Annotated in this window: 56 protein-coding genes and 1 pseudogene (2 of these 57 cut by a window edge); 32 read left to right on the top strand and 25 right to left on the bottom strand. The window is 65.2% G+C overall.

Features of this window, described 5'->3' with window-relative positions; all coding sequences use genetic code 11:
- The 5 genes from I6F09_RS07280 to I6F09_RS07260 form a co-directional block, all read left to right on the top strand.
- Window positions 1–462, top strand: partial view of an NAD(P)-dependent oxidoreductase gene (locus I6F09_RS07280; RefSeq protein WP_036013109.1) — the 3' portion only. Its footprint begins 150 nt before the window's first position; 462 of the gene's 612 nt are visible here — the last part of the coding sequence; its start codon lies off the left edge, out of view; its stop codon occupies window positions 460–462.
- A gap of 217 nt (window positions 463–679) precedes the next feature.
- Window positions 680–1,045 carry an RNA polymerase-binding protein DksA gene (gene dksA, locus I6F09_RS07275; RefSeq protein WP_085966600.1) on the top strand — a complete coding sequence of 122 codons (366 nt, stop codon included), beginning with the start codon at window positions 680–682 and terminating at the stop codon, window positions 1,043–1,045.
- 456 nt (window positions 1,046–1,501) lie between these two features.
- On the top strand, window positions 1,502–2,530 hold the full coding sequence (locus I6F09_RS07270) for an aldehyde reductase (RefSeq protein ID WP_225187752.1): 1,029 nt from the start codon (window positions 1,502–1,504) through the stop codon (window positions 2,528–2,530).
- An 82-nt stretch (window positions 2,531–2,612) separates the two neighbouring features.
- Window positions 2,613–3,392 (top strand): fumarylacetoacetate hydrolase family protein, encoded by a 780-nt coding sequence (locus I6F09_RS07265; protein ID WP_225147600.1) that lies wholly within the window; start codon window positions 2,613–2,615, stop codon window positions 3,390–3,392.
- 506 nt (window positions 3,393–3,898) lie between these two features.
- Complete coding sequence (locus I6F09_RS07260) at window positions 3,899–5,065, top strand: PcfJ domain-containing protein (protein WP_225187751.1); 1,167 nt, start codon at window positions 3,899–3,901, stop codon at window positions 5,063–5,065.
- A gap of 134 nt (window positions 5,066–5,199) precedes the next feature.
- Here I6F09_RS07260 and flgH read toward each other — a convergent pair whose 3' ends face one another.
- Genes flgH through flgF form a run of 4 tightly spaced genes read right to left on the bottom strand, consistent with a single transcriptional unit; the run spans window position 5,200 to window position 8,676 of the window.
- The gene (gene flgH, locus I6F09_RS07255) at window positions 5,200–5,964 is read right to left on the bottom strand and encodes a flagellar basal body L-ring protein FlgH (RefSeq protein WP_025037386.1); all 765 of its coding nucleotides are present in this window, start codon (window positions 5,962–5,964) and stop codon (window positions 5,200–5,202) included.
- 4 nt (window positions 5,965–5,968) lie between these two features.
- Complete coding sequence (gene flgA, locus I6F09_RS07250; RefSeq protein ID WP_225187750.1) at window positions 5,969–7,099, bottom strand: flagellar basal body P-ring formation chaperone FlgA; 1,131 nt, start codon at window positions 7,097–7,099, stop codon at window positions 5,969–5,971.
- A gap of 10 nt (window positions 7,100–7,109) precedes the next feature.
- A complete protein-coding gene (gene flgG / locus I6F09_RS07245) occupies window positions 7,110–7,898 on the bottom strand; it encodes a flagellar basal-body rod protein FlgG (protein ID WP_036013098.1) in 789 nt (262 codons plus the stop codon).
- A gap of 16 nt (window positions 7,899–7,914) precedes the next feature.
- Window positions 7,915–8,676: a flagellar basal-body rod protein FlgF gene (gene flgF / locus I6F09_RS07240; protein WP_128264476.1), complete on the bottom strand. Its 762-nt coding sequence runs from the start codon at window positions 8,674–8,676 to the stop codon at window positions 7,915–7,917.
- 383 nt (window positions 8,677–9,059) lie between these two features.
- Between flgF and fliL the strand changes: the two genes are divergently transcribed.
- The 5 genes from fliL (at window position 9,060) to I6F09_RS07215 (ending at window position 12,778) form a co-directional block, all read left to right on the top strand.
- Entirely contained in the window at window positions 9,060–9,557 is a 498-nt protein-coding gene (gene fliL / locus I6F09_RS07235) for a flagellar basal body-associated protein FliL (protein WP_157280803.1), read from the top strand.
- 19 nt (window positions 9,558–9,576) lie between these two features.
- Window positions 9,577–10,779 carry a flagellar motor switch protein FliM gene (gene fliM / locus I6F09_RS07230; RefSeq protein ID WP_036027916.1) on the top strand — a complete coding sequence of 401 codons (1,203 nt, stop codon included), beginning with the start codon at window positions 9,577–9,579 and terminating at the stop codon, window positions 10,777–10,779.
- Window positions 10,776–11,222, top strand: a complete 447-nt coding sequence (locus I6F09_RS07225; protein ID WP_057030304.1) for a DUF6468 domain-containing protein — start codon at window positions 10,776–10,778, stop codon at window positions 11,220–11,222. The genes fliM and I6F09_RS07225 overlap by 4 nt, the downstream gene beginning before the upstream one ends.
- A 9-nt stretch (window positions 11,223–11,231) precedes the next feature.
- Window positions 11,232–11,993, top strand: a complete 762-nt coding sequence (locus tag I6F09_RS07220; RefSeq protein ID WP_036013086.1) for a flagellar protein FlbB — start codon at window positions 11,232–11,234, stop codon at window positions 11,991–11,993.
- Between the two features lie 587 nt (window positions 11,994–12,580).
- A complete protein-coding gene (locus I6F09_RS07215; protein WP_074448248.1) occupies window positions 12,581–12,778 on the top strand; it encodes a hypothetical protein in 198 nt (65 codons plus the stop codon).
- 21 nt (window positions 12,779–12,799) lie between these two features.
- Here I6F09_RS07215 and I6F09_RS07210 read toward each other — a convergent pair whose 3' ends face one another.
- Complete coding sequence (locus tag I6F09_RS07210; RefSeq protein WP_225187749.1) at window positions 12,800–16,891, bottom strand: VCBS domain-containing protein; 4,092 nt, start codon at window positions 16,889–16,891, stop codon at window positions 12,800–12,802.
- A gap of 398 nt (window positions 16,892–17,289) precedes the next feature.
- Between I6F09_RS07210 and I6F09_RS07205 the strand changes: the two genes are divergently transcribed.
- The 3 genes from I6F09_RS07205 (at window position 17,290) to I6F09_RS07195 (ending at window position 22,860) form a co-directional block, all read left to right on the top strand.
- Window positions 17,290–17,916: a FecR family protein gene (locus I6F09_RS07205; RefSeq protein ID WP_346730110.1), complete on the top strand. Its 627-nt coding sequence runs from the start codon at window positions 17,290–17,292 to the stop codon at window positions 17,914–17,916.
- A gap of 65 nt (window positions 17,917–17,981) precedes the next feature.
- Window positions 17,982–18,887 (top strand): tetratricopeptide repeat protein, encoded by a 906-nt coding sequence (locus I6F09_RS07200; RefSeq protein ID WP_225187747.1) that lies wholly within the window; start codon window positions 17,982–17,984, stop codon window positions 18,885–18,887.
- Between the two features lie 214 nt (window positions 18,888–19,101).
- Complete coding sequence (locus I6F09_RS07195) at window positions 19,102–22,860, top strand: tetratricopeptide repeat protein (protein ID WP_225187746.1); 3,759 nt, start codon at window positions 19,102–19,104, stop codon at window positions 22,858–22,860.
- 188 nt (window positions 22,861–23,048) lie between these two features.
- Here the strand turns inward: I6F09_RS07195 and fliP are convergent, their stop codons facing one another.
- Together fliP and I6F09_RS07185 are read right to left on the bottom strand one after the other, a co-directional pair.
- Window positions 23,049–23,807: a flagellar type III secretion system pore protein FliP gene (gene fliP, locus I6F09_RS07190; RefSeq protein WP_036027911.1), complete on the bottom strand. Its 759-nt coding sequence runs from the start codon at window positions 23,805–23,807 to the stop codon at window positions 23,049–23,051.
- Entirely contained in the window at window positions 23,804–24,778 is a 975-nt protein-coding gene (locus I6F09_RS07185; RefSeq protein ID WP_225124698.1) for a flagellar biosynthetic protein FliO, read from the bottom strand. The genes fliP and I6F09_RS07185 overlap by 4 nt, the downstream gene beginning before the upstream one ends.
- 352 nt (window positions 24,779–25,130) lie before the next feature.
- On the opposite strand from I6F09_RS07185, the gene flgB reads away from it, so the two are divergent.
- From flgB to I6F09_RS07135, 10 genes are all read left to right on the top strand, one after another.
- The gene (gene flgB / locus I6F09_RS07180; protein ID WP_036013075.1) at window positions 25,131–25,535 is read left to right on the top strand and encodes a flagellar basal body rod protein FlgB; all 405 of its coding nucleotides are present in this window, start codon (window positions 25,131–25,133) and stop codon (window positions 25,533–25,535) included.
- Between the two features lie 19 nt (window positions 25,536–25,554).
- Window positions 25,555–25,980, top strand: a complete 426-nt coding sequence (gene flgC / locus I6F09_RS07175) for a flagellar basal body rod protein FlgC (protein WP_036013073.1) — start codon at window positions 25,555–25,557, stop codon at window positions 25,978–25,980.
- Window positions 25,981–25,996: 16 nt separating this feature from the next.
- Entirely contained in the window at window positions 25,997–26,311 is a 315-nt protein-coding gene (fliE, locus tag I6F09_RS07170; RefSeq protein ID WP_157280796.1) for a flagellar hook-basal body complex protein FliE, read from the top strand.
- Window positions 26,312–26,418: 107 nt separating this feature from the next.
- Window positions 26,419–26,682 carry a flagellar biosynthesis protein FliQ gene (gene fliQ, locus I6F09_RS07165; protein ID WP_025037372.1) on the top strand — a complete coding sequence of 88 codons (264 nt, stop codon included), beginning with the start codon at window positions 26,419–26,421 and terminating at the stop codon, window positions 26,680–26,682.
- 17 nt (window positions 26,683–26,699) lie between these two features.
- Window positions 26,700–27,470, top strand: a complete 771-nt coding sequence (gene fliR / locus I6F09_RS07160) for a flagellar biosynthetic protein FliR (protein WP_027575944.1) — start codon at window positions 26,700–26,702, stop codon at window positions 27,468–27,470.
- Window positions 27,471–27,483: 13 nt separating this feature from the next.
- Window positions 27,484–28,563 (top strand): flagellar biosynthesis protein FlhB, encoded by a 1,080-nt coding sequence (flhB, locus tag I6F09_RS07155; RefSeq protein WP_128264481.1) that lies wholly within the window; start codon window positions 27,484–27,486, stop codon window positions 28,561–28,563.
- A 155-nt stretch (window positions 28,564–28,718) separates the two neighbouring features.
- Window positions 28,719–31,307, top strand: a complete 2,589-nt coding sequence (locus I6F09_RS07150) for a PAS domain-containing protein (RefSeq protein ID WP_225187745.1) — start codon at window positions 28,719–28,721, stop codon at window positions 31,305–31,307.
- A 230-nt stretch (window positions 31,308–31,537) separates the two neighbouring features.
- On the top strand, window positions 31,538–32,551 hold the full coding sequence (locus I6F09_RS07145; protein ID WP_057030308.1) for a TIM44-like domain-containing protein: 1,014 nt from the start codon (window positions 31,538–31,540) through the stop codon (window positions 32,549–32,551).
- Between the two features lie 144 nt (window positions 32,552–32,695).
- Window positions 32,696–33,376, top strand: a complete 681-nt coding sequence (locus tag I6F09_RS07140; protein ID WP_225187744.1) for a lectin — start codon at window positions 32,696–32,698, stop codon at window positions 33,374–33,376.
- A 249-nt stretch (window positions 33,377–33,625) separates the two neighbouring features.
- A complete protein-coding gene (locus tag I6F09_RS07135; protein WP_036027902.1) occupies window positions 33,626–34,333 on the top strand; it encodes a glutathione S-transferase in 708 nt (235 codons plus the stop codon).
- Window positions 34,334–34,355: 22 nt separating this feature from the next.
- Here I6F09_RS07135 and I6F09_RS07130 read toward each other — a convergent pair whose 3' ends face one another.
- The 3 genes from I6F09_RS07130 to I6F09_RS07120 form a co-directional block, all read right to left on the bottom strand.
- A complete protein-coding gene (locus I6F09_RS07130; protein WP_225187743.1) occupies window positions 34,356–35,030 on the bottom strand; it encodes an isoprenylcysteine carboxylmethyltransferase family protein in 675 nt (224 codons plus the stop codon).
- 116 nt (window positions 35,031–35,146) lie between these two features.
- Entirely contained in the window at window positions 35,147–35,320 is a 174-nt protein-coding gene (locus I6F09_RS07125) for a hypothetical protein (RefSeq protein ID WP_225187742.1), read from the bottom strand.
- Window positions 35,321–35,597: 277 nt separating this feature from the next.
- Window positions 35,598–36,071 carry a hypothetical protein gene (locus I6F09_RS07120; RefSeq protein WP_036013057.1) on the bottom strand — a complete coding sequence of 158 codons (474 nt, stop codon included), beginning with the start codon at window positions 36,069–36,071 and terminating at the stop codon, window positions 35,598–35,600.
- A 212-nt stretch (window positions 36,072–36,283) separates the two neighbouring features.
- Here I6F09_RS07120 and I6F09_RS07115 point away from each other — a divergent pair, with 212 nt between their 5' ends.
- Window positions 36,284–37,939, top strand: a complete 1,656-nt coding sequence (locus I6F09_RS07115; protein WP_036027899.1) for a fumarate hydratase — start codon at window positions 36,284–36,286, stop codon at window positions 37,937–37,939.
- 196 nt (window positions 37,940–38,135) lie between these two features.
- On the opposite strand, the gene I6F09_RS07110 is transcribed toward I6F09_RS07115, so the two are convergent.
- From I6F09_RS07110 to I6F09_RS07090, 5 genes are all read right to left on the bottom strand, one after another.
- Entirely contained in the window at window positions 38,136–39,056 is a 921-nt protein-coding gene (locus I6F09_RS07110) for an SH3 domain-containing protein (protein ID WP_225114256.1), read from the bottom strand.
- 16 nt (window positions 39,057–39,072) lie between these two features.
- Complete coding sequence (locus I6F09_RS07105; RefSeq protein WP_036013050.1) at window positions 39,073–39,369, bottom strand: hypothetical protein; 297 nt, start codon at window positions 39,367–39,369, stop codon at window positions 39,073–39,075.
- Window positions 39,370–39,474: 105 nt separating this feature from the next.
- A complete protein-coding gene (locus tag I6F09_RS07100) occupies window positions 39,475–40,029 on the bottom strand; it encodes a septation protein IspZ (protein ID WP_036013049.1) in 555 nt (184 codons plus the stop codon).
- Between the two features lie 220 nt (window positions 40,030–40,249).
- Window positions 40,250–40,507, bottom strand: coding sequence for a hypothetical protein (locus I6F09_RS07095; RefSeq protein ID WP_345944173.1), 258 nt, complete (start codon window positions 40,505–40,507; stop codon window positions 40,250–40,252).
- 77 nt (window positions 40,508–40,584) lie between these two features.
- On the bottom strand, window positions 40,585–41,982 hold the full coding sequence (locus I6F09_RS07090; RefSeq protein WP_225187741.1) for a carotenoid oxygenase family protein: 1,398 nt from the start codon (window positions 41,980–41,982) through the stop codon (window positions 40,585–40,587).
- A 106-nt stretch (window positions 41,983–42,088) separates the two neighbouring features.
- Here I6F09_RS07090 and I6F09_RS07085 point away from each other — a divergent pair, with 106 nt between their 5' ends.
- Window positions 42,089–42,820 (top strand): TetR/AcrR family transcriptional regulator, encoded by a 732-nt coding sequence (locus I6F09_RS07085; RefSeq protein ID WP_225139744.1) that lies wholly within the window; start codon window positions 42,089–42,091, stop codon window positions 42,818–42,820.
- Between the two features lie 175 nt (window positions 42,821–42,995).
- Here the strand turns inward: I6F09_RS07085 and I6F09_RS07080 are convergent, their stop codons facing one another.
- The gene (locus I6F09_RS07080) at window positions 42,996–43,229 is read right to left on the bottom strand and encodes a hypothetical protein (protein ID WP_225114263.1); all 234 of its coding nucleotides are present in this window, start codon (window positions 43,227–43,229) and stop codon (window positions 42,996–42,998) included.
- On the opposite strand from I6F09_RS07080, the gene I6F09_RS07075 reads away from it, so the two are divergent.
- Window positions 43,195–43,500 (top strand): DUF6321 domain-containing protein, encoded by a 306-nt coding sequence (locus tag I6F09_RS07075; RefSeq protein ID WP_225187768.1) that lies wholly within the window; start codon window positions 43,195–43,197, stop codon window positions 43,498–43,500. The genes I6F09_RS07080 and I6F09_RS07075 overlap by 35 nt on opposite strands.
- Here the strand turns inward: I6F09_RS07075 and I6F09_RS07070 are convergent.
- A complete protein-coding gene (locus I6F09_RS07070; protein ID WP_036013042.1) occupies window positions 43,497–44,102 on the bottom strand; it encodes a hypothetical protein in 606 nt (201 codons plus the stop codon). The genes I6F09_RS07075 and I6F09_RS07070 overlap by 4 nt on opposite strands.
- A 162-nt stretch (window positions 44,103–44,264) precedes the next feature.
- Here I6F09_RS07070 and I6F09_RS07065 point away from each other — a divergent pair, with 162 nt between their 5' ends.
- Window positions 44,265–44,828: an SET domain-containing protein gene (locus I6F09_RS07065; RefSeq protein WP_036013055.1), complete on the top strand. Its 564-nt coding sequence runs from the start codon at window positions 44,265–44,267 to the stop codon at window positions 44,826–44,828.
- Window positions 44,829–45,948: 1,120 nt separating this feature from the next.
- On the opposite strand, the gene I6F09_RS07060 is transcribed toward I6F09_RS07065, so the two are convergent.
- Together I6F09_RS07060 and I6F09_RS07055 are read right to left on the bottom strand one after the other, a co-directional pair.
- Entirely contained in the window at window positions 45,949–46,347 is a 399-nt protein-coding gene (locus I6F09_RS07060) for a hypothetical protein (protein ID WP_225187740.1), read from the bottom strand.
- Between the two features lie 33 nt (window positions 46,348–46,380).
- The gene (locus I6F09_RS07055) at window positions 46,381–46,611 is read right to left on the bottom strand and encodes a hypothetical protein (protein WP_197424487.1); all 231 of its coding nucleotides are present in this window, start codon (window positions 46,609–46,611) and stop codon (window positions 46,381–46,383) included.
- 100 nt (window positions 46,612–46,711) lie between these two features.
- On the opposite strand from I6F09_RS07055, the gene I6F09_RS07050 reads away from it, so the two are divergent.
- Entirely contained in the window at window positions 46,712–47,533 is an 822-nt protein-coding gene (locus I6F09_RS07050) for a helix-turn-helix transcriptional regulator (RefSeq protein WP_157280780.1), read from the top strand.
- Window positions 47,534–47,573: 40 nt separating this feature from the next.
- Window positions 47,574–48,395, top strand: coding sequence for a helix-turn-helix transcriptional regulator (locus I6F09_RS07045; protein WP_225187739.1), 822 nt, complete (start codon window positions 47,574–47,576; stop codon window positions 48,393–48,395).
- On the opposite strand, the gene I6F09_RS07040 is transcribed toward I6F09_RS07045, so the two are convergent.
- Window positions 48,383–49,183 carry a thioesterase family protein gene (locus I6F09_RS07040; RefSeq protein WP_225114246.1) on the bottom strand — a complete coding sequence of 267 codons (801 nt, stop codon included), beginning with the start codon at window positions 49,181–49,183 and terminating at the stop codon, window positions 48,383–48,385. The two genes, I6F09_RS07045 and I6F09_RS07040, sit on opposite strands and share 13 nt — an antisense overlap.
- 186 nt (window positions 49,184–49,369) lie before the next feature.
- Between I6F09_RS07040 and I6F09_RS07035 the strand changes: the two genes are divergently transcribed.
- Window positions 49,370–50,035 (top strand): DsbA family oxidoreductase, encoded by a 666-nt coding sequence (locus I6F09_RS07035; protein ID WP_036043828.1) that lies wholly within the window; start codon window positions 49,370–49,372, stop codon window positions 50,033–50,035.
- Window positions 50,036–50,039: 4 nt separating this feature from the next.
- Here the strand turns inward: I6F09_RS07035 and I6F09_RS07030 are convergent, their stop codons facing one another.
- The 3 genes and pseudogenes from I6F09_RS07030 to I6F09_RS07020 all read right to left on the bottom strand — a co-directional run.
- On the bottom strand, window positions 50,040–51,209 hold the full coding sequence (locus I6F09_RS07030) for a GNAT family N-acetyltransferase (protein WP_225187738.1): 1,170 nt from the start codon (window positions 51,207–51,209) through the stop codon (window positions 50,040–50,042).
- Between the two features lie 155 nt (window positions 51,210–51,364).
- A complete protein-coding gene (ccoG, locus tag I6F09_RS07025; protein ID WP_225187737.1) occupies window positions 51,365–52,801 on the bottom strand; it encodes a cytochrome c oxidase accessory protein CcoG in 1,437 nt (478 codons plus the stop codon).
- A gap of 43 nt (window positions 52,802–52,844) precedes the next feature.
- A pseudogene (locus tag I6F09_RS07020) lies at window positions 52,845–52,985 on the bottom strand (transcriptional regulator); the annotation flags it as partial.
- 47 nt (window positions 52,986–53,032) lie between these two features.
- Between I6F09_RS07020 and I6F09_RS07015 the strand changes: the two are divergent.
- Together I6F09_RS07015 and I6F09_RS07010 are read left to right on the top strand one after the other, a co-directional pair.
- Window positions 53,033–53,461 carry a YeeE/YedE family protein gene (locus I6F09_RS07015; RefSeq protein WP_036013017.1) on the top strand — a complete coding sequence of 143 codons (429 nt, stop codon included), beginning with the start codon at window positions 53,033–53,035 and terminating at the stop codon, window positions 53,459–53,461.
- Window positions 53,462–53,466: 5 nt separating this feature from the next.
- Complete coding sequence (locus tag I6F09_RS07010; RefSeq protein ID WP_225187736.1) at window positions 53,467–53,934, top strand: DUF6691 family protein; 468 nt, start codon at window positions 53,467–53,469, stop codon at window positions 53,932–53,934.
- Window positions 53,935–53,991: 57 nt separating this feature from the next.
- Here the strand turns inward: I6F09_RS07010 and I6F09_RS07005 are convergent, their stop codons facing one another.
- On the bottom strand, window positions 53,992–54,315 hold the full coding sequence (locus tag I6F09_RS07005; protein WP_225187735.1) for a hypothetical protein: 324 nt from the start codon (window positions 54,313–54,315) through the stop codon (window positions 53,992–53,994).
- A gap of 102 nt (window positions 54,316–54,417) precedes the next feature.
- A protein-coding gene (locus tag I6F09_RS07000; RefSeq protein WP_036027875.1) for a hypothetical protein crosses the window boundary here: on the bottom strand, window positions 54,418–54,657 show its 3' portion. Its footprint extends 162 nt past the window's final position; 240 of the gene's 402 nt are visible here — the last part of the coding sequence; its start codon lies beyond the right edge, outside the window; the stop codon is at window positions 54,418–54,420.

Below are 54,657 nucleotides of genomic sequence, written 5' to 3'. Positions count from 1 at the left end.
CTCGACCAGGCGGGCCTCGCCAAGCTGTGGGCCGGTCACGACGTCGCCGTGAGTTCCGTGCACTTCCTGGCCAGTGATCCGCTCAAGCTGATCGGTGCGGCGAAGGACTCCAAGGTCGGTCGCTACCTCGTGGTGGGCGGCGCCGGGAGCCTCGAGGTTGCCCCGGGCGTGAAGCTGGTCACGACTCCCAATTTTCCGGCCCAATACAAGGCCGAAGCGGAGGCGGGCTCGGCCTTCCTGGACCTGCTGCGGCAGGAAAAGGACCTGAACTGGACCTTCATCTCGCCCTCGGCGCTGTTCGAGGAGGGGGAGCGCACCGGCAAGTTCCGGCTCGGGACCGACCAGCTTCTCGCAGATGCGAACGGCAAGAGCTGGATCACCTTCGCCGACTACGCCATTGCGCTCGCCGACGAGATCGAAAAGCCGGCCCACCTGAAGCAGCGCTTCACGGTCGGCTATTAAGGGCGGCCAGCTGCCTCCAAGCCCTCAAGGATAAACCTTCCTGTGCAAGGGCTTGGGGACGCGGATCGGGCGGTGAGGGAAATATTGTCTGTCACGGGAGGCCACTATATAAGGCCCGGCTCAACGGACCCCGGTCCGTCCGCGAGTCGTTGCTTAAGAAGATAGGCCTCCCTTGGAAAAGTTGAAAAACTACCGACCGACCGACAAAGAGCCTTTCATGAACGACCGGCAGAAGGAGTACTTCCGTTTGAAGCTCCTCGCCTGGAAGGATGAGATCCTCAAAGAATCCAAGCTCACCCTGCAGGCTCTGCAGGAGGAGAACGTGAACCACCCCGATCTCGCCGATCGGGCCTCGTCCGAAACCGACCGTGCCATCGAACTCCGCGCCCGCGACCGCCAGCGCAAATTGATCGCCAAGATCGATGCCGCGCTCCAGCGTATCGAGGACAACACCTACGGCTATTGCGAGGAAACCGGCGAGCCGATCTCGTTGAAGCGGCTCGAGGCCCGGCCCATCGCGACGCTCTCGGTGGAAGCGCAGGAGCGCCACGAGAAACGCGAGAAGGTCTATCGCGACGAATAAGGTCCGAGCCGCAGAGATGCGGCTCTTTGTTTTTGGACGCAGGGCGCCATTTCGCGCCATGCTCTGCATATTGCCCACAGCTTGCCGTCGCGCCCACCATGGCGACAGCGCGATCGCGAAAAGTGAATCGCGATCAACGGGCTAGACCGGATTGCTCCGAGCTCACGTGAGTTCGGATGAGAAACAGCCTTCACTTCAGGTGCGGGAGATTTTGCGAGTCGCATCAACGAGATCAACTCTGAAGTTGAGACGCTGATCCAGCTGCATCAAGCATCGCTGCAATCAGGCCTGCTGCGACGTCCCAAGCCGGGTATCCCCATTAAGCCTGGGCCAGCTCAATATTTCCTTAAACGCCGGCAGCAGGCCGTACGCCGATCGAGCGCCGCAAAGGCGCCAACACGAAGCGCGCCGTTCTTCAGCGCTAACAGAGTCTCCAGCTTGCGGGGAACGTGGGTCATGAGCACTGTTCTGGTCACCGGCGGGTCGGGCTTCGTCGGCATCCATGTCGTCCTGCAACTTCTGGCCGCCGGCCATGCCGTGCGGACGACGGTGCGCCGGCCAGAGCGCCAGGCCGATGTGCTCGCCATGCTGCGCGAGGGCGAGGCGGCGACGCCCGAGAGCGTGGCCTTCGTCACCGCCGATCTGACCCGGGACGACGGCTGGGCGGCGGCGGTCGCGGGCTGCGACTACGTTCTCCATGTGGCGTCCCCGCTCTCGACCACCGTCCCGACGGACGAGAACGAGATGATCATCCCCGCCCGCGACGGAACGATCCGGGTGCTCCGGGCCGCGCGCGCGGCCGGTGTCAAGAGAGTCGTCATCACCTCGTCGCTGGGCGCGATCGGCTATGGCCATCCGCCGCGCGACAAGCCGTTCGATGAGACCGAATGGACCAATCTCGCCGGTGTCGACGGCCAACCCTACGTCAAGTCCAAGACGCTGGCCGAGCGGGCGGCTTGGGATTTCGTCGCGGGAGAGGGGAATGGGCTGGAGCTGTCGGTGATCAACCCTGCCGGTATTTTCGGGCCGGTGCTGGGGCCGGACTTTTCCGGCTCGATCGAGATCGTCAGATCTCTGCTCGACGGTGCCATGCCGGCGGTGCCGCGGGTCTATTTCGGCGTGGTCGACGTCCGCGACGTCGCCGAGCTGCATCTGCGGGCGATGATTGCTCCGGAGGCGAAGGGCGAGCGTTTCATCGCGGTCTCCGGCGAGACGATGTCGATCCTCGACATCGCCCGCGTGCTGCGGCGGGAACTCGGGCCCCGGGCGCGCCGGGTTCCGCGGCTCCAGGCGCCGGACTGGCTGGTGCGGCTGGCCGCCCGCCGGATTCCGCTGCTGCGTGCGGTCGTGCCGATGCTCGGAATGATCAGGCATTCCACCAGCGCCAAGGCCAAGTCGCTGCTCGGCTGGCAGGCGCGCTCCAATGAGGAGGCGATCCTTGCGACCGCCGAGAGCCTGATCCGGCTCGGCCTCGTCAAGGGGTGAGGGCATGCCGCCCGCGCTTGTCAGGCCGGAGCGGGGATGCTGAAGTGCCGCCTTGGACTGCGTAGCGTGGGAGGCGGCGCCGATGGACAAGATTCTCGAAGCCGCAAAGGCGATCGCGCTGGCGCGCCGCAACCACGCCCCGCTCGCGGCGCTGGAGCGGCCCCCTGCGGACGAAGCCGAGGGCTATCAGGTCCAGCGCACCCTGCACGATCTGCTGCTGCCGCATGTCGGCCCGCTCGTCGGCTACAAGATCGGCTGCACCAGCCAGGTGATGCAGGACTATATCGGCATCCCGCACCCTTGCGGCGGCGGCGTGTTCCAGAAGGGCGTCCATGACAGCGGCGCCAAGCTCGCCGCCTCCAATTATGTCCGCGTCGGCGTCGAATGCGAGATCGCGGTGCGGCTGAAGCGGGACCTTGCCGCCGGCGAAGCGCCCTTCACGGCCGAATGGGTCGGCGAGGCGGTCGAGTCCTATCATCCCGCCATCGAGATCGTCGACGATCGCTACGTGAAATGGGAGACGATGGGCGCGCCGACCTTGATCGCCGACGATTTCTTCGCCGCCGGCTGCGTGCTGGGTCCCTCGGTCCCGCGCTCGTTGGTGCCGGACCTCAAGGCGGTCAAAGGCCGCGCCATCGTCAACGGCGAGGAGGTCAGCCACGGCACCGGTGCGGACGTGCTCGGCCATCCCCACAACGCGCTCGCCTGGCTGGCCAACCATCTCGCCGCCGAGGGCAAGGGGCTGCACGCCGGGCAGCTCGTGCTCACTGGCAGCCTGGTGAAGACGCTGTGGCTGAAAGCCGGCGACAAGGTGCGGATGGAGCTGGACGGGCTCGGCGTGGTGGAGGCGGAGTTTACGTGAGGGGCATTGGTCCTCTCCGCAGTCATTCCCCGCGAAGGCGGGGAATCCAGTACGCCGCGCAGAATCGATTTAACCACTGACGTCTCGGAATACTGGATCGTCCGCCTTCGCGGACGATGACGGGGCACCCGCTTCTGCCTTCATTTTTCCGTCGTTGCGAGGAGCCCTCGCGACGAAGCGATCCAGTCTGTCTCCGTTGAGGGATTCTGGATTGCTCCGCCTTCGCCAAGGCTTCGGCGGACAAGTCGCTGCGCTCGCAATGACGGAGTGTGTTGTCGCGGCGTTGCAATAATGTCGCGGACCTGCCTCGCAGTACGCAGTTTCTGACACATCCCGACAAAGGCATCTTGCGCCCGCCGGCAATCGGGTCTATGAGCCCCGTCCCATTCAACCTGCGCGTTCAAAATTGAGGAGACCAGCCGTGAGTACTTTGTGGCGATCGACACATTCCGTGCCGACGCTCTCAGTGCGTCCGGCTGACAGTCATCCAATCATGTTGAACGACAATGGCACAGTCATTGATTCAGCGCCGGCGGGAGGCCGAGCGCACGCGGGTTGAAGCCTACGAGCTGTCGCTGCGGCACGTGTGGCAGCGGACGCGTCCTCCACCGGATTTCGAGAACGCGATCAAAGAGGCCAGGCGTGGCTTCGAGGCGAACGTCCTTCGCGATGCTTCGGCATGGAAGCCGCAGCTGAAAACTCGCGACGCGGCGCGTCTTCGTCTTGGCGCCGCCCGCTATCTCTTTGCGCGCTATCCTGTCGCTGAGCATCTGGAGCAGATCTGGATCGACAGCGCGGGACTGAGCCGCGACGAGATCATGTTGCGCAAGCGATGGTATGTCGTGGCGGCCGGCGGCGGTTCGCTCTACGCCGCCGGTGCGGCCGAATGGCTGTCTCGCAAGGAGGTCCATGCCTTCCTCAATCCGTTGGGGAAGGTCGGCTTCGAGGCTGCGATCTGGCAGGCGATTGCGCGTTCCTATGCGACCGATCCCGCTGTTGCGATGCGGATCGCGCGCACCAGGATCACGCAGACGCAGCGCGCTCAGCATCGCTTCTGGCGCGAGGTGGTGCGCTTCTTCTGCGCGTATGCCACCACGGTCGAAGACATGGATGACTTCCATGACTACCTCGCCGATTGCCACCGGCGTGATCCAGAGTACACCCTCAAGGGGCGTTCACTGATCTCGCTTGGGCGGCAGATGCGCGAATGGCATCGCGATCTCGATGCGATTGCTCGTATCGAGGCCGCACGCCGTCGCGCCGAGGCGGCGCGAAACCGTGCGGGGGGGCTGGCAGCAGGCCCCGAGCAGAGCGAGGACCGTTGGCCCGGTGCAGCGATCGCGGACTGGTCATGGACCAAGTCGTCCAAGGACCGCGCCAAGCGCGAAGAATATGTCGTGGTCCAGTTGCGGACCGCAGCCGATCTCGTGGCTGAGACGCGGGGCATGCGTCACTGCGTCGCCACTTACGCGACAAAGTGCATTGCCGGGCATGCCTCGATCTGGTCGCTCCGTCGCCGTGCCTCGGGTGACGTCCAGCGGCTGCTGACCATCGAGCTTGATACCCGTTCCAGGGCGGTTCAGGTTCGTGGGTTTGCGAACCGTCCGCCGTTTGCCGAGGAGTGCAAGATCCTCCAGCGATGGGCGCAAGCACGCGGGATCATGCTGCTGTGAGAGAAGCCTGCGCCGCTTTGGCGGCGCAGGCAAAATACATGCGGCCCTCGCCAGGGGAGCTAGCGAGGGCCGCGTAGTACATCGTCGTTCGCGCCTTTAGTTCGCGAGCACGATGTGGGAGCTCTTGAAGGGGCTTAGAAGGGCAGCAGCACGTCCATGACCTGCTGGCCGTAGCGCGGCTGCTGCACGTCGGTGATCTGGCCGCGGCCGCCATAGGCGATGCGGGCCTGGGCGATCTTGGTGGAGTCGATGGTGTTGTCGCTCTGGATGTCCTCGGGGCGGACGATGCCGGCGACGATCAGCTCGCGAATTTCGAAGTTGACGCGGATCTCCTGCTTGCCTTCGACCACCAAATTGCCGTTCGGCAGCACCTGGGTCACCACCGCGGCGACGTTGGTCTGCAGAGCTTCCTTGCGGTCGACGCTGCCCTTGCCCTCGCTCGAGGAGGTCGAGTCGGCGGTCAGGATGCGGCCGGGGAGGATCTTGTTGGCCTGGGTGATCGTCTGGGAGCCGATGAAGTCCGTGATCCCGGAATCTTCCTTGTTGCTGCGGCTGCGCGAGGTGTCGTTCTCGATGTTGGCCTTGTCGGTGATGTTCACGGCCACCGTCAGGAGATCGCCGACCTGGCGGGCGCGCTGGTCCTTGAAGAAGGCGCGGCTGCCGTTGCGCCACAGCGAGTTCGGATTGTAGGAGGCGACCTCGGGCTTGGGCATCGGCATCTGCACCGGCTTGTAGCCGGGCTGCGTCGTCGGGTTGTCGATCGCCGACAGCTTCGGCTGCTCGCCGATCTGCGACAGGCGGTCGATCGAGGAGCAGCCGCTCGCCAATGCGCAAGTCGCCAGCAGCAGGGCAGAGATCGCGATGCGACGAAGGCGGGAGGCCGAACTGAACGTGGACATGAATCTACTCTGACTTGGCTGGAGCTTGCGAGAGGCGAACTTGCGGAATCTGGGCTTGGGCGATCTCGGCTGCGGACGCGGGTGCCTGGACCAGGCTCTGCGCCAGGGCAGCGGCCGCCGGCACGGGGTCGCGCTTGACCGACGAGGTCTGCTCGACCGCCGGTGCCATCGGCGCGGACTGGCTGGCGCCCTGCACCGTGACCTGGCCGCGGCCGGTCACGATGCCGGTCAGCGTGCGCTTGGAGTGCAGATTGAGCACGCTGACGGTGTCGCCCTCGGCGCCGCTCTCGATCGCCTTGCCGCGCGTGGTGAGATAAAGGCCGGGCACCTGGTAGATGATGGTGACCGCCTGGTCGCGCACCACGAAGTCGGGCCTGACGAGGTCGGCTGCGCGGATCGGCGTGCCCGCGCGCATTGCTCGGCGCAGCTGCATGCCGATGCTGCGGTCGCGCGAGGCAGGCTCGCCGGTGACCTCGGCCTTCGGCCGGCGCTCCAACGACAGGTCGGAGGATTTCAGGAGATCGGCGCGGTCGATGTCGCGGGTCAGCACGGCCACCTCAACCGTCTCGATCGCGGTGCCGGTGAAGCGCAGCTTGGTCGGCGCGGCATTGCCGTCGTTGGCGATCTCGAAGGCGATGTCGAAACGGCCGCTGCGGGCATCATAGCGGGTTGCGACCGGCTGCAGCGCGCCGCTGTTGGAGGCGTCCAGCCGCATCTCGGCGACGCTGCGGCCGAAGTTGACAGTGATGTTGGCGGCGTCTCCGAGGCCGAAGCGGCGCTCGAGCGCGCCGGCGACGGCGTTTTCGATATCCTTGCTCGCGAGCGTGCGGGCGAGGCGGGTGACCTGGACCTCTTTGATGTCCCCGGTCATGACGCCGATCACCTGCTTGGCCCGCAGGACCGAGAGCACCTGGCCTGTCGTCAGCGTGCCGGTGGTGCCGAGATCGGGCGAGCGGTAGACCGGGATCAGCGCGGCCGATCCGGCGTTGTCGATGAGATCGCCGATCCGCACCACGTCCGAAGTCACCGTGACGCTCGCGCGCAGCGTCGGCGCGGCGATGAAATCGTTGGCGGCCGCTACCGGGAAAGCCAGCGCGACAAGAGTGGAGATGGCGGCGAGGGTGGCGCGGATCATCGTCATCACCTCAGCGGAACAGCGCCGTCGTCGATTGCATCATCTGGTCGGCGGCGCTGATCACCTTGGCGTTCATCTCGTAGGCGCGCTGGGCGGCGATCAGGTCGCTCATCTCCGAGACGACGTCGACATTGGCCTGCTCCAGGCTGCCTTGCGTGAGCTTGCCGTAACCTTCGGTGTTCGCGGTGCCGTCCTGCGGCGCACCGGACGAGGGCGTCTCGGTGAACTGGTTGTTGCCGACCGGCTGCAGGCCCGCCTTGTTGATGAAGCGCGTGACGCCGATCTGGCCGACGATCGAGGAGGTGGTTGAGCCCGGCAACGTCACCGAGACCTGGCCCTGCTCGCTCACGGAGATGCCCGAGGCGTTGTTGGGAATGGTGATGGTGGGCTGCACCGGATTGCCTTGCGCGGTGACGACGCGGCCCTGATTGTCCATCTGGAAGGTGCCGTCGCGGGTGTACTGGAAGGTGCCGTCGGGCATCAGGATCTTGAAGAAGCCCTCGCCCGAGATGGCGAGGTCGAGGTCGTTGCCGGTCTGCGACAGCGTGCCTTGGGTCATGCTGCGCGGCGTGCCGACGGTCTTGACGCCGCCGCCGATGTCGACGCCGACCGGCAGGATGGTGCCCTGGTCCGACGATTGGGCGCCGACGCGGCGGACATGCTCGTAGATCAGGTCCTGGAACGCCGCCGTCTGCTTCTTGAAGCCGGTGGTGCGGAGGTTGGCGATGTTGTTGGAGATCACCTGAACGTTGAGTTCCTGTGCCGCCATTCCGGTCGCTGCGGTGTGAAGCGCCTGCATCTCAGTTCTCCTTCAATCAGGCCGGAACGTCGGCGAGCTTCTCGATCGCCGATTTGTGGAGGTCGCTCTGCTGCTGCAGCAGGTTGGCGACCGCGGCGTAGCTGCGCATCACCTCGACCATGCGGGTCATCTCGCCGACCGCATTCACGTTCGACTTCTCGACATAACCCTGCTGCAGGGTGGACTTGGTGTCGGGCTGCTGGTTCGCCGAGCCGGCGGCATAGAGATTGGCGCCGAGCTTGGTCAGCTTGGCCGGATCGTCGAACGAGACCATGCGGATCTTGCCGCGGATCGAGTCGGTCCGCGCCGTGCCCTCGAGCACCGTGACGGTGCCGTCGGGCGCGACGTTAATGTCGTGGTCGGTCGGCTGAAAGGTGATCGGGCCGGCATTGCCAAGCACGAGATTGCCGTCGGCGGTGACGAGCTGGCCGGTGCTGTTGAGCGAGAACTTGCCGTCGCGGGTATAGAACTCGCCGCCATTGGCCTGCACTGCGAAATAGGCGCCGCCGTTGATCGCCATGTCGAGCGGATTGTTGGTCGGCTCCAGCGGCCCCTGGCTGATGTTGCGGAAGGTGCCGCGGTCCTGGACATAGGAGACCCTGCGGTCGCGGCCGATGAAATTGTCCTCACGCGCGTTCGAGTTCAGATATTCCTCGAACAGCGAGTGGTCGGACTTGAAGCCGTTGGTGTTGGCGTTGGCGACGTTGTTGGCGATGACATCCATCTGCCGCTCCAACGTCATCTGCCGTGACAAGCCGATCAGACGCGCGTTCTGCATCGGAAATCTCCCCTGAGCGGATCTGCCATTTCGCTCTCCCAAGCGCCTTGGCGGATCCCGTGATCGAGACCGTCGGGCTCTCCCAAGCCGTGAGGTCTCGGCCCTCTCTCAGCGAAAGCCGTGCCAACCAGAAAAGATTTTTGTTTTCAATTATTTGCAGATTTTGGGAGGGCGCGGGCGGGGGGCAGAAAGGTTCTGTTAGCCATGTTTGCCCGGCAGATTTTTCCTACCGGAGGCCCAATCGAAAGATTCCGTTAACCATTATTACCGTAGCGTTTGCGCATCAGAGGAGCGCATTGCGCTGGGGCATTCGTATCGCGTCGTTGTCTGCCAGGAGGCTTCGCTCTTTCGACCCCTTTGAGAGATGAACGGGCGCGGCAATCATGGCAGAGAATGAGGAAGGCGGCGCAGCCGCCGAGGGCGCGGAAGCCGCTCCGCCGAAGAACAAGCTCAAGCTCATCATCATGGTCGTCGGTGTGCTGGCCGTGCTCGGCGGCGGTGCTGCGACCTGGTTCTTCTTCTTCCGTCATGGCGATGCCGAGCATCATGCCGAGGCCGCGCCGCCGCCGAAGCCGCCGGCCTTCGTCGACGTCCCCGACCTCATGGTCAACCTCGCCGGCTCGCCCGGCGAGCGCGTGCAATATCTGCGGCTGAAGATCGTGCTGGAGCTGAAGGAAGAGAAGCAGATCGAGGCGATCAAGCCGACGATGCCGCGCGTGACCGACATCTTCCAGACCTATGTGCGCGAGCTGCGTCCGTCCGACCTCAACGGTTCGGCCGGCATCTTCCGCCTCAAGGAGGAGCTGACCAAGCGCGTCAACGCGGCGGTCGCCCCGATCCAGGTCAGCGCCGTGCTGTTCAAGGAAGTCGTGGTCCAGTGAGCATGACGGGCTAGGGATCATGGCGGGCAACGACCAAGTCGACCAGGATGCAATTGCCGCCCAGTGGGAGGCCTCGCTCGACAGCGAGGATCCCGCCGAGGCGGCAAAGGCTGCCGCCGAGAACGAGCTGTCGGAGACCATGGCCCTGCAATGGGCCGCCATGGTCGAGGACGGCAGCCGCGATCTCGGCACCGGCAAGAATTCCGGCGAGCGGGTGCTGTCCCAGGAGGAGATCGACAATCTCCTCGGCTTCACCGTCGGCGACGTCACGCTCGACGACCATTCCGGCATCCGCGCGATCATCGATTCGGCGATGGTCTCCTACGAGCGCCTGCCGATGCTCGAAATCGTCTTCGACCGCCTGGTGCGGTTGATGACGACCTCCTTGCGCAATTTCACCTCCGACAACGTCGAAGTCTCGCTCGACCGCATCACCTCGGTGCGCTTCGGCGACTACATGAACTCGATCCCGCTGCCCGCCGTCCTCACCGTCTTCAAGGCCGAGGAGTGGGAGAACTTCGGCATGGCGACGGTCGATTCCAACCTGATCTATTCGATGATCGACGTGCTGCTCGGCGGCCGCCGCGGCACCAGCCAGCTGCGGATCGAGGGCCGGCCCTACACCACGATCGAGACCGAGCTGGTCAAGCGCTTGGTCGAGGTGGTGCTGGCCGACGCCGAGCAGGCGTTCCGGCCGCTGTCGCCGGTGACCTTCTCGATCGATCGGCTCGAGACCAATCCGCGTTTCGCCGCGATCAGCCGGCCCGCCAACGCCGCGATCCTGGTGCGCCTGCGCATCGACATGGAAGACCGCGGCGGCAACATCGAGCTGCTGCTGCCTTACGCGACCATCGAGCCGATCCGGGGCGTCCTGCTCCAGATGTTCATGGGCGAAAAGTTCGGCCGCGACCCGGTCTGGGAGGGCCACTTCGCCACCGAGATCGTGCAGGCCGAGATCGCCGTCGACGCCGTGCTCTACGAGGCCGACATTCCGCTCAAGCAGCTGATGCGGCTCAAGGTCGGCGACACGCTGCCGCTCGACATGCGCGCCGACGCCAACGTCACCGTGCGCTGCGGCGACGTCACGCTGACCGAGGGGCGGATGGGCCGGGTCGGCGACCGCGTCGCGATCCGTGTGACGAAACCCTTGCGCAAGCCAAGTACGACACTTGCGATGTTCGAGAAGGTGGACGAGCAGAACAAGATGATGGAGGCCCCATGAACCACTCCCTGGGAATGGCGATCGAGACGCTGGTGGCTATCCTGCTGATGCTGACGATCGTCTACTGCGTCACGCTCAACAAGCGCTTGAGGCGGCTGAAGGCGGACGAGCATTCGCTGAAGGCCGTCATCGCCGAGCTGATCACCGCGACCGAGATCGCCGAGCGCGCGATCGGCGGGCTGAAGCTCGCCGTGCGCGACGTCAACGAGAACCTCGGCAGCCAGCTCGCCGCCGCGACGCAGATGTCGGATCAGCTCTACAAGCAGCTCGGCGAGGCCGACAACGTGGTGCGGCGCCTGTCCAAGATCGCCATCGCCGCGCGTCCCGTCACCAATCCGGAGACGGTCGCCGCGCCCGCGGCCAAGCCGTCGTCCGCGAAGGCAGTGGCGGCGGCCGCCGAAGCCTTCTCCGAGCGCCGACGATCCAACGGCCTTGCCGCATGAAGCCTGGGTATGAAGTCATTTCGTAACATCCGCGTCATTCCCGTCGTCCTGGTCGCCGTCGCCGGCCTCGCCACGCTGAAGGTGGCGGGCCTTGCGATCAACGGCGGCTATGTCTTCGACTACAAGCCGAACCAGGGCAAGAAATCCTGGGCGGAAGAGAACCTGAATTTCCCGACCGGCCGCGAGGATCCCGACATCACCGGCTCGACCCCTGCGCCGAAGGAAGCACCTAAGCCGGCAGCGCCCGAGACCAAGATGGAGGGTGGCACCGTCGTCAAGATCGACGAGGGGCAGCCGCAGGTCTCGGCCGCGGAGCGCGCGATCCTGGAACGGTTGCAGGCGCGGCGTCAGGAGATCGAGGCGCGCCAGCGCGAGATCGACATCCGCGAAAGCCTGCTCAAGTCGGCCGAGAAGCGCATCGAGACCAAGGTCGAGGAGATGAAGGCGGTGGAAACCCGCATCTCCGCGACCCAGGCCGAGCAAAAGGCCGCCGAAGCCCAGCGCATGAAGGGCCTCGTGACCATGTACGAGGGCATGAAGCCCAAGGATGCCGCGCGGGTGTTCGACCGGCTCGAAATGGGCGTGCTGATCGAGATCGCCTCGGCGATCGCGCCGCGCAAGATGTCGGACATCCTGGGCCTGATGTCATCGGAAGCCGCCGAGCGGCTGACCGTCGAGATGGCCCGCCGCGCCAATGGCGGCGGCGATCAGTCCGCCTCGGCCGGCGAATTGCCCAAGATCGACGGCAAGCCGACGCAAAAGCCGAATTGAGGGCTCGAGGAGAAGCGCGCTTTCAATCCGCGCGCTGTCGACTGAAGCCCAGAGAAATGCCTCGTGCGCCTAATTCGCGAAGGCCTGTTGCACCCTGCGAACAGGCGGGCGCAACTGCTGCTCCATCTGGGCGAGGATATTGACCTGCTGCTTGATCAGCGCCGCCTTTGAGACGCGGGTCACGAGCTGCAGGGTGCTGTGGCAACAGGCGCATTCATATGTCTTCAGGGCATATCCTCTTGCAATCGGGACGATCGCGACGACCGCTCTTGCTCTGCTACACACAATGCAACCGGCTTCTCCGCTCATTGATTACCCCCAGAGCTAACCAATGCGATTTGCATCGCCGAGATTCACATCTGATTCAGAGTCGCGCGCGAACCGCAACGAGCCGAAGGTTGTGAGTGCGCGCGCTCAGCAACCCGTCAAGGTGGAAATCAGAATCCCGTGGCGGATGCAGCCGGGGCAGGCGGCATCCTCCGGGACTGCGATGACTTGACGCGCGCAGGTGTGAAGTGGCGTACAGTGGTGCTCAAGGCGCCGTCCTACGCTTCGGTCATTCGCAGTCGGCAGCGCAGGAGGAGGCCATGAACTACTCGTCCGCAGCAGAACGCGTCATCGAGGCCGTCAACCGGATGCTCATAGCGGCGATGACATCTGCATGGACATCCGCGCTAAGCCATCAGCATGCCGCGCCGCCGGATGGCGAGGCCGGCAACGATGATCAATCTTCTCTTGGCGAAGAGAGCTCCTCGGCGCCCGATGGCGCCGGGACGCAACACTGAAGAGCCCATTGGCTCGGGGCGTCACAAGATCAGATCGTGCAAGCCGTGGCCGTGAGCCGGACTTCGGCCATGAGGCGGATCAACATCGGGCGGAGATGGTTCAGGCGTGAACGCCAGTTCGAGCCCGTGGAATCCTCCAGCGTGGCCGGGATGACCGGCGAGGTCTAGATGATCCGGCACGACGCTGTGCTGTGAGCCCTGCGAAGCGTTATCCTTGAACTTGAACGACTCGCCGAGCTGCTGCGTCTCGCTTGCAAGCGAATGGTTGGCGCCTCCGCTCGACGACTTCAGAAGGCTCGGATTGAGCGTCGCCTCTGCCATTCCATCGTTGGCACGACCGTGGGCATGCGCCGCCTCGTCGGCGTTTCCTTGAGGCGAGGCGCCGTGATTCCCGGCATTGTTCCCCGGTGCAAGCCCGCGCCCGGCGTGCTGTTCGGCGGCATTCTGGTCAAAATTCAGCGCGGCGATGGCAATGTCAGGCATGTGGCCGCTTCCAGCAATCGCGCCACTTTTGGCCAGCAATGCTGTGTCGGGACCGGCCAGGTGGTCGAAGACAAAACTGGCCTCCGTCGGTGCGGCGACGTATTGCGACATCGTAGACGGTCCGCTGCCCGAAGGAGCTACCGCAACAATAGCGAGTGTTTCGGTCGAGGGCGTTTGCATCGGGTCCGAACTGGAGATGCTCGAATATTCAGTTTGTTCGATCTGGTCCGAAGGCGTATCCAGGTTGTGGAGCGGCTCGCTTGACTGGATGTCCGGACTCTCTGCGAGGAGCGTGCCGTCGCCGCTTCCGGAGTCGGACGAGATTTCGGAAGTGATCGTCATTAGCCCGGCCGCATCACTCTGCAGGGTTGCGGTGAGGTCGGTCAGCTCGCTGGCGACCGCCACTACAGGCGCCGCTGGCGCCAGGATGAAGTCCGAGGCATCGACGGTTGCAATCCCCTGCAAATGGATTTCGAGCAGACTGGAATCGCCGATGTGCAGGGTCTGGTCCGTTGAGTTGACGTACACGATGGTTTCGTTCGACGCGCTGTCATAGATCCAGGCGATCGTATGTGGCGGCACCGTCGTGTTGGTTGAGCTCAACGCCAGGATGGCAAACCCGAGCGCGCCAAAGGCGGTCAGGTCGATCCTGTCCGCTCCCGATGCGAAGTCGGTGATGGTGTCGAACTGACCGGCACGGGAATCGGCAACGAACAAATATGCGAAACGATCGTTGCCATTGCTGCCGGTGAGTTGGTCCGCACCAAATCCGCCGGTTATGGTATCGGCGCCGTTGTTGCCGTTTACCGTATCGTTTCCCGAGCCGCCGTAGATGGCATCATTGCCATCGTTGCCCTTGATCGTGTCATTGCCTGAGCCGCCATAGAGAACGTCCGTCTTGCCGGTCCCATTGACCGTATCACTGCCGGCTCCCGCATAGATGACCTGACCTGTGTCGCCGCCGCCGGCGATGGTTTCGCTCCCCGGCGTTCCGTACACGTTCGGAGGATCGGAGATCACGACGGATCCGGTGGCCAGGTTGTCAAAATCGTTGGGGTCGGCATCACTGGCGCCATGAATGGCGACGGTCACCGTCTGCGTGGTACCGTCGATCGCGGTCACCGTGAATGTGTCGGTCAGGGTGTCGCCGGAATCGAGAGCCTCAACCACGCTATTGTTGTTGTCGAGGGTGTACGTCCATGCGCCGGCTGCGGTCATCGTGAAGGTGCCGTATCCGTCGTCGCTCGCGGTCGGTGAAGAGATCGCGGTGAACGTATTCGGCGCGTTGTCGACGTCGGTACCGGTCAGCGTGCCAGTCGCGATGGGAGCGCCGGGCGAGAAGGTTCCTGCCTCGGTCACTGAGCCGGTCGTGGTGCCGGAAATGAGGGCCGCGTCGTTGCTGCCGTGAATGGTGATCGTCACCACCTGTGGCGTGCCGTCGAGGGTCGTGACGGTAAAACTGTCGGTGAGTGTGTCCCCGACATTCAGCGCCTGCACCGCGCCGCTCGCATTGTCGAGCATGTAGGTCCACGCGCCGGCGGCGGTTAGCGTAAAGGTGCCATAACCATTCGTGCTTGCCTTGGGCGAACTCACTGCTGTGAAGGTATTGGACGCATTGTCGACGTCGGCGGCAAACAGCGTGCCGGTTGCGCTCGGGCTGCCCGGTGTCGCATTGGCAACGCCGCCGGCCTCGGTCACCGCACCGGTCGTGGTGCCGGAAACGATGGCGGCATCGTTGGTGCCATGGATGGTGACCGTCACCACTTGGGCGGTTCCATCCAGAGTGGTCACCGTGAACGTGTCGGTCAGCGTTTCGCCGGTATTGAGCGCCTGCACCGCAGCGTTGGCGTTGTCGAGCGTGTAGGTCCACACGCCGGCAGCCGTCATGGTGAAGGTGCCGTAGCCGGCGGCGCTCTGCGTCGGCGAGCCGACGGCCGTGAATGCATTTGCGATCGTGTCCACGTCGGTATCGGTGAGGGTGCCGGTCGCGATGGGCGTGCCGGGGTTAGCACTGGCGACGCCGCCAGCCTCGATGACGGCGCCGGTCGTGTCGCCGGAGATGACCGCTGCATCACTGGCTCCCTGGATGGTGATCGTCACCACCTGGGGCGTGCCTCCAATCGTGGTCACCGTGAAGCTGTCGGTTAGCGTTTGGCCGGCATTGAGCCTCTGCACTGCGAGGTTCGAATTGTCCACGGTGTAGGTCCACACGCCGGCAGCCGTCATCGTGAAGGTGCCATAGCCGCCGGTGCTCGTCGTTGGCGAACTCACGGCCGTGAACGTATTTGGTGGGTCGTCGACGTCGGTATCGGAAAGCGTGCCGGTCGCAATCGGCGTGCCGGGCGTTCCATTGGCAATGCCGCCAGCCTCGACGATCGAGCCGGTCGTGGTGCCGGAGATGATTGCAGCGTCGTCGACACCGTTGATGGTGACTGTGAACGTCTGACTCGCAGAACTGAGGCCGTCGGAAACCGTGATGACGAAACTGTCGGTCGTGGGCGCCTTCAGCGCGTTGATCGCGATGCTGTCAGGCACGAACGTGTAGGCGCCGCTCGTACTGTTGACGTAGAGCGTTCCGTACGGACCGGGCTTTGACAGGTCGTATGTCACTCCGCCGAGGACCGTCTCGCCGGCGGTTGCCCCTATGACGCCAAAGGTCAGCTTGGCGCTGCCGCTGGTGCTGCTGGCAGCGAAGATTCCGCTCGTCGCAGTGAATGTATCAAACACCACCGTATCGAGCTCGGTCGGCCCCGCTCCGGTGCTGAGTGTCGGCGGTATGGGGTCGAAAACGGGAATGGCGAATGGCGACACAGGCGCCAGCAAATTCTGCAGCGAGGGCGCGTCGGGCTGAATGAAATTGATCGGCTGCAGCGATTGGGTTTTGACGAAGGGAGGCGTGCTCGAGCCATGCGGCCCCTGTCCGTCCAGATTGGCGAGCACGTCCTGCTGCGCGGCGCGCAACTCGTCCATGCGAGCGGCCGAGTTCGCGACCTGATTGACACTGATGGTGGATCCCACTTTCTTGACGATGATCGTTTCGCCGGGATCATCGACGATGATGTGCCGTGGGATCGGCTCCTTGGTCACGAGCTCAAAGGCGCCGTGCGCAAGGTCCTTGTAAGTGATGGAGTCGTCATCCAGGAATGTGACGTCCGGGTCCGCGGCCTCGGCATTTTCCGCGACCGAGAAAGTCAATGCTGCAAGCGTCAGCATTCCGAAACCGCCCGCGTGACTCCGGGCGCGAATACCTGCAATTGGCGTATTCAGCTGGATAGACCCGGTTTCTGCCAGCCGACCTGGTACGAAACTGAAGCTGCCTCGGGTCACGTCGAACAGGGCTGTAGGTGACGTGCCTTCGACGTCGAAGACGAATTCGCTCAGCGCCAGGCGCGTGTCGCAGGAGATGTTGAAGAGAGTACCGTCGATGAAGCGAATCGTGATCTGTCCGTCGGCGTCGGTCTCTATCACGTCGGCCCGGTAGACAGGCGCGCCGGCTACGGCCTGTGTGGCAACGCCACTGGCTCGCGCGAGCGTGCCGCAGCCGATCGCTGTATGAATATGGCCAATGATTTGGACGGGCAGGGCCGCGGCGGCCCTATTGCCAACCTGGACATCGGATGCAACCAACATGGCTCGACCTCGCCTGGGTGATCGATTCAGGCTCGGCGTGCTGCCATGGTCTTTCGGGGCGGCCCTCGCCAAGGGACAAATATCCTGGGCGCTGGCAGCCGAAGGCTTGCCCGCCGAAATCATCAAGTCTGGTCCAGAGAGACGCATGGCGCGGGGACGGCGGCGCGTAATGCCATTCCCGGCGCATATCCCTCCCGCTAAAGTGATTAAATTGACAAACGAGAGCTTATTTAATTTGTGGCCGCTTCCGTAGGGCCGCGGTAAATTAGAACGATTAAAATTATTAAACAAGAAATTTATTTATTGCGGCGGCGCTTCGCGGTTCAAGAAGTGAGCCGCCGCTAGCGGTAGGATCTTCTCGGAAAGGGCGGATCATGTGCAGACCTACGACAGCCGCTTTGGCGACCGGCTTGGTCTTGGCGCTTGCCAATTTCTTGCCGAGTGCGGCTCAAGCGCAAATCGATTCCGCCGGGCCCGCCGTCACCAGCTCGTCTTCCAAACCGATTGGCAAGGTGGTGGCGGCCACAGGCTCCGTCACGATCGAACATGCGGGCGCAGTGATCGTTCAAGCGAATGTCTCAAGTGAGCCCGGCCAGGCCAAGAGGGGTGATCCCGTATATCTTGGCGACGTGGTGCTGACCGGAGACGACGGCCGGGTCGGAATAAATCTTAGCGACGGCAGCTCGTTCAATTTATCGAGCAACGCCCGTATGGTGCTGGATCACTATGTGTATGAGCCGGCCGGCAAGTCCAACGCGACCCTGTTCAGTCTTGCCAAGGGAACGTTCACTTTTGTTGCGGGCAATGTTGCGAAGACCGGCGATATGAAGGTCGATACGCCCGTTGCCACGTTGGGGATCCGAGGTACGACGCCGCACATCGAGATTTCTGATGACGGGTCAGCCAAATTTTCGACGCTGATCGAAGAGGGCAAAAGCAAGGTCCTGAAGAAGCCGCCGGCCGGCGCGGCGCCGGAGCCCGATCGAAGCGCCAATCGCAGGCTCATTATCTGTCGGGGATGCTGAGAAGTTTGCTCGGCCGAAGCCGCCGTGATGCCGGCGCAGCGTCCGGCCCGGCAGAGAGACGCAACATGAGTGCTTCGTTTCGCTCGCGGAGTTCGGCGCTTGGTGTGAAAATCGCACGGGCCAGTGTCATCAGGGCAGGGATGCTCATTCTGATCGTTGGACTCTCCGGTTCGTCAGGCTTGGCGCAGACGTCGAAGAAGAGCAGCTCACTCAAGAATATCGAGCTATGTAACGGGTCAGATCGGGTCTCGCCCGAAGCTCGCATCGAGGCCTGCACGGCCTTTATCGATGCGGGCGAGGGGAGCACAAATGGCTTTGCCGTCGCCCACAACAACAGGGGCAATGCCCATAGCGCCAAAGCCGACTACGAAGGCGCGATCAAGGATTTCGTCGCAGCGACCCGGCATAACCCGAATTATGCGAAAGCCTTCAACAACCTCGGAGTGGCCTATCTGAGGACGGGCTCGCACGACCTTGCCCTTGGCGCTTTTCAAGAGGCGCTGAAGCTCAACCCCAACTATGCCACTGCCTTTGCCAACCGTGCGGCAGCGTTCTTGAAGAGGAATGCGTACGACCGTGCAGCGCAGGACTATGACGAAGCAATTCGCCTTGACCCGAAGCTGGAGGCGGCTTGGAGCGGACGCTGTTGGGCCCGGGCCGTCCTTGGCGCCTTGCAGGCCGCGATGGAGGACTGCGACATGGTGCTTCGATCGGGAGCGGGTAACGCCGCGACATACGATTCGCGAGCCCTGATAAATCTGAAAATGGGACAACTCTCCGCGGCTATCGACGACTACAACGCGGCGCTGCGGTACGCCCCCAAGCTGGCGAGCGCGCTGTACGGTCGCGGGGTCGCCAGATTCAAGCTCGGCGACACAGTCGGCGGCAATAGCGATATCTCGGCGGCCAGAAGGATCGAGGCCCGAATCGCCGAAGATTTTGTCCGCTATGGGGTGCCGCAAAGGGACTGACAGGCCGCGACATCGTGCAGCCGTTAACAACTGCTTAACCGCCTGCGTCTCAAATTCAAACTCGCGGAACGGCCCCCGCTCCGTCCGGCACGGCATGCTGTTCCCGCAAATCAAGACATAGCATTAACAAGTCCTTAATTGGCGAGACCTACAGTCGACGGCACGGGCCGGCGCCAGTGCCGGCATGCCCGCCGAACCGGAAGAAATGCCGCCAATGGCGCGAGAGGCTGCCGCTGGATTTGTGTCGCGAGCCCGCGCATCGGCGCGGGGCTTGTCGCGTCACGCCCGCGCCGCGGCCTTGCTGGCGGCCTGTCTCCTGCTTGGCCTTGCGGCGCCCGGCCGGGCGGCCGATCCGATCAGGGGCGAGGCGACGTTTTCAGCCGGTGGCGGCTTTGCCCGTCTCGTCATCAAGCTCGGCGAGGACGTTCCCTCCGAGGTGACGACCGCGGGCTCGATCCTCGTCATCCGCTTCGACCGGCCCGTCGATGTTCCCGTCGAGCGCATTCCAGAAGGCGCGCCCGATTACGTCAATTCCGCCCGCCGCGACCCTGACGGCGGCGCCATCCGCCTGTCGCTGGCGCGGCGCGTCACCGTGAACACCATGAACGCCGGCGAGCGCACCTTCATCGACCTGCTGCCCGAGGGTTGGAAGGGGCCGCCGCCGAGCCTGCCCATGGACGTGGTCAAGGAGCTTGCCGAGCGGGCACGCGCGGCCGAGCGTGCGCTGCGCGCCCAGCGTGCCGCCGCGGAGTCCAGGAAGCGTCCGCCGATCCGCGTGCGCGCCTCGGTGCAGCCGACCTTCGTGCGCTTCGTGTTCGAGATGCCCGACGGGGTCGGCGTCTCCTCCGTGCTCAACGAGCAGAAGCTGACGCTCGTCTTCAACGCCAATCTCAATTTCGACCTGGCGGACGCGGTCCTCGCCGCGCCGCCGAACGTCGCCTCGATCAAGCAGAAGTCCGATATCGACCAGACCAATGTCGAGATCGCGCTGATCGGCGATGCCGACGTGCATTCGTTCCGCGACGAGAAGAACTACGTCGTCGACGTCTCCTTCCAGCCCGACAAGGGGAAGTTGGCGGCAACGCCCGAGGCGACGATCGCGCAGATGAAGCCGGTCGGTCGCGGGCCGGCGGCTGCCGCTGCACCTGCACCTGCACCGGAAAAGCCCGCCGCCGAGAAGAAGGACGCCCATCGCGAGATCCCACCGCCGACGTCCGAGACGATCGCGCGCGAGGCCAGGATCGACATCAAGCCCGAGGTGAAGGTGGAAGCGCCCGCCGCGCTGCCGCCCGCCGAAACGCCGAAACCGGCAGCCTCTCCCGCGGCCGAAGCGGCCCAACCGCCCAAGGAAGCTGCGAAGCCGGCGCCGGCGGCTGCGGCTGCGCCCGTCGAAGCGCCCAGGGAGGTCGCGAAGGAACCGGTCAAGGATGCCGCCAAGGATGCTGGCAAGGATGCTGGCAAGGATGCCGCCAAGGATGCTGGCAAGGATGCTGCCAAGGCTGGGCCGGGGGAGGTGCCGGTCGCGCCCGCGATTGCCAGCGTCGATGCGCGCCGCGACAGCGACGGCTTGCGCGTGACGTTCCCGTTTCAGGTCGCAACGCCGGCGGCGGCGTTCCGCCGCGGCGACACCGTGTGGCTGGTGTTCGATACGCCGAAGCCCGTCGATGTCGAGGCGATCCGCACCAAGGGCGGCGCGATGATCGGCGAGGTCGGCCGCGTCCCGCTCGACAAGGCGCAGGCGGTGCGCATCCGTCTCACCCGTCCCCTGGTCTATTCGCTGACGAGCGAGGAGGTCGGCAAGGAGACCAACTGGATGTTGACGCTCGCCGACAAGATCCAGGCGACGCCGCTGCCGCTGATGATGTCGCGCAACATCACCGATCCCGCGCTCGCCAATATCGCGATCCCCTTCGCCAATCCAGGCCAGCTGCACAAGCTCACCGATCCCGATGCCGGCGACACGCTCTATGTCGTCACCGCGCTGCGGCCGGTGCGCGGCTTCATCAAGCGGCAGGACCTCGTCGATCTCTCGCTGCTGGAATCCGCGCACGGCATCGCGATCCGGCCGAACTCCGACGAGATCGGCGTCGAGGTCGGCTCCGACAAGGTGATTCTTGGCAAGAAGGGCGGCTTGACCCTGTCGCCGGTCGACATCTCGGCCGAGCGGGCGCCGACCGCCGTGCGCCCGATCTTCAGTCCCGAAGGCTGGCGCAAGGGCCAGTCGGAAAACTTCATGGCGCGCCAGGGCGAACTGATGACGGCGATCTCGGCGGTCGAGCCGGCGCTGCGTTCGCTGCCGCGGCTCGATCTTGCGCAATTCTACATGTCGCGCGCCATGTATCACGAGGCCAAGGCCGTGACCGACGTAATGCTGAGCGATCCGCTCAACAAAGAGGAGAGCGGCGCGCTGATCATGCATGCGATCGCCAACATCCTGATCGGCCGGCCGGCGCAGGGGCTTAAGGATCTCGCCAATCCTGTGATCGGCAACAGCCACGATGCCCAGCTCTGGAAGGCGCTCGCTTATGCGCGCCAGGGCAAATGGGCCGATGCGCGCGAAAAGTTCAAGAACGTCGAATTCGCCATCGCCTCGCTGCCGCTCGACATCCAGCGCATCGTGACGATGGACGCGATGCGCGCATCCCTCGAGGTGAAGGACTATGCCGGCGCCTCCAAGCGCCGCAGCGAGCTCGAGGTGGTCGGTGTCCCGCCCGAGGCCGCGCCAGGCTTCGCCGTGCTGCGCGGCCGGCTCGCCGAGGCGCTCGGCCACGACAAGGATGCGCTCGACGATTACAAGCTCGCGGTCGCATCGAATGACCGTCCGGCTGCGGCCGAGGCCAAGCAGCTCGAGATCGCGCTGCGTCAGAAGCGCGACGAGATCGGCAAGGACGAGGCGCTGCGCGAGCTCGAGACGCTGTCGATGACCTGGCGCGGCGATGCGATCGAGGTCAAGACGCTGCAGATGCTGTCGCGCCTCTATGCCGAGAACGGGCGCTACCGAGATGCGCTCACCGCCGCGCGCACCGCGACGCGGCTGCAGCCGAACGCCGAAGCCTCGCGTCAGGCGCAGGATCTCGCCTCCGAGCTGTTCACGCAGCTCTTCCTCGGGCCGAAGGGCGACGAGCTGCCGCCGGTCGAGGCGCTCGGGATGTTCTACGAGTTCCGCGAGCTGACGCCGATCGGCCGCCGCGGCGACGAGCTGATCCGCCGTCTCGCCGAGCGTCTCGCCTCGATCGATCTGCTCGATCAGGCCGCCGAGCTCCTGCAATACCAGATCGATCATCGCCTCGAAGGCGCCGCGCGCGCCCAGGTCGCCGCGCGCCTCGCCATGATCTATCTCGCCAACCGCAAGCCCGACTTGGCCATCACCGCGCTGCGCGCGAGCCGCATCAGCGATCTCTCCGGGGAGCTCCGGCAGCAGCGCCTGCTGCTGGAGGCGCGTGCGCAGAGCGACGTCGGCCGTCACGATCTTGCGCTCGACATTGTCTCCAACGTCGCCGGGCGGGAAGTGCTCCGCCTGCGCTCCGACATCTTCTGGGCGGCGCGGCGCTGGCGCGAGTCCGCCGAGCAGATCGAGCTCTATTACGGAGACCGCTTCCGCGACTTCAAGCCGCTCAATGCGGTCGAGAAGAGCGACATCATCCGCGCCGCCGTCGGCTACGCCCTCGCCGACGACTCGATCGGCCTATCGCGCTTCCGCGAGAAATACGCCCCGCTGATGAGCGAGAGCACCGACCGTCTCGCCTTCGACATTGCGAGCAAGCCGGCCGCAGCCTCCAGCGCCGAATTCGCCGAGATCGCCAAGCTCGCTGCCAGCGTCGACACGCTCGACGGCTTCCTGCGCGAGATGAAGCAGCGCTTCCCCGACGCCACCGCCCGCGCGCCCGGCGCGCCGCAGGCCAAAGATACGAGCGACCACACCGGCTCGCTGCCCACGATCCCGGTCGTGCGGCAGATCAAGATGACGCGGTAGAGCTCGGTGCCGCGCGAAGCGCGGCCCGTGACCGCGCCACAAACTCGTCATTGCGAGCGCAGCGAAGCAATCCAGACTCTTTCCGCGGCGGCAGTCTGGATTGCTTCGTCGCAAGGGCTCCTCGCAATGATGAGGAGGGAGCGGGGGCTGCCACTGAGAGCGGCAAGGACGCAGCAGCGAACGAAGCCTTACCCCCCGTAACTCTGCACCAGGCTCCCCGCCACCAGCGACCAGCCGTCGACCAGCACGAAGAAGATCAGCTTGAACGGCAGCGAGATCGTCGCCGGTGGCAGCATCATCATGCCCATCGACATCAGCACGGAGGCGACGACGAGGTCTATGATCAGGAACGGCAGGAACAACAGGAAGCCGATCTCGAAGGCGCGCTTCAGCTCGGAGATCATGAAGGCGGGGACGAGGATGCGTAAGGCGAGATCGTCGGGCGTGGCCGGCGGCGCCTCGCCGGAGAGATCCAGGAACAGCTTCAGGTCCTTTTCGCGCACGTTCTTCTGCATGAAGCCGCGCAGCGGCACGGAGGCGCGCTGGAACGCGTCCTCGACGCCGATCTGGTTGGCGACGAGCGGGCGGATGCCCTCGTCGTAGGATTTCTGCAGCACCGGGCCCATCACGAAGAAGGTGAGGAACATCGCGAGCGCGATGATCACCGAGTTCGGCGGGGCGGTCGCAGTGCCCATCGCGGTGCGCAGCAGCGACAGCACCACCACGATGCGGGTGAACGACGTCATCATGATCAGGATCGACGGGGCGATCGAGAGCACCGTGAGCAGCGCGATCAGCTGGATCGCGCGCTCGGTGACGCCGCCGCCACCGGCGCCGCCGCCGAGATTGATGCTGATGTCCTGGGCATGCGACGGCATTGCGAGCGAAGCCGCGCCGACCAGGACAGAAAGGAAAAGAACTCTACGCGGGAGGGCGGGCAACCTCACGAAGATGGCTTCGGACGGCCGAGCAGGGAGGCCATCTCGTCTTCGAGATTTTCAAAGCTGGTCTTTTCCGCAGCCGGCTTCGCCGGCGCAGCTGGCGGTGCCGGCGGCTCGCTGCGGGCGGCGCGCGCCGGAGCGGGCGGCGGCTCGGGCGCAACCGGAGGCGCGACCGTTTCCCCGGCCGGGCGGCGCAGGGCAGCCTCGAGTCGCTGCGCCATTTCGGCGAGATTCTGCTCGGCGCTCGAGGGCGCGGCAGCCGCTGCCGGCGGCGGAACGGGCGCAGCCTGCGGCACGGGCGGAGGAGGCGGTGGCGCCGCGGCGCGCTCGGCCCGCACCGGCGGCATCTTCATCGGCTCACTGCCGCGCGGCGGACGCGGCATCAGCGGCGGCTCGCCGCGGGCGATGCGCGGCGGCAGCGGCTCGGGCCGCGGTTCGCGCTCGGGACGTGGCGCGATCGGCTCCGGCGTAAAGCCGCCCAGAGCCGGCTCGCTGCGGCGTTCGGCCAGTGCAGGCGCAGGCCGACGCACTTCGTCGGCGAAGGATGGCCGCGCGGGCCGCGGCGGCGGCTCGGGCATTTGCGGCTCGGGATGATCGAGCAGCTCGGGCCGCGGCGCGTCGTCGGCCCAGCCGCCGGCATCGGGCAGGGGGGCAAGGCGCGGCGGTTCGGCGGCACTCGGACGTTGCGGAATCTGGTCGCGGCTGGGCGCGGCGCGAACGATGTTGGGCTCGACGACGATGTCGGTCGGGCCGCCGATCATCAGCAGATGCTCGACATTGTCGCGCCGGACCAGCACCAGGCGGCGCCGGCCGTCGACCGCGGCGGCGTCGATCACGGCGAGGCGGGGCATCCGGCCGCGCTGGGTGTTGGCGCCGATGCGGCTTCCGGCGAATCGGCGAACCAGCCATGCAGCGACGCCGATCAACGCCAGAACGACGATGAACGCGACGATGAAGGTGATAGGGCTGCCTTGCATACTTGTCCCCGACAAATGGCGCTTTTCTCGTGCCCATGGTCAGTCGAGCCGACCACCGGCGGACGATGCCCCAAACTGCGATTTCTTAACGTTCCACGGCAAGTTTTGCCGTCCCCAACTCTTAATAACCCATGAATCGCCCGATCCAAAACGACTTCTTGCCCTGTGCACGTCTCGCCAAACGGTTGGGTTAATGCCACTTTTCGCGCCGTCGAATCGCGGGGGCGCAAGAATCAGTTTCGGCTGGGGACATGCATCACGACCGGTCCTTAACCAGCTGTTAACCATACAGGCGGCAAATTCTGCCTAGCGGCGGTCCCTAGGGTCCGTCGGGGCGGAGGGAGCCGCGACGATGTCCATCAACGATATTCCGGAACTGTCGGTGCTTCGCACCAAGATGCAGTGGCATCAGGAGCGCCAGCGCGTCCTGTCCGAGAACGTCTCCAATTCCGACACGCCGAAATTCCGGCCGCGCGACCTGGTCGAGCCGAAGTTCGACAAGGCCGGCGCCGTCACGGGGTCCATGGGGCCCTTGGTCCTGACCCGGACCAGCGCCTCGCATTTGGCGCCGTCGGGGGCCCCTTCCGCCTTCGACCAGAACAAGAACGCGGGTTTCGAGACCCGCCCCGCCGGCAATGCCGTCAATCTCGAGGAGGAGATGATGAAGGCCGCCAGCAACCAGATGGACTACGCCGCGGTGACCTCGCTCTATTCGAAGAGCCTGCGCCTGCTCAAGACCGCGATCGGCAAAGGTTAGGCCCTAAAGGAGGCGGATCATGGCAAATGACAGCAGCGACTTCGCCCGCTCCATGGCAATCGCGACCTCGGGCCTGCGCGCGCAGGCCGGCCGCATGCGGGTGATCTCGGAGAACATCGCGAATGCGGACTCGACGGCGCAGACCGCCGGCGGCGATCCCTACCGGCGCAAGGTGCCGACCTTCTCATCCGCGCTCGACCGCACGCTCGACGCGCAGGTCGTCACCCTCGGCAGGATCAAGCCCGACCAGTCCGCCTTCCGCGTCCGATACGAGCCGAACAATCCGGCTGCGGATGCCAGCGGCAACGTCAAATATCCCAACGTGAACTCGGTGGTCGAGATGACCGACATGCGCGACGCGCAGCGGTCCTACGAGGCCAACCTCAACATCATCAGTGCGACGCGCCGGATGATCCAGCGCACGCTCGACATCCTCAAGAGCTGAACAGGACATTTGAGCCATGGCATCACCGACAATTGCCGCCAATGCTTACGCCAGCCTCGCCCGCGTGCTGGAGAACACCGGCACCGGCGCCGGCAAGGGCAGCGAACCGAACGGGCAATCCTTCGCCGCGCTGCTGAAGGACGCCGTCGGCAGCGTCGTGGAATCCGGTCGCAAGTCCGACGCGCAGACGGTGGCGATGGCCTCCGGCAAGGCCAACGTGATGGACGTGGTTACGGCGGTCGCCGACACCGATGTCGCGGTGTCCACGCTGGTCTCGGTCCGCGACCGCGTCATCGCGGCCTATGAAGACATCATGAAGATGCCGATCTGATTTGAAGCGAATGGCGAGTGGCGAATGGCGAGCTCTGGCCACCATTCGCTACTCGCGATTCGCTACTCGCTTCTCGCGCCTTCCTCTAACCCCATCGGAACCTCCAAATGACCGGACCCGAGACCCTCGACGTCGCGCGCGATGCGATCTGGACCATCGTGATCGTGTCGTCGCCGCTGATGGTGGTCGGCCTCGTGGTCGGCGTCATCGTGTCGCTGTTCCAGGCGCTGACGCAGATCCAGGAGCAGACGCTGATCTACGTGCCGAAGATCCTCGCGATCTTTGCCACGATGCTGTTGGCGCTGCCGTTCATGGCCGATTCGATGCACGCCCACATGCTGCGGATATCGTCGCGAATCATAGGCGGCTGAGGCACTATGCGTGAATTATGCGCATCGACGTCTCGTTGCTGCCGGCGCTCGCCGCTTCCTTCATGCTCGCCTTCGCCCGGGTCGGCGCGATGGTGATGCTGCTGCCCGGCCTCGGCGAGACCAACATCCCGACGCGGATCAAGCTGTCGATCGCGCTGTTGCTCACGCTGATCATCCTGCCGCTGCATCGCAACGCCTATCAGGTCGACATGGGCTCGCTGGCGCCGCTGCTGGTGCTGATGCTGCATGAGATCGCGATCGGCATCGTGCTCGGCGCGACCGCGCGCGTGACGTTGTCGGCGCTCCAGGTTGCGGGATCCGTGATCGCGCAGCAGATGGGGCTCGGCTTCGTCACCTCGGTCGATCCGACGCAGGGCCAGCAGGGCGTGCTGGTCGGCAACTTCCTGACCATGCTGGGCGTGACGCTGCTGTTTGCCACCGACAGCCATCATCTGGTGATCGCGGCGCTGAACGACAGCTACACGATCTTCTCGCCGGGCGAGACCGTGTCGAGCGGCGACGTCGCCTCGCTTGCGACGCGTGCCTTCGCCGCCGCGTTCCGTCTCGGCTTGCAGCTCTCCGGGCCGTTCCTGGTGTTCGGCCTCGTCTTCAATATCGGACTGGGCGTGCTGGCGCGGCTGATGCCGCAGATGCAGGTCTATTTCGTCGGCGTGCCGCTGTCGATCTTCGCGGGCTTCCTGGTGCTTGCCGTGGTGCTCACCGCGATGATGGGCACCTTTCTCGACTACTTCATCGGTGTCATGCACCAGATGATGCCGCTCAAGTGAGGGGGATCGATCGGTGGCGGAAGACAACGATCCCGAAAGTCAAACAGAAGACCCGACGCAAAAGCGCCTCGACGATGCGCTCGAACGCGGCGACGTCGCCAAGAGCCAGGAGATCAACACCTGGTTCATGATGGCGGGCGGCACGCTCGTCGTCTCCACCTTCTCGGGCTCGGTCGGCAGCGGGCTGCTGACGCCGATGCGCAACCTGCTTGCCAATTCCTGGATGATCAAGACCGACGGCAAGGCCCTGCTCGCGCTGATGCAGCAGATCGAGCTCGCCGTTCTTGCCGCGATCGGCGTGCCCCTGTTGATGCTGGTGCTGGCGGCCATCGCCGGCAACATGCTGCAGCACCGGCTGGTTTGGTCGGCCGAATCCCTGAAACCCAAGTTCAACAAGATTTCGCCGGGCGCCGGCTTCAAACGCATCTTCGGCAAACAGGCAGCGGCCAATTTTCTCAAGGGCATCGGCAAGCTGGTCGCCTTGGCCGTGGTCATGACCATGATCCTGTGGCCGGAGCGGCACCGCATGGAGGCGATGGTCAGGCTCGATCCGGCCGCCATGCTCGGCGCCAGCACCAGCATGACCATCCAACTGCTCGGCGCGGTGGTCGCCGCGCTCGCGATCGTCGCCATCGCCGACTATTTCTTCCAGTACCGAAGTTGGTTCCAGCGGCAGAAGATGTCGCTCCAGGAGATCAAGGAAGAGTACAAGCAGTCCGAAGGCGACCCCCACATCAAAGGCAAGATCAGGCAACTCCGGCAGCAGCGCGCCAAGAAGCGCATGATGGCGGCGGTTCCCAAGGCCTCCGTGATCATCACCAACCCAACCCACTATTCGGTAGCGCTGTCCTACGAGCGCGGCATGACCGCGCCGATCTGCGTCGCCAAGGGCGTCGACAATCTCGCCTTCAAGATCCGGGAGATCGCGCGCGAGCACGACATCCCGATCGTGGAGAACGTGCCGCTGGCCCGCGCGCTCTACGCCACAGTGGACATCGACCAGGAGATCCCGACCGAGCACTACCATGCCGTCGCCGAAGTCATCGGCTACGTCATGCGCCTGAAGCGCGGATTCAGCGCCGGGCGGGGATAAGATGCCCGAAAAGAACCGGAAATGGCCGTAATCTGGGAATCAGCGTACCTTTTGCCGCTGCTGCCCTTGCACCTCAGGGTCCGATTCAGGCAGGGAGGACCCCACGCGCCCGGTGGCGCGTTGATTCTCTGCCGACAGGCTGCGCCAGCTCGAGAATGACCGCCGAGACCGACCACGACCTCACACGCGAGCCCGTTGCGGCGCACGAGCCGTCGCCGCGCTCGGGCAGCATTGCGCTGGTGCTGCTGGTGGCCGCCGGCCTCGTCGCCGTGGCCGTCGGGCTGATGACGCTCGGGCGCGCGCAGGCGCAGCCCTATATCCTCGGTATCCTCGCCGTGCTGGCGATGGTCGGCCTGTTCAACCTGTTCGCCTTCGCCGCCGGCATCATCCGCTTCGCCGACCGCAATCTCGACGATCCCGTCATCGGCCGCATCTCCGATCACGCCTTCGACGGGCTCGCGGTCACCGACGCGCGCGGACACGTGGTCTACTCCAATGCTGCCTATCTGACGCTGACCGGCGCCACCGGCCCGCAGGACGTGCGCCCCGTCGAGCGCGTCTTCATCGGCAATCCCGACGTCTCGGAAGCCGTGTTCCGGCTGCTCAAGGCCGCCCGCGAGGGCAAGCGGCAGCAGGAAGAGGTGCGCATCTCCGGCCATGACGGCAATCAGGGCCGCTGGCTGCGCATGCGCGTGCGCCCGCTCGGCACCGGCAAGCGCGAGGCGAAATACGCGGTGTGGTCGATCGCCGACATCACGCGCGACCGCGAACGCCAGGAGGACGTGTTCCAGGAGCTCCAGCACGCGATCGAATATCTCGATCACGCCCCGTGCGGCTTCTTCTCGGTCAATCCGGCCGGCGAGCTCGCCTATGTCAACGCGACATTGGCGAACTGGCTCGACTACGACCTCGCCGAGATCGGCTCCGGCGGCCTGAAGCTTACCGATATCGTCTCCGGCGACGGCGCTTCGCTCTTGACCTCGATCGTGGCGGTGCCGGGCGAGGTGAAGACCGAGGTGTTCGACATCGACCTGCGCATGCGCACCGGCAAGACCATGCCGGTGCGGCTCTATCACAAGCTCGCCTTCGGCGCCGACGGCGCGCCGGGGCCCTCGCGCACGCTCGTGATCAGCCGCGCCCGCGACGAGCGCAGCGACCCTGATCGTGCCGCCGAAGTGCGCTTCATGCGCTTCTTCGACCACACGCCGATGGCGATCGCGACCGTCGATCGCGCCGGCAACGTGGTGCGCGCCAATGCGCGCTACGCCAAGCTCAGTCAGGCGCTGGGGCTCGACACCTCCTCCAAGTCGATCTTCCGCGCGGTCAATTCGCGCGACCGGCACCTCCTGATCGCGGCCATCAACCAGGCCGCCGAAGGCAAGGCCGATATCGCGCCGGTCGAGGTGGCGCTGGAAGGGGCCAAGGAACGCTGGGGCCAGTTCTTCGTGACGCCGGTCGATTCGGCCGAGACCGAGGCGGAAGCCGCCATCGTGCACATGCTCGAGACCACCGAGCGGCGCGCGCTGGAAAACCAGATCAACCAGTCGCAGAAGATGGAGACGGTCGGCCAGCTCGCCGGCGGCATCGCCCACGACTTCAACAACGTGCTGTCCGCCATCATGATGGCGAACGACTTCCTGCTGAACGCGCACAAGCCGACCGACCCGTCGTTCCAGGACATCATGCAGATCAAGCAGAACGCAACGCGCGCCGCCACCCTGGTGCGGCAGTTGCTGGCGTTCTCGCGGCGGCAGACGCTGCGGCCGCAGGTGCTCGATCTCGGCGACGCGCTGTCCGATCTCACCATGCTGCTGCGCCGGCTGATCGGCGAGAAGGTCAAGCTCGACCTCGTCCACGGCCGCGACCTCTGGCCGGTGAAGGTCGACGTCTCCCAGTTCGAGCAGGTGATCGTCAACCTCGCGGTGAACGCGCGCGACGCCATGCCTGACGGCGGCAAGCTGATCATCCGCACCGCCAACGTCACCAGCGACGATTCGGGCAAGCTCGCCTACAAGGGCATGCCCGCCGCGGATTATGTCCGCATCGAGGTCGCCGACACCGGCACCGGCATCCCCGCCGACATCCGCGACAAGATCTTCGAGCCGTTCTTCTCGACCAAAGAGGTCGGCAAGGGCACGGGCCTCGGGCTCTCCACCGTCTACGGCATCGTCAAGCAGACCGGCGGCTTCATCTACGTCGATTCCGAGCCGGGGCAGGGCACCTCGTTCCACATCTTCCTGCCGCGCCACATCGCCGAACCGGAGGTGCAGGTCGAGCAGCCCGCAGCCGCAATCGGCGCGACCAGCGGAGCCGCGAAGGAAGCCGCGCCCGCTGGGGCGGCAGAGGCGAAGCCGCGTACCGACCTCACCGGGCAGGGCACCATCCTGCTGGTCGAGGACGAGGAGGGCCTGCGCGCGCTCAATGCCCGCGGCCTGCGCTCGCGCGGCTACACCGTGGTCGAGGCCGAGAACGGCGTCGAGGCCATGGAGGTGCTGGACGAGCAAAGTGGCGCGATCGATCTCGTCGTCTCCGACGTCGTCATGCCGGAGATGGACGGCCCGTCGCTGTTGAAGGCCATGCGCGAGAAGAACCCCGACATCAAGTTCATCTTCGTCTCCGGCTATGCCGAGGATGCCTTCGAGAAGAGCCTGCCCGAAGGCCAGCAGTTCGACTTCCTGCCAAAGCCCTTCACGCTCAGCCAGCTGGTCGCGGCGGTGAAGGAGACGATGACCAAGCAGGGGTGAGACCTGCCGCTCTCCTCGCAATGACGGCTGGTGGGCCAGCTCGGCTCGCGGACCCGGGGAAAAGCGGAAATCGGGTCGTAAACCCGGCGGTAAGCATCCTCCAATGGTTCCCGTAAAACCCCTGTCATATATGGGCTTTTGCCACATCCCCGCGACTGAGGGCCGCAGCCGCAAGTTCCGAAACCGGCTTCACTTTTCGGGAAGTCTGACCATCTTAGGGGCACGTCCCCATGCCGGGGATTTGGGAAACGCACATGACTTTCTCGCTTCGCTCCCGGAAATTCTTCAACACGATCGCCGTCGTGCTGGCGCTTGCGCTGCCGACCGCGCTGACGATCTCGTCGGCCGACGCCCGCGCGGGTGGCGGCATGTCGTCCGGTTCGCGCGGTACGCGCTCCTATTCGGCGCCGCCGTCGACCACGACCGCACCCGGCTCGGCCTCGCAGTTCAACCGCACCTACACCCAGCCGGGCGCAGGCATGAACTCGGCCGCGACCGCGCCGGCGCGCGGCGGCCTGTTTGGCCGCGCCGGCGGCTTCATGGGCGGCCTTGCGGCCGGCTTCCTCGGCGCCGGCCTGCTCGGCATGCTGTTCGGTGGCGGCCTGTTCGGCGGCCTCGGCGGCCTGTCCTCGATCATCGGCCTGATCATCCAGATCGCGCTGGTGGTGCTCGTGGTCCGGCTGGCAATGTCCTGGTGGCAGCGCCGTCACACTCCGCGGGCGGCTTACGCCAATGCTGAGGCCGGCGCAGCGCCCGGACCGCAGACGAACTATCGCAGCGGTCTCGGTGGTGGCCTTGGTGGCGGCCTCGGTGGCTTCGGCTTCGGCGCCAACAACGCGCCGCTCGAGATCAAGCCGGACGACTATGAGGCGTTCGAGCGCCTGCTCGGCGACGTCCAGGCCGCCTGGTCGAACGAGGACGTGGCCAAGCTGCACACGCTCGCGACGCCGGAAATGGTCTCCTATTTCGAGCAGGACCTCGCCCAGAACCGCGCCCGCAACGTGGTCAACAAGGTCACGGAAGTGAAGCTGTTGCAGGGCGACCTCGCGGAAGCCTGGCGCGAAGGCGAGACCGACTATGCCACGGTGGCGCTGCGCTTCGCGCTCACCGACAAGACGGTGGATCGCAACACCGGCGCAATCGTCGCCGGCAGCGAGCAGCCGGGCGAGGCGACCGAGATCTGGACCTTCGCCCGCCGGCCGGGCACAGGCTGGGAATTGTCAGCGATTCAGCAGACCAACTGATCGCGGACGAGATGAGGAACCAGGGCGTCGTGCTTCGGCACGGCGCCCTTTTCTTTTGGGCCTCTCGCAGCACGGCATCGGAATAAGCGAGGGCGCCTCGGGTTGAAGTCAGGCGGCGAACAAAAACAACGTTGGGAGGACAGGATGATCCGTATCGAGAAATCCATGACGATTTCCGGTGTTGCGCTGGCCATGGTCTTGCTTGCTGCCCCATCGGCGCAAGCGCAGTCGGCCGACATGACCTTCTTCGTGACCTCCAACGGCCCCGGCAAGGGCGCCGATCTCGGCGGCCTCGAAGGAGCCGACGCGCAATGCCAGAAGCTTGCACAAGCCGCCGGGGCCGGCACCAAGACCTGGCGCGCCTATCTCTCGACGCAGGCCGCCGACGGCAAACTTGCCGTCAACGCTAAGGATCGCATCGGCAAGGGGCCGTGGCAGAACGCCAAGGGCACGGTGATCGCCAAGGACCTCGCCGAGCTGCACGGCGCGACGAACAATCTCACCAAGCAGACCGCGCTCAGCGAAAAGGGTGAGGTCATCAATGGTGCCGGCGACCAGCCGAACCGGCACGACATCCTCACGGGATCGCAACCGGACGGCACCGCGTTCGCCGGGCCGGACGATCGCACCTGCAAGAACTGGACGTCGAGCACGCAAGGCGCCGCGATGGTCGGCCATTTCGATCGCCGGGGTCTGCGCGACGACGAACCCTCGAAATCCTGGAATAGCTCTCACCCCTCGCGCGGTCCCGACGGCGGCTGCTCGCAGGCCGATTTGAAGACCACCGGCGGCGATGGTCTGCTGTACTGCTTCGCGGCGAATTGAGACGCTGAGTTCTCTCCACCGTCGGAGCTCTCTCCATTCGTCATCGCGAGGAGCTCTTGCGACGAAGCAATCCAGAGTGTCTCCGCGGAGGCATTTCTGGATTGCTTCCGCCTTCGCCAAGGCTTCGGCCGACAAGTCGCTTGCGCTCGTAATGACGGCGTATGTTGAACCGCCGTTCCGCCTCACGCTGACGGAACCTTCAGCCACGTGCTACATTGGTCCGATCGCCTCCACGCTCACGGACCCCCCATGACATACGAGCTCTACTACTGGCCCGAGATCCAGGGCCGCGGCGAATATGTGCGGCTGGCGCTGGAGGAGGCGGGTGCCGCTTACGTCGATGTCGCGCGCGGTCCGCGCGGATCGGCCGCGATGATGAAGATGATGGATGCGCAGAAGGGCACGCCGCCCTTTGCGCCGCCGTTCCTGAAAGCGGGCAAGCTCGTCATCGGCCAGACCGCCAACATCCTGCTCTATCTCGGCTCCCGCCATGGGCTTGCGCCGAAGACGGAAGCCGGCAGGCTCTGGGTGCACCAGCTTCAGCTCACGATCACCGACTTCGTCGTCGAGATCCACGACACCCATCATCCGCTCGGGCCCTCGCTCTATTATGAGGATCAGAAGGCGCCGGCGAAGAAGCGCACGGCCGACTTCTGGGACGAGCGCGTGCCGAAATATCTCGGCTATTTCGAGCGGCTCCTCGCCGGGAGCGGCGGCATTTACGTGACGGGCCGGCGCCTGACCTATGTCGACCTCTCGCTGTTCCAGCTCGTCGATGGGCTGCGTTATGCTTTCCCCAAGCGCATGAAGGCGTTCGAGAAGGATGTCCCGGGCCTCGTCGGCCTGCACGACCGCATCGCCGCACGGCCCAACATCCAAGCCTATCTCGCAAGCGAGCGCCGCATTCCCTTCAACGAGCAGGGCATCTTCCGCCGCTATCGCGAGCTGGACCGATAGCGGCTTCGTGCAGTTGGCGCGTTCACCAGACGCCGGGGATGAGGCGATGGCGCACCCGCGCCGTGTAATCGGTGTAGCCGGGCAGACCCTCGCGCAGCGTGCGCTCCTCGATCGGAATGCGGACCGCGAGCAAGGCGAGGAGGAGCGGCATCATCGCAAGTCCCCACCACGATCCCAGCAGCAACGGCACGCCGGTGAAGAACAGGATCATGCCGCTGTACATGGGATGACGGACATAGGCATAGGGTCCGGTCGAGATCACGTGCTGCGCGCGCTCGGCTTGCAGCTTCACCACGGGCGCGGCGAACGAGTTCTCGCGGAACACCCACATGGTGAACAGTGTCGAGCCCAGGAACAGCCCGAGTCCGAGCACCTGCAACGCCGTCGACATGTCAGAGGATCGAACACGCCGGTCGAGCCCCATCAGGACAAGCCAGGCCAGGATGGCGACGATGAACAGCGCCATGAACATCTTGTCGGCGGCAGGCTGATCCTTTTGCAGCACCGGCCGCAGGCGTTCGGCGAGCAGCGCCGGATCGGTCCGGTAGAGCCACCAGCCGCAGAGTGGGCCGAGCAGAGCGGAGGTTGCGAGGAAGGTCCAGGCCGACGGCCAATGCAGCGTCCCCGCGCACGCGAACAGCAGCGCGCCCATGCCGACGACGAACACCGTGTTCCGCAATAGCAGCCGTGCGAACATGCGCAGGTCCCGAGTGAACGGCGCATGATCCTGGTGCAGCTATCCGGCAAAGATGCGGCCGGACACGCCAAAAGCCCGATCGACCGGATCGGGCGCTTCGGTCTCGGGACGCCTGATCAGGCGAGCTGATCGATCCGCGTGCCCTGACCCGGCGGCAGCGGCGCCGGCGGCTGCGGCTTGAAGGTCGGATTCTCGTCCTTGACCTTTGTCTGATCGTCCTGCGGCTTGGTCGTGTCGTAGTTCGGAACCACGATCGCGATCGGCGGGGGCGCAACGTTAGAAACCTTCATCCGCAAATCCTCACACATGGAAACAATCAAGCCTGCCCTGCGAGGAGCGAAATTTCCTTCAAGCCAATCGTTAAAATGTGAGGGAATCGGCGCGGTGGGATAGGTCGTCTTCCGCTTCATCCACGCGGTGCGAGTACGAACACAGATATCTCCCCGTCATTGCGAGGAGCCCTTGCGACGAAGCAATCCAGACTCTCTCCGCGGCGACAGACTTGATTGTTTCGCTGCGCTCGCAACGACGGAGTACGTGGCGACCCGTCGCGGCCCAACTGCGTCCCTATTCGTCCTTGCCGCGCGTGATGGCGATGGACGCCTCTGTCTTGGTGCGGGTGCATTCCATGTTGAGCCGGCGGTAGCGCATGGTGACCTTGTCGCCGCGCAATAGACCCATCCGCTTCAGGCAGCGCGTCGCTCCCGTCGTGGTGTCGTCCTTGGTCACGGTGAAGACGATCGCCGCCATCGAGCCGACCAGCGCGTAGAATTCCGGCTTCGGCTTGCGATCACCCTTGGCGTAGAGCTCGATGGAATATTTGTCGCCGCGGCAACCCACGGACAGCTCCTTGGCCGCCGGGTGCGTCAGGTAAACGACATTGGCGGCGCGAAAATTCACCTTGAGGCGATCGACCTGGCTCGCCAGCTCCTTGGCGCTGTCGTCGCAGCGATCGGCGCGGGCAGGCGAAGCGAGAGCCACAAGGCCGGTGAAGGCGGCGGCGACCAGGATCGCGCCGCGGACGTTCAGTTTCAATGTCATGATGAAAAGCCCCTTAGGGCACGCATTCAAGCGTCGGCGGACGCGAATCGCAAGGGTGGGCAGAGGCATTTCCACGAGCTGTGCCAATGCCTTCCCGTGCCGAACCTACCCCTCCCATGCGCACCGCTCCCTTTCTTTTCTGGCTAGAATGCGCTTAGAACGCTTCTATGCTGAGAGGCCCGTCAGGGCCGCAAACCCCCGAGATTTGCCCCATGAACGCTCCCACTGCCTTCCCCGACCAGTCCAAGCCCGTTCCGCCCTACAAGCACACCCCGCTGTTCCCGCTGGGCAAGGACGAGACGCCCTATAAGAAGATTTCGTCCGAGGGCGTCAGGGTCGAGAAGGTGCTCGGCAAGGACATGCTGGTGGTGTCGCGCGAGGCGCTGCGGGCGCTGTCGGAGGCGGCCTTTGGCGACATCAACCACTATCTGCGCCCCGGCCATCTGAAGCAGCTCCGCGCGATCCTGGAGGACGGCGAGGCGAGCCCGAACGACAAGTTTGTCGCGCTGGACTTCTTGAAGAACGCCAATATCGCGGCCGGCGGCGTGCTGCCGATGTGCCAGGACACCGGCACCGCGATCATCATGGGCAAGAAGGGCTGCAACGTCATCACCGACGGTGACGACGAGGCGGCGCTGTCCGAAGGCGCGCGTGACGCCTACCTGCGCCGCAATTTGCGCTACTCGCAGGTCGCGCCGCTCTCGATGTACGAGGAGAAGAACACCGCCAACAACATGCCGGCGCAGTGCGAGATCTACGCCGAGGGTGACGACGCCTACAAGTTCATGTTCATGGCCAAGGGCGGCGGCTCCGCCAACAAGAGCTTCCTGTTCCAGGCCACGCCCTCGGTGCTGACCAAGGACCGGCTGCTCGCGTTCCTGAAGGAAAAGATCCTCACCCTCGGCACTGCCGCGTGCCCGCCTTATCACCTCGCCATCGTGATCGGCGGCACCTCGGCCGAGCTGTGCATGAAGACGGTGAAGCTCGCTTCGGCGCGCTATCTCGATGCGTTGCCGACGCACGGCTCGCCCGACGGCAACGCCTTCCGCGACGTCGAGATGGAGAAGGAAATCCATAAGATGACGCAGAGCCTGGGAGTGGGCGCGCAGTTCGGCGGCAAGTATTTCTGCCACGACGTGCGCGTGATCCGCATGCCGCGCCACGGCGCCTCGCTGCCGATCGGGCTTGGCGTGTCCTGCTCGGCCGACCGCCAGGTGCTCGGCAAGATCACCAGGGACGGCGTCTATCTCGAGGAGCTCGAGCACAATCCGGCGCAATACCTGCCGCAGGTCGAAGAGTCGCTCGGCGGTGAGGTCGTCAAGATCGACCTCAACCAGCCGATGAAGGACATCCTGGCGACCTTCTCGAAATATCCGATCAAGACGCGGGTCTCGATGACGGGCACCATGATCGTCGCGCGCGATAGCGCCCACGCCAAGCTGCGCGAACGGCTGGAGAAGGGCGAGCCGCTGCCGGACTATTTCAAGAACCATCCGGTCTATTATGCCGGTCCCGCCAAGACGCCCGAGGGCTACGCCTCCGGCGCGTTCGGTCCGACCACCGCGGGCCGCATGGATTCCTTCGTCGACCAGTTCCAGGCTGCCGGCGGCTCGATGGTGATGGTCGCCAAGGGCAACCGCGCCCCTAGCGTGCGGGAGGCCTGCAAGAAATACGGCGGCTTCTATCTCGGCTCGATCGGCGGCGCCGCGGCGAACCTCGCCGAGCACTGCATCAAGAAGGTCGAGGTGCTCGAATATCCCGAGCTCGGCATGGAAGCGATCTGGCGCATCGAGGTCGTCGATTTTCCGGCGTTCATCATCATCGACGACAAGGGCAACGACTTCTTCAAGGAGTTGAATTTGGGCTAGTTGCTTCACCCGCACGCGCGCGGGGGAAGATGCTCGTGCCGTAACAATGATCGTCATGCCCGGGCTTGTCCCGCCTGCGCGGCCGAAGCCGCTTCGGCGAGGCGAAGGCCCGGGCATCCACGTTCTTAGTGCCGCAAAGAAGCCGTGGATGGCTGAACAACAAGCCCGGCCATGACGAAGCCAATGCTTCAGCGCCTCAACTGCAATTCGTGACCTGGTTGGAGCACAGCGCGCGCCACCAGCCGCGGACGCCGTCGTGGCTCTCGACCAGACCCCAGAGCCCACTGCAGGCGAAGATGCGCTTCGGGCCGCCGTCGGTGTCGAGCGGCCCGCCGAGCTCGCGCTGGGCCGGCATCCATTTGGCATCGATGAAGGGCGCCTGAAACAGCCCGCCCATGCGCGTGGTGCCATTGGCATAGTTCGCGCCGACCTTGTTCGAGGCGACCCAGCCGCGCCCGGCATAGGGCCTCGGCGCGCTGCGCGGATATCGCGTCTCGTCCTCATAGTCCTTGCCCGGCGGCCTCGCGCCTTCGATCAGGAACCAACCGTCCTTGAAGCCGATGATGCGGAATTCGGTGAGCCAGCCGCCCTCGGGCGTGTTCTCGGCGCCGCCGAGCCTCAGCCGGTAGGGCGGCGGCAAGGTGCCAAGCACGCGCGCCTTGATCGACGGCTCGGCGCGCACGTTGAGGCCGCTGGAATCCTTGTCGACGGACCAGGCGCCGAGATCGCAGGGCTCGGTGCCAGCAGGCAGGTTTGCGCGCTTGGCGGCGAGCTCGGCGTGCATCCCGGCGAAATCATTGTCGTCGTTATCAGGGGCCGGCCCGGTGCGCGGCTTCAGCTCGGCTGACGTCGCCCGCGTCGCGTCCGCAGTCAGCGTGACGACCAGAACCTGGCGCGCCGCAAAGACGCTCCCCGGTGTCTTCGGATCGTTCGATGTCGCGGGATAGACCGCGAGATAACCGGTCGACCCCTCGGTTCGATAAGCGGTGCCGGCAACATAGCCTGCCGGCACCAAGGCGAGCCCGCTCGCGCGCCACGCCGGTTCGCTGTCACCTGCGCGCGCGGCCTGTGCTACGGCAGACAGGACTGCCGCCGCGATGAGGAGGAGCGCACGCATCGGTGCAGCGCGCGGTTTACGCCCGCGCGCCGGTGAACGGGAAGCTGCCCATCGGGCCGATGCCCATCTCGCCACTGATGCTGTCGCCGGAGACCGTGCCGGTGAATTCGAGCGTGAGCGGCATCGGCTTGTCGATCGAGACCTTCCAGGAGACGTTGTCGCCGGAGACGGTGCCGTCGAAGATCTCGGTGGTATTGCCTTCCGCGCCCTGCGTGCCCGTGAGCGTGCCGCCAGCAGCCTTCAGGCTCAGCGTCGCCTGGCGCTCGCCCATCGGCGTCGTCATGGTCAGATTCCAGTTGCCGTCTACGGCCATTCCCGTCTCCCGAACAGATTGCGGCGGTCCGCGACGATCCGCGGCCGTCCCTGGCCGAGCCTATAGCCCAACTCGCAGCTCCTGCCTAACGCTCCGGTAGGGCATTTAGGCGCGGGCAGCGGCGCGTCGGCGGTTGGTTACGATCAGCCGCAGAACGAAGTACTGCACGGCAAAAGCCAGGATCTTGGCGCCGCCTGCGACCACCATAAGATAGAACGCCCAGAGCTTCAGATCGCCGGTGGCGGCGACTGCCATCATGCCGGCGCCGATCACGAACATCAGCGCCGCCCAGGCATAGCCCGCGATGGTGACATATTCCGGGACGGTCTCGACGATGACGGGCGGCATGTAGCGCAGCATCCAGCCGCGCTTGAGCATGATCGCGCCGATCGCGAAATGTGCGATCGAGGGTTTTGCCAGCATGAAGCGCGGATCATTGGTCAGCAGCGTGATACCGCCGAGCACGATGACCAGAGCGAGGCTCGCATAGGTCATGTAGTGGAGCGGCTGTCCCTTGAGGCGCGCATAGAGCACCTGCGCGAACGCGCCGGCAATCGCCACCGCCGTTGCGAGGATCACGTTGTCGGTGAGGAGATAGACGGCCAGGAAGATGATAACGGAGAGGAGGTCGGAGGCGAGGCGGGCGAATACGTCCTTCATCGTCATTCCTGTTTCGCGGTCGTGGGCAGGGCGCAGACTGCCGCACCCTACTTGATCCGGCGATGCCCGGCATATCACTTTGTGAAGACAACCGCGTACGAGATAGCGCATGGCAGCCCCCGACCAGAATGCCAGGCCGGGACCAGCAGCGCGGGATTCGGAACCGCAACAAGCAGAGCGCGATGCGCGAGACAGGGAGCCGCGCCGGACCGCCCGTCTCTTACAACGTCAAGACGACGTAAACGACCTCCAGAAAATGAAATGCTGCAACGAGCTGGCCGGTCATCTCGTCGACCAGCCCCGTCCAGGGCAGGCGCGACACCATGGGGAGTGCGGCGGCGAGCAGAAGGCCGGCCGCGAGCAGGGCGCCGCCTTCGAAGAACGTGAGGCTGCGCCGGCGCAGTCGCATCGCCAGGAATGCAAGTGCGGCGCCGGCCGGGGCGAGGACAGCGATGGAGTCCGCGGTGATCGAGAGCATGTGCATCGGCCTTCTTTGACCACGCAATATCCACGTGGATTCCGGGATCGCGATCTCCTCGCGCCCGTTGACGAGGGCTACGCCGCGCCGACCCAATTGCCGTGGAAGCCGTCGGGGACGCGATGTCCGAGCTGCACCAGGGCGGCAGGACCCGCCTCGATATCGGTGGCGTTGAACACGGCGAGATCGCTGCGGTTCTCCCGCGCACGCCAGACCACCGCGAGCAGCCAGCCGTCGCCTTCGGCGGCATCCCTGGATCGCTCGACGAAAACAGGCTCGGAGATGGTGTCGCCGGCCGGCAGCAGATATTGGCCGAGCCGCCTGCCGTTGCCGTCGACATGGACGATGCCCGACAGCGCGCCGAACATCGGCAGTTTCGGATTGGCGCAGGCGTACCAGCCGTGACGGCTCTTCAGGCCGGCGCGGCGATCGTCGATGCGCGGGAATTCCCCGGTGAGATCGTCGAGATACGTCTGCTGGAAGCGGTCGGTATTGCCTGCGAGATCGAAGGTCCAGCGGCAATGGCGGGCGCGCGATTTCTCGGGATCGGTGGGGCGGCCGTCCGGATGCGGAAACAGCGGCGCTTCCTCGAACTGCATGACGTCGGCGACGATGCGGTTTTCGTCCTCCCACGCATTCATGACATGGAAGACGTAGCACGCTTCGGCACGAAACCAGACAATGTCCTTGGCCGTGCCGCTGCGCTTCATCACCCCGACATAGGCGCCCTTGTCCGGCTCCCAGGCATAAGGCGGCCGTCCGCTCATCGCGCGCCCGATGCTGCCGGTGATCGGCAGGATCGGAAACAGCACATGGTTCGCGGTGACGATGAAGTCGTGCACCATGCTGGCGTAGGGCGCCTCGAACCGCTCGAATCGCGTCGCCTTGCCTGTTGCGTCGATCGATCCGTAGGAGAGGGCCGGCGTCAGCGGGCCCGCCGCGTTGTAGCCGAAGAACACCAGTTCGCCGGTGACGGGATCGATCTTGGGATGCGCGGTGAAGCTGCCGGCGACGCGGCCCTGGTAATCGTGATAGCCGCGCGTCGCCAGCGTGCCCGGCTCGATCTCCGTCGGCAGATGCGCTTCTTCCAGCGCCAGCAGCTTGCCGGCGTGGAAGATGATGTTGGTGTTGGCGACGCCGCCGTCGGTCAGGCTCGCCGGCGCATCCGGCAGCTTGCGGCCGAAGCCGCCGAACAGCGCGCGGCCGGCGTCGTGCTCGGCGAGCCATTTCGGCGTGCGGACCCAGCGGTTGCGGTAGCTGGCGCGCCCGTTCTCGAGATGGAAGGCGTGCAGCATCCCATCGCCGACGAACCAGTGCGCGCCGGGCGAATCGAACTGCGGATTGGGGCCGTTGCGGTACAGCGTGCCGTTCAGCTCACGCGGCAATTCGCCGACGATCTTCAGGAAGGGCGCGTCGGCCTCGAATGGGATCGGCGCGATATTGTTGCTGCGCTCGGCCATGGCGTCGTGCTGCACGGCGAATCCTCCCTTATCTTTACATCGTAAAGATTGAGTAGACCCGATCGCAGCTTTCGTCAAGCGAAATCTTTACACTGTCAATATTGCGTCATATAGCTTGCAAATGGCCAAGACAGACACCAAGGGCGACGCGGCGCGCAGCCCGCGTGCCCTAAGAAAAACCACCTCGACCGCGGCATCGCGCGCCTCGCGGCGCGCCAGAACCGCCAAGACCGAGACGCCGTATCATCACGGCGCGCTCCGCGAGGCGCTGCTCCAGGCCGCCGAACGGGTGCTGGAGCGCGACGGGCTCGCTGGCCTGACGTTGCGCGCGGTGGCGCGCGAGGCCGGCGTCTCGCATGCCGCTCCCACCCATCATTTCGGCGACCTGACGGGCCTGCTCAGCGAGCTCGCGGCCGTCGGCTTCCGCCAGTTCAACGCGGTCATGAACGCTTCGTGCGATGCCGCCACCACGCCGCTCGAAGCCGCGCTGGCGCGGCCGAAAGCCTACATCGCCTATGCGCAGGCCCATCCCGGCATGTACGGCATCATGTTCCGCACCGAGCGGCTGGACTATTCAAGGCCGTCGCTGCACGAGGCGGCCGAGGCATCTTTCGCCGGCCTTACCAATGCGATCGGCATGATGCGGCAGGAGCAGATCAGCGGCGACGCGCTGACGCTGAACCAGGGCGCCGCGATCGCGCGAGCCTGGTCGCTGGTTCACGGCTTCACCATGCTGCTGCTCGACGGACGGCTGAAGGACATTCTCGCGCGGCTGCCGGAGGGAACGACGGCCGAGCGGCTGCTCGAGACGATGCTGACCGCTCCAGTGACCGGTAAGCTGCCCGGCTCCTGATCACCAGGTGTGACGCAACTCTTGCTTTATTCAAGCGTTGATGCGCCATGGCAAAGGCATCGCGCTCTCCCTGGAAACGTGCCAACCCCCGTAAACGCGCGGGTAAGGCATCCAAGCATCTCAGTCCTGCACAGAAATCGGCGGCGAAGGCACGCGCCCGCCGCGCCGGGCGACGCTATCCCAACCTCGTGGACAACATGCGCGTGGCAGCGAAGAAGACCTCCAAGAGGAAGACGCCTTCCAAGTCGAAATCCTCCAAGGCAAAGTCTGCGAAGAAATCTGTCAGGAAAACCGGCAAGCGTAACGCAAAGAAGACCTCAAAGTCCTCGCGCAAGCGCGTCGCCTCCGCGCGCGAAAAGGATCCGCGGGGCGGGCTGACAGCAGCTGGCAGAAAGGCTTTCGCCCGCAAGCAGGGTTCCCATCTGCGACCAGGCGTCACCAAGATACAATCCGAGATGACCCCGCAGGAAATGCGCCGGAAGGGAAGCTGGGCGGTTCGCTTCTACGGCCGCGCCAAAGTGCCACCGCTGGTCGATGCCAAGGGTCAGCCGACCCGGCACGCATTGTCGGCACATGCCTGGGGCGAGCCTGTTCCGAGGACGGTGGCAGCGGCCAGGCGCATTGCCGCGAAGGGCGAGCGCCTGCTGGCGCGCTACCGCCGCATCAAGGACAATGCCTAGCGCATTGTCGCGAGCTCGACGGCGCGGCCGCGTGTGCCGATGATCTTGACCTCGTCCTTGCCGCAAGCGAAGCCGCGGGCGAGATCGTCGGCGGCCTTGCGCGCGAGCTCGTTGGCGTTCGGGTTGGCGATCGCGTCGACATAGGCGACGTGGCAGACCGGGCCCGGCGGCAGCCGGGTCACCACCAGCATGGCCTTGGTGTTCGGCCGCCCCTGCTTGTCGGGATCGGAATTGTCGGCGATGTGCCAGCGCTGGATGATCGCGAACGGCCTTGCGCCGTCAGCGCGCCATTCGATGGTCGTCTCCGACGAATTGAACGGGGCGAACCAGACTTTTGCCGCCGGTTCCTCAGCTGCTGCCTTGCGGTTGCGTCCGACCGCGACGATCTCGCGAAGGTCGTCCTCGGCGATCAGCACGATCAGGCCGTCCTTGCCCGGACAAACCCGCGTGCTGCTGCCGTCGAGCGCGCCGGGCTTGCCGATCTGCCGGCAATCTTTTGGTGCCGTCGAGGTGTAGCTGCTGCCCAGGGATTGGGCGTCGGCGCTGTTCAGGCCGATGCAAGCCATCAGGACGGCCAAGCCAATAGTAGTGATACGGTTCATGTGAGGCTTTGATGGACTGGGAACTTCGTTCCATCAGACGTCTTGATTGTGGGCAAGGTTCAAACAGGGTTGGGATATACCTGACAGAAGCGCGGAATCGTTCTACAAGAGCGGCTTCGCTTGGGCTCCTCCTGCCTCGTTCGCGTTCTCATTTTCTCGATCATGCCAGCCACCTCGAACAAACCTTATCGCGTCGGCCGCTCCAAGACCGGGCTCGGCCTCTTCGCCACCAAGCCGATCAAGAAGGGGACCCGGATCATCCGCTATTTCGGACCGATTCTGGACTCGCGGATTCCCGAGCACGACGAGATCGAGAACAAATATCTGTTCGAGCTCAACGGGCGCTGGACCATCGACGGCTCGGTGCGCAAGAACCTCGCCCGCTACATCAACCATTCCTGCCGGCCCAACGCCGAGTCCGACGTCCGCCCGCGCGAACGCAAGGTGTTCATCCGCGCCATCAGGAACATCGAGCCGGGCGACGAGATCAACTACGATTACGGCACCGACTATTTCAAAGCCTATCTGAAGCCGATCGGCTGCAAATGCGATTCATGCGAGAAGAAGCGCAAGAAGCTGCGCGCTGAGGCGCGGGCGGAATCCGCCAAGGTGAAGGCGCGGGCCGAGCGCAAGGCGCAGAAGGCGGGGGCGAAAACCACCGCTACGAAAAAGAAGAAGCTGAACGGCAAGCACTTCCCCGGCAAGGTCGGCCGCGCCAAGGCGTAGCCTCGCGCAGCACCCACCGGCTTTCACGAGTCCCCCTGATTGATCCTCAGGCTGCCGGCTGAAATGCAGCGGAGTCTCCACCACTCCATCATTGCGAGCGAAAGCGACTTGTCCGCCGAAGCCTTGGCGAAGGCGGAAGCAATCCAGAATCCCACCGCGGAAAGACTCTGGATTGCTTCGCTGCGCTCGCAATGACGCTGTTGATACAGCGCGTTCAGATGTCTGACCGTCACCCTGAGGCGGCCCGCCTCTTCGGCGGCCCTCGAAGGGGCGGCCCGCTTGCATCGAGGTCGTTCATACTTCGAGGCTCGCTGCGCGAGCGCCTCTGGCCCCGTAGGTTGAATTGAGCCCTTGCGAAACCTATCGCTTTTCCGCGCCGCTCGCCGTACTCGCTGCCTACCGGCGAGGCGTCGGGCAAAACACCCAAAATCTGTCAATCTCGTCGCACAGAAATATATCGCTTTTCCGAATTTCGGATTTGTGGCATACGTCCGCCATCCCGGCCCTGCCAGAGGGGCGCTTCGCGATCGTCACGAGATGCGGGCCGGGGTGCGGTGGACGCGGTAGCGCCGGCGCGATTTGCGTGAGGACAGGGCGGGCAACCGTGAGTCTCAGGCGATGCGCATACGACACGGCGCGGTCAACGCGATTTGGTTGATGGTCTGGGGTGCGCACACTAAGTCCCGGGCGCCGAGGCCAAATCGTCCGCGGACGGAGAAGTCGTGTGGTCCTGACGCCCGGGGTCTGAGCGTCAAGCCTTGAGGTGATGCGGCGGCCTGACCGGGTGCGCGCATCAGAAGCCGCAAGGCGACGGGGGCAATAGTGCAACGCTCCCCGAGGAGAGCACGAAGGACACCGTTAAAACCATCCGCGCAGGGAAGGCCGGGCGACCGGCATCACCTGTAGTCCACCCCGTGTGCATTTCCTTGTACACGAACTCGGGTGCCGCCGGCGCCCGGCCTTCCCTGCGCCCTCCGGCAACCGAAGGGCGCAAGCAACGAAGCAAAGCTCGGGCGAAATCCGCCGCGAGAACGCGAGGTCATGCATGCATCCGGGTACGATCCGATATGACGAAGCCTTCGCGTTCCCCGGTCTGCGCCGCAGAGCTGGCACGCAAGGATCACGCCGCCACGGCGTGCCCGCTCTTCTTCAAGCCCACATATTGCAGCTCGGCGAACACGCCGGTGGCGATGGCTTGCGCGACGACCATGAGCTGGCCGGCGAGGTTCGGCGACACCGCGCTCGAAAGCAGCAGCGCGATGCTGCCGACGGTCCAGGCGGCGTTGCCGATCACGACCAGCAGGACCAGCGATTTCGCGACCGTGGCCCGCGAGGCGAGCCAGCCAACCAAGGCGGTGTAGGCGATCAGGAACAGGCCGGTCTCGCGCAGCAGCGCTTCGGGCAGGTTGAACAGCGCTGCGAACGCGGTCGCGCCGAAGGTGAAGCCGAGTGCGGCGACGCCGCTGAAGACGGCGTCGGCGAAGAGGGCGCGGCGCAGGAAGGTCGATGCATCGATCATCTCAGGTCTCCTTGGTTGGGCTGGGGTGGAACTTTAGCGCCGACCGCGCCACCAGGCGCGGAGCAGACGGGCGAGCCGGAACGGGCAGAGGCTCCTGCCGACGCCGTGCTCGAAAGCGATGACCTGCGCGAGGACATAGTCGCCGGTCGAATGCAGCAGCGGCTCCGGCATGTTGAGGCTGCGCGCCAGCATCCGGGTTGCGAATGCCATGGCCCAGGGCAAGACGTGGTCTGCGACGGTCCGGTAGAGCAGCAACGCGATCATGGTCATCTCCTGTTGCGACCAAAGATGCGCGTGCTCGTCCCCCATTTCGATTACCTCGGTGGTAATGGAAGCGCCTAAATTCGCGTGCTAGCTTTTGACCATGAACGCACATGCATCCACCGCCCGCACCGAACGCAGTCAGCCGGTCCATATCGGCGACCATTTGCGCGAATGGCGGCAGCGCCGCCGCATGAGCCAGCTCGATCTCGCCGGCGAAGCCGAAATCTCGGCGCGGCATTTGAGCTTCGTCGAGACCGGCCGCGCCGCGCCCTCGCGCGACATGGTGCTCAGGCTCGCCGAGCGGCTCGACGTGCCCTTGCGCGAACGCAACGTGCTGCTGGTCGCAGCCGGTTTCGCTCCGGCCTTTCCACAGCGCCCGCTGGAGGATCCCGCCTTGAAATCAGCCCGTGCGGCGATCGACCTCGTCTTGAAAGCGCATGAGCCCAATCCGGCGCTCGCGGTGGACCGGCACTGGAACCTGGTCTCCGCCAATCGCATGGTGGCGCCGCTGCTCGATGGCATCCCGCAGCATCTGCTCGGCCAGCCCGTCAACGTGCTGCGGCTGGCATTCCATCCCGAGGCGTTGGCACCGCGCACGGTCAATCTCGCCGAATGGTGCGGGCACCTCCTGGAACGGCTGCACCGGCAGTGCGAGGCGACAGCGGATCCGGAGCTGATCAAACTCTACAATGATCTGAAGAGCTATCCGATTCCAGCGCGCTCGGCCCCGCTGTCGAGCGACAACGTCGCGATCCCGTTCAAGCTGCGGCATGGCGGGGAGATCCTCAGCTTCTTCTCCACCACCATGGTGTTCGGCACGCCGGTCGACATCACCCTGTCGGAGCTGGCGCTGGAGACGTTCTTTCCGGCGGACGAGCGCACCGCCGAACGGCTGAAGCAGATGGCGGCCGGGCTGCGCTAGCGCCGTTTACAGGACGGAGCAGCGCTCGCATAATCGGCGGATGGACACACGCGCGTTCCGGCGATTGCGGCCGGCCAATCCCGTCGGTGATCTCCTGCGCGGCTGGCGCACCCGTCGTGCATTGAGCCAGGCGGAGCTGGCGTTCGAGGCCGGCATTTCGATCAAGCATCTGAGCTATGTCGAGACCGGGAAGGCGGCGGCAAGCCGGGACATCCTGCTGCAGCTCGCGTCGGCGCTCGATCTGTCGTTGCGTGATCGCAATGCGCTGCTCGAGGCCGGCGGCTTCGCGCGGCAATATGGCGAGCGCGATCTGTCGACGCCGGAGCTTGCCGAGGCGCGGCGTGCCATCGATCTTCTGCTTCTCCGTCACGAGCCGTTCCCGGCAATCGTCACCGACCGGCGCTGGAACGTGATGCAGGCCAATCGCGCCGCCTCGCGCCTGATGACCATGCTGCTTGGCCCTCTACGCATGCAGCGGCCGCTCAACCACATGCGCATGTTCCTCGCTCCCGACGAGCTCAAGCCGTTCGTCGAGAACTGGCCGATTGTTGCGGCCGCGCTGCTGGCACGGGCGCGGCATGAGGCGATGGCCGCGCCGCTCGATGAGGCCCTGCAATCGACCTGGCGCGAATTGATGCGGCTGCCGCAGCTGCCTGAGGCGACCGAGGACAACGCGGCCCCGGGGCCGCTCTGCGAGGTGCGCCTGCGCAAGGGCGATATCGGCGTTGGTTTGATCGGTGCGGTGCTGACGCTCGGCACCCCGCAGGACGTCACGCTGCAGGAGCTTCGCGTCGAGATGTTCATGCCTGTTGATGCCGCCTCCGAGGCCGCCTTGGTCGCGCTTGCAGCTCAGGACGCTTGAGCCTGCACGGCTTCGCGCCGCTCGAAGCTCATGGCCTGCATCACCTCCGCGAACGGCCCGTTGCGGTCACTCAGTGTCGCCGTGGTGAGGCCCGCGCCATGGGCGCCGACGCGCGTCGCGGCGCGGATCAGGATCCATTCGCCCTCAGGCGGACGGAAGAAATACAGGCTGATCTCCGGGTTGATGAAGGTCCATTGGCGCATGTCGACGATCTGCGCGACGCCGCTGGAGAAGTCCGCCGCCTGCACCGCCTGGAGCAGCGGCGTGTTCGGCTCGCCCTCGACCAGCGGCGCATCGAGCCGCATCCAGGCCGCGGCCGGGCCCGGCTTCTCCAGCGCGCCCTCAATGAGCCGCACCGACACGTTCTGGAAATAGCGGCTCCATTTCTGCGCGAAGGCGGGCGGCGGGCTGCCGGCCTCGGGGCCCTTGTCGACGGGCGTGGGCCTCGCGAACGGATCGATGGGCGACTCGCCGCTCGGCGCCGTCAGCAGCGCCGTGCAGCGGCCGATCTCGGTCTCGCCGTCCATCAGCCGCACCTGCAGGGTCTTGGCCTTGCGACCGTCGCGCAGCAGCTCGCTGACCGCCCTGAACAGGCGCAGGCCCGCCGGCCGCCACAGATCGAAGGTCAGGCGCCGCACAGCAAAGCCGGATCTGGCGGCGAGGCGCTCGACCTCACGGGTCATCAGCGCGGTGGTGGCGCTTCCCTGCAGCATGTCCGGCGACCACGGCCCGCCGGCATGCTCGGTGGCCCGGAACAGTTCGCCGTCCGGCTTGAAAATGGCGCTCATCGCGGTCTCCCCTTTGGGCTTGATTGTGGTCGTAAGTATCGTGGCCGTAAGTATCGGGGCGGGGAGAACCGGTCACAATAACCGCAGAGGTGAAGTCGTGAGCCATGCAGGACGGGTGCCTTGCGCCGCCCCCGGTTCGGCTTATGTTCGGGCGGACCCTCGAAGTGCCCGAAGGAGGCGCCTGACATGAGCACGCTGAAACCGCTCCAGATCGACGTCGTCTCAGATGTGGTCTGCCCCTGGTGCTATATCGGCAAGCATCGCATCGAGAGCGCGCTGGCGCTGGTGCCTGACGTTCCGGTCAAGCTCAATTTCCGTCCCTTCTTCCTCAATCCCTGGGTGCCGCGCGAGGGCATCAGCCGCGAGGCCTATCTCACCCAGAAGTTCGGCTCGGTCGAAGCCTATAAGGGCATTGCGGGACGCGTCGTCGCGGCCGCGAGCGAGGAGGGGCTCGTCTACAAGCCGGAGCTCGTGGCGCGCCAGCCCAACACGACTGACTGCCACCGCCTGATCCTCTGGGCGGAAGCGATCGGCAAGGCGCCTGAGATGAAGCAGCGCCTGATGGAGCTGTACTTCCGCGACGGCGGCGATCTCACGGATGTGAACGTTCTGGTGCAGGCGGCGGCCGACATCGGCCTCGATGCCGACGACGTGCGCAAGCGCCTCGCCACCGACGAGGACGTCGCGCGCGTCTCGGCAGATGCGCAGGAAGCCGCCGACAAGGGCATCTCCGGCGTGCCGACCTACGTCTTTGCGCAGAAGTACGCCGTCTCCGGCGCGCAGGATCCGAACCTGCTTGCCCGCGCCATCCGACAGGTCTCCGAGGAGATCAACGCGCAGGCGGCGGAGTAGCTTTTTATTTTCGGAGCCGGCGAACCACGCCGCGCGCGGCCTCGTGCGCGGCGTTGAGGCCGACCAGCGCGCCGTGAATGAGCGCCACGACCGGGTCGTGCCGCCGCAGCGGGATCAGCACATCGCCGATGGAGAGGCGTCCGCGCCAGATCGGGTTGATCATGGGGTGATCGGCATTCGCCGTCGAGTCCGCGCTGGCGACGGCGGGGTCGGCGCAGAGATGGCGGGTAAGGTCGAGCGTGAGCTGCACGCCCGGCGAATATTTTGCAAAGCGCTCGTCGATCCCAAGCTTGAAGAAGAAGGCGCGATCCTGATGGCGCAACACGATGCCGGCGGCAATCGGCGTCGCGCCGGCGCGAAGGGTGACGATCTCGCACTGCGCGGTCTCTGCCAGCGCCGGCACGGCGCGGCGAATGAAGGTCGCGTCGCCCGGATGCTGGACCAGCGCGGTGCCCCGCTTGCCCTTCCAGCCGCTCGCTTCGAGCTGCAGAAAGGTTTCGAGCGCACGTCCGATCTGGTCGGAGCTGCGCGCGATCTCGAACACGACGGAGCCGTGCTCCTCGAGACGGTGGCGCTGGCGCCGCAGCTCCTTGAGCTTCTTGGCGCCGAGCGCCTCGCGCAACAGTGCGTCTCCATCCTGCGTCGCATCGAGGCTGGCGCGGATGTAGGAGCTGAGGATTCTCGGCTTCAGGCGGTCGCGCTTCAGCACCTGCTTGAGTGATGCCATGGCTGCGCCGTCGAGCGCGACGTCGGTCAGCACGAGCGCATGCGCGCCGGCCTCGCGCGCCTGCTGCAGCAGACGCGCAGCGGCTTCGAGCGGAGCGTCGCGGTCGAGCAGCGGGCTGCACAGCGTGCCATAGGGATGCGCGCTCACCAGGGCGGGCAGGGGAATCTTCAAAGCGCGCCAGAGTGAGACCACCGGCATCAGGCCGATCAGCCGGGCCGAAGTGCCGTCAAATGCGGACAGTGCCGAGGCATCGGTGCGACCGCGCGCAGTTGCGCTGACGGCGAGCTCCCAGGCGGGCAGGTAATATCCGTTCGGCTCGATCGCCCGCTGCGCCAGCGCGCGCCATTGGCCGGTGTCGACGGCCGCAAGCGGAACAGGCGCGCGCGCCATCGCGGCATCCCTTGCCGATGCCGGATTGATCGCAGCCTGATGCGCGATGTCGACCACGTCCCGTCGTCCCCGTTCACACGAGCTGGGGCCCGTGCCACCGGCCATGCTTAGCGCAAAGATTGGAAAATACCGTTGGCACGCCGCCGCAATTCGAGCGGTAGTGTTAACATTCCATTCAGCATCGGGCCAGGGGTGACCCTGAGGAATCGTGGCTAGTCTCCCGGCACGAAATGATCGCGGGTGCTCGCGCGGCCGCCGCTGGCGGTATCGGTGATGGTGATCTCGATGTCGCGGGAGGTCTTCGGCAGGTCGCTGGGCCCGACCTGTACCGAGAGCCTGACCTCGCGGGTCTGATCCTGCCCGACCTCGATGATGGGCTTGCCGCTGGGTTCCGCCTCGATGCCGGCGACGCGAATGGTCGCGCCCGGCAGACCGGAGACTTCGAGCGCAAACGATCGCTGTGCACTCTTGTTGAGGATACGCACGGTGTAGTCGTTGCGCACGCCGCCGTCCGAAAGCTGGACGAAGAGGGGATTGCGCTCGTGCAGTACGTTGACGTCCATCGTCGCGCGAGTGGCGAGAGTGTACAGCATGATGCTGCCCACAATGGCGATGGCCGCGGCATAGATCAGCGTGCGCGGACGGATGATGCGGTAGATCGCCGGCTTGCCCTCGCGTCGGCGCTGCATGTTGATGTCGGTGTCGTAGCCGATCAGGCCCTGGGGCCGGCCGATCTCGCGCATGACGTTGTCGCAGGCGTCGATGCACAGGCCGCACTGGATGCAGCCGAGCTGGATGCCGTGGCGGATGTCGACGCCGGTCGGGCAGACATTGATGCACTGATGGCAGTCGACGCAATCGCCGGCGGGATCGCCATGGGCGCGCGCGGCATCCGCCTTCTTCACGGACATGCGCGGCTCGCCGCGGTCACGCCGATAGGTGACGTTGAGCGCCCATTCGTCGGTCAGCGCCGCCTGGATCCGCGGCCACGGGCACATGTAGATGCACATCTGCTCCCGGGCGTGACCGGCAAAGACATAGGTCGTGGCGGTGAGGATGCCGATCCAGAGATAGGCGATGAACGGGGCCTGGAAGGTCGCGAGCTCCTTCACCAGCGTCGGCGCGTCGGAAAAGTAGAGCACCCAGGCGCCGCCGGTCCACCAGGCGATCATGATCCAGAGGAAGTGCTTGAGCGCGACCTTGCGAAGATGGTCGAACGTCCAGTAGCGCTTGTCGCCCTGCATGCGCTCGCGCCGGTCGCCCTCGACCCAACGCTCGACCGCGTAGAACAGGTCGGTCCACACCGTCTGCGGGCACATGTAGCCGCACCACAGCCGTCCCGCGACCGCGTTCATCAGGAACAGAATCATCGCCGCGATGATGAGGAGACCGGTGAAATAATAGACCTCCTGCGGCCACAGCTCGATGAAGAAGAAGTAAAAGCGCCGATGCGGGAAGTCGATCAGCACGGCCTGGTCGGGCAGGCCGGGTCCGCGATTCCAGCGCACGAACGGCAACAGATAATAGGTCCCGAGCGTGACGCACAGGATCGCCCATTTGATGCGGCGGAAAGGGCCATGCACCGATTGCGGATAGACCTTCCTCCGCTTCTCGTAGAGAGGTCCCTCGATGAAGGTGTCGTCGGTCATCCCATGCTCCCCGCGTTTTGCGAAGGCGAGAGTCCGACTTGCCGGCGCAGAAGAGCCGGCAAAGAATCTCCAGCACTGCGCGGACTTTCGGGCTCGCGATGTTGTAGTATATCGTTTGGCCGTCACGCTTTGGTTTGACCAAGCTCAATGCGCGCATCTTTCCGAGATGCTGGGATAGCGCGGCCATGGTATTTGCGCCCTACGCAAGGGCGCTCTCGCTCAGGAGAGGTCATGGTCACGACGTCTTTTACGCCGATCGCGTCGCTCGTTGGCGGTGCGATGATTGGCCTCGCGGCCGTTCTGCTGATGTGGGCAACGGGTCGGATCGCCGGCGTCAGCGGCATCGCGGCGCGGCTGTTTCCGCCCTATGAGGACAGCGAACTCGCTGGGCGCCTTGCCTTCGTCGCCGGTCTTGCTGCTGCGCCCGTGCTGGTCCGGCTCGTCACCGGAGGTCTGCCGGAGCAGACGATCGCGGCGGGGCCGGCCCTCCTGATCATCGGCGGATTGCTCACGGGTTTCGGTTCGGTGTGGGGCAGCGGCTGCACCTCGGGCCACGGCGTTTGCGGCCTGTCGCGGCTGTCGGTGCGCTCGCTGGTTGCGACCATCACCTTCATGGCGGCCGGCATGGCGACCGTGTTCTTGATGCGGCACTGGAACTGACGGCGATGGCAATCCTGGTTCAATTCGCGATTGGGCTGATCTTCGGCCTCGGCCTCATCGTCTCCGGCATGTCGAACCCCGCAAAGGTGCTGAACTTCCTGGACGTCGCCGGCATTCAGGCAGGGACATGGGATGCAAGCCTCGCCTTCGTGATGGCGGGCGCGGTGGCCGTGACCTTCGTCGGCTTCAGCCGCGTTCTCAAGCTTCCGCGTCCATTCTTCGCTGATCGATTCTATTTGCCGACGCGGCGAGACATCGATCCCAGGATCGTCGCAGGTCCGGCGATCTTCGGCATCGGCTGGGGGCTGGTAGGCTTTTGCCCGGGGCCGGCGCTGACCGCGCTCGGATTTGGCTCGCTCTCCGCCGTCATGTTTGTCGTGGCGATGTGCGCCGGCATGGTGCTCGCCCGCTTCATCGCTCAGCTGCCGTCATCGACGCGCTACATCACGCCGGCCGATCCACTCGAAACCTGAGGTTACGGGACCGGGCGAATAGTCTCGCCCGGTCTCCGACCATCAAGCCTTCATCGCTCACCAGCTGCCGACGCCGACGCTGACGCCGGGCGCGCGAATGCCGACGCCGGCGCGCGGGCCGTCATCGTAGTGGCGATGATAGCTCCGGCGCTCATAGTAGCGGTCGCGCGGCATGTAATTGTAGGAATCGCGCACGATCACGCGCGACCCGCCGCGCGTGCGATAGCAGCGACCATCCTCGTCGCAGACGAGTCGCACCTGCTGCACGAGATCCGGATTGGTGTATTCGCCGGTCGTATAGATATCGGAAGCCTTGGCCCCCGAGGCGGCGGCCAAGGCCCCCACGCCTGCCAGCAGCGCAATAGTCAACGTCCTCATCATGTCCTCCTCGAAACTGCCCTCGGCGGTAACAAGAAGGGGAGGCGGTGATCGTTCCGGGTCATCTACAGGTTTTTCCCGGAACCTGTCGTCAGGGGCGGGTTCCTAGATCGGCTCGTAAGTCTCCGTGCCGCAGATGTCGTCGGCGTCGGCGCGCCGGCGGTCCACGACCCTGCCGTCGTTGATCGTCACGATGTAGGTCTGGGCGCCGAGCGACGTACCGGTCGCCGAGGTGAGCTGCGCGCGGACGCACGCGGTCCAGCCCGGTCCTCGCAGCTCACGATGCGGCGGGGCGACGTGAACCTCGCGCGGATAGGACGTTGCGAGAAAGACGACGTCGATCTG

This window comes from Bradyrhizobium sp. IC3195, from assembly GCF_020193585.1.
Lineage (GTDB): Bacteria > Pseudomonadota > Alphaproteobacteria > Rhizobiales > Xanthobacteraceae > Bradyrhizobium > Bradyrhizobium yuanmingense.
The sequence above is the reverse complement of the archived record's forward strand: the minus strand, read 5'-3'. Positions and strand labels throughout refer to the sequence as shown.

Coding starts and splice junctions, on each gene's coding strand:
- dksA (WP_085966600.1), top strand. CDS start 680: ATGAACGACCGGCAGAAGGAGTACTTCCGTTTGAAGCTCCTCGCCTGG.
- I6F09_RS07270 (WP_225187752.1), top strand. CDS start 1,502: ATGAGCACTGTTCTGGTCACCGGCGGGTCGGGCTTCGTCGGCATCCAT.
- I6F09_RS07265 (WP_225147600.1), top strand. CDS start 2,613: ATGGACAAGATTCTCGAAGCCGCAAAGGCGATCGCGCTGGCGCGCCGC.
- I6F09_RS07260 (WP_225187751.1), top strand. CDS start 3,899: ATGGCACAGTCATTGATTCAGCGCCGGCGGGAGGCCGAGCGCACGCGG.
- flgH (WP_025037386.1), bottom strand. CDS start 5,964: ATGTCCACGTTCAGTTCGGCCTCCCGCCTTCGTCGCATCGCGATCTCT.
- flgA (WP_225187750.1), bottom strand. CDS start 7,099: ATGATCCGCGCCACCCTCGCCGCCATCTCCACTCTTGTCGCGCTGGCT.
- flgG (WP_036013098.1), bottom strand. CDS start 7,898: ATGCAGGCGCTTCACACCGCAGCGACCGGAATGGCGGCACAGGAACTC.
- flgF (WP_128264476.1), bottom strand. CDS start 8,676: ATGCAGAACGCGCGTCTGATCGGCTTGTCACGGCAGATGACGTTGGAG.
- fliL (WP_157280803.1), top strand. CDS start 9,060: ATGGCAGAGAATGAGGAAGGCGGCGCAGCCGCCGAGGGCGCGGAAGCC.
- fliM (WP_036027916.1), top strand. CDS start 9,577: ATGGCGGGCAACGACCAAGTCGACCAGGATGCAATTGCCGCCCAGTGG.
- I6F09_RS07225 (WP_057030304.1), top strand. CDS start 10,776: ATGAACCACTCCCTGGGAATGGCGATCGAGACGCTGGTGGCTATCCTG.
- I6F09_RS07220 (WP_036013086.1), top strand. CDS start 11,232: ATGAAGTCATTTCGTAACATCCGCGTCATTCCCGTCGTCCTGGTCGCC.
- I6F09_RS07215 (WP_074448248.1), top strand. CDS start 12,581: ATGAACTACTCGTCCGCAGCAGAACGCGTCATCGAGGCCGTCAACCGG.
- I6F09_RS07210 (WP_225187749.1), bottom strand. CDS start 16,891: ATGTTGGTTGCATCCGATGTCCAGGTTGGCAATAGGGCCGCCGCGGCC.
- I6F09_RS07200 (WP_225187747.1), top strand. CDS start 17,982: ATGAGTGCTTCGTTTCGCTCGCGGAGTTCGGCGCTTGGTGTGAAAATC.
- I6F09_RS07195 (WP_225187746.1), top strand. CDS start 19,102: ATGGCGCGAGAGGCTGCCGCTGGATTTGTGTCGCGAGCCCGCGCATCG.
- I6F09_RS07185 (WP_225124698.1), bottom strand. CDS start 24,778: ATGCAAGGCAGCCCTATCACCTTCATCGTCGCGTTCATCGTCGTTCTG.
- flgB (WP_036013075.1), top strand. CDS start 25,131: ATGTCCATCAACGATATTCCGGAACTGTCGGTGCTTCGCACCAAGATG.
- flgC (WP_036013073.1), top strand. CDS start 25,555: ATGGCAAATGACAGCAGCGACTTCGCCCGCTCCATGGCAATCGCGACC.
- fliE (WP_157280796.1), top strand. CDS start 25,997: ATGGCATCACCGACAATTGCCGCCAATGCTTACGCCAGCCTCGCCCGC.
- fliQ (WP_025037372.1), top strand. CDS start 26,419: ATGACCGGACCCGAGACCCTCGACGTCGCGCGCGATGCGATCTGGACC.
- fliR (WP_027575944.1), top strand. CDS start 26,700: ATGCGCATCGACGTCTCGTTGCTGCCGGCGCTCGCCGCTTCCTTCATG.
- I6F09_RS07150 (WP_225187745.1), top strand. CDS start 28,719: ATGACCGCCGAGACCGACCACGACCTCACACGCGAGCCCGTTGCGGCG.
- I6F09_RS07145 (WP_057030308.1), top strand. CDS start 31,538: ATGCCGGGGATTTGGGAAACGCACATGACTTTCTCGCTTCGCTCCCGG.
- I6F09_RS07140 (WP_225187744.1), top strand. CDS start 32,696: ATGATCCGTATCGAGAAATCCATGACGATTTCCGGTGTTGCGCTGGCC.
- I6F09_RS07135 (WP_036027902.1), top strand. CDS start 33,626: ATGACATACGAGCTCTACTACTGGCCCGAGATCCAGGGCCGCGGCGAA.
- I6F09_RS07130 (WP_225187743.1), bottom strand. CDS start 35,030: ATGTTCGCACGGCTGCTATTGCGGAACACGGTGTTCGTCGTCGGCATG.
- I6F09_RS07125 (WP_225187742.1), bottom strand. CDS start 35,320: ATGAAGGTTTCTAACGTTGCGCCCCCGCCGATCGCGATCGTGGTTCCG.
- I6F09_RS07120 (WP_036013057.1), bottom strand. CDS start 36,071: ATGACATTGAAACTGAACGTCCGCGGCGCGATCCTGGTCGCCGCCGCC.
- I6F09_RS07115 (WP_036027899.1), top strand. CDS start 36,284: ATGAACGCTCCCACTGCCTTCCCCGACCAGTCCAAGCCCGTTCCGCCC.
- I6F09_RS07110 (WP_225114256.1), bottom strand. CDS start 39,056: ATGCGTGCGCTCCTCCTCATCGCGGCGGCAGTCCTGTCTGCCGTAGCA.
- I6F09_RS07105 (WP_036013050.1), bottom strand. CDS start 39,369: ATGGCCGTAGACGGCAACTGGAATCTGACCATGACGACGCCGATGGGC.
- I6F09_RS07100 (WP_036013049.1), bottom strand. CDS start 40,029: ATGAAGGACGTATTCGCCCGCCTCGCCTCCGACCTCCTCTCCGTTATC.
- I6F09_RS07095 (WP_345944173.1), bottom strand. CDS start 40,507: ATGCTCTCGATCACCGCGGACTCCATCGCTGTCCTCGCCCCGGCCGGC.
- I6F09_RS07085 (WP_225139744.1), top strand. CDS start 42,089: ATGGCCAAGACAGACACCAAGGGCGACGCGGCGCGCAGCCCGCGTGCC.
- I6F09_RS07070 (WP_036013042.1), bottom strand. CDS start 44,102: ATGAACCGTATCACTACTATTGGCTTGGCCGTCCTGATGGCTTGCATC.
- I6F09_RS07065 (WP_036013055.1), top strand. CDS start 44,265: ATGCCAGCCACCTCGAACAAACCTTATCGCGTCGGCCGCTCCAAGACC.
- I6F09_RS07060 (WP_225187740.1), bottom strand. CDS start 46,347: ATGATCGATGCATCGACCTTCCTGCGCCGCGCCCTCTTCGCCGACGCC.
- I6F09_RS07055 (WP_197424487.1), bottom strand. CDS start 46,611: ATGATCGCGTTGCTGCTCTACCGGACCGTCGCAGACCACGTCTTGCCC.
- I6F09_RS07050 (WP_157280780.1), top strand. CDS start 46,712: ATGAACGCACATGCATCCACCGCCCGCACCGAACGCAGTCAGCCGGTC.
- I6F09_RS07045 (WP_225187739.1), top strand. CDS start 47,574: ATGGACACACGCGCGTTCCGGCGATTGCGGCCGGCCAATCCCGTCGGT.
- I6F09_RS07040 (WP_225114246.1), bottom strand. CDS start 49,183: ATGAGCGCCATTTTCAAGCCGGACGGCGAACTGTTCCGGGCCACCGAG.
- I6F09_RS07035 (WP_036043828.1), top strand. CDS start 49,370: ATGAGCACGCTGAAACCGCTCCAGATCGACGTCGTCTCAGATGTGGTC.
- ccoG (WP_225187737.1), bottom strand. CDS start 52,801: ATGACCGACGACACCTTCATCGAGGGACCTCTCTACGAGAAGCGGAGG.
- I6F09_RS07015 (WP_036013017.1), top strand. CDS start 53,033: ATGGTCACGACGTCTTTTACGCCGATCGCGTCGCTCGTTGGCGGTGCG.
- I6F09_RS07010 (WP_225187736.1), top strand. CDS start 53,467: ATGGCAATCCTGGTTCAATTCGCGATTGGGCTGATCTTCGGCCTCGGC.
- I6F09_RS07005 (WP_225187735.1), bottom strand. CDS start 54,315: ATGATGAGGACGTTGACTATTGCGCTGCTGGCAGGCGTGGGGGCCTTG.